The organism is Ruminococcus sp. HUN007 (assembly GCF_000712055.1).
In the GTDB taxonomy this organism is placed as follows: domain Bacteria; phylum Bacillota; class Clostridia; order Oscillospirales; family Ruminococcaceae; genus HUN007.
In genome coordinates, this window is the sequence record NZ_JOOA01000002.1 from 2,986,030 (window position 1) to 3,043,700 (window position 57,671).

General features: G+C 43.3%; 49 protein-coding genes, 2 pseudogenes and 1 riboswitch (2 of these 52 only partly in view). Of the genes and pseudogenes, 39 read left to right on the plus strand and 12 right to left on the minus strand.

The window, feature by feature from the left end; all coding sequences use genetic code 11:
• The 16 genes from ileS to CC97_RS17105 form a co-directional block, all read left to right on the plus strand.
• A protein-coding gene (ileS, locus tag CC97_RS17030) for an isoleucine--tRNA ligase (protein ID WP_044976508.1) crosses the window boundary here: on the plus strand, nt 1-1,569 show its 3' portion. 1,248 nt of this gene lie to the left of the window's left edge; only the last 1,569 of its 2,817 coding nucleotides appear in the window; its start codon lies beyond the left edge, outside the window; the stop codon is at nt 1,567-1,569.
• Between the two features lie 71 nt (nt 1,570-1,640).
• Nucleotides 1,641-2,147 carry a signal peptidase II gene (gene lspA, locus CC97_RS17035; protein ID WP_081850178.1) on the plus strand — a complete coding sequence of 169 codons (507 nt, stop codon included), beginning with the start codon at nt 1,641-1,643 and terminating at the stop codon, nt 2,145-2,147.
• Entirely contained in the window at nt 2,144-3,061 is a 918-nt protein-coding gene (locus CC97_RS17040) for an RluA family pseudouridine synthase (protein ID WP_044976512.1), read from the plus strand. Before lspA ends, CC97_RS17040 begins: the two co-directional genes overlap by 4 nt.
• Nucleotides 3,062-3,082: 21 nt before the next feature.
• Complete coding sequence (locus tag CC97_RS17045; RefSeq protein WP_044976514.1) at nt 3,083-3,922, plus strand: transketolase; 840 nt, start codon at nt 3,083-3,085, stop codon at nt 3,920-3,922.
• Between the two features lie 18 nt (nt 3,923-3,940).
• Nucleotides 3,941-4,891 (plus strand): transketolase family protein, encoded by a 951-nt coding sequence (locus CC97_RS17050; protein ID WP_044976516.1) that lies wholly within the window; start codon nt 3,941-3,943, stop codon nt 4,889-4,891.
• 259 nt (nt 4,892-5,150) lie between these two features.
• Nucleotides 5,151-6,224, plus strand: a complete 1,074-nt coding sequence (locus CC97_RS17055) for a D-alanine--D-alanine ligase (protein ID WP_044976518.1) — start codon at nt 5,151-5,153, stop codon at nt 6,222-6,224.
• Nucleotides 6,224-6,685, plus strand: a complete 462-nt coding sequence (locus CC97_RS17060) for a DUF1934 domain-containing protein (protein WP_049963003.1) — start codon at nt 6,224-6,226, stop codon at nt 6,683-6,685. The genes CC97_RS17055 and CC97_RS17060 overlap by 1 nt, the downstream gene beginning before the upstream one ends.
• Nucleotides 6,686-6,861: 176 nt before the next feature.
• Complete coding sequence (locus CC97_RS17065; protein ID WP_044976520.1) at nt 6,862-7,947, plus strand: helix-turn-helix domain-containing protein; 1,086 nt, start codon at nt 6,862-6,864, stop codon at nt 7,945-7,947.
• Nucleotides 7,948-7,974: 27 nt separating this feature from the next.
• The gene (ftsE, locus tag CC97_RS17070) at nt 7,975-8,688 is read left to right on the plus strand and encodes a cell division ATP-binding protein FtsE (protein WP_347493816.1); all 714 of its coding nucleotides are present in this window, start codon (nt 7,975-7,977) and stop codon (nt 8,686-8,688) included.
• A gap of 13 nt (nt 8,689-8,701) precedes the next feature.
• A complete protein-coding gene (gene ftsX, locus CC97_RS17075; protein WP_044976524.1) occupies nt 8,702-9,601 on the plus strand; it encodes a permease-like cell division protein FtsX in 900 nt (299 codons plus the stop codon).
• 95 nt (nt 9,602-9,696) lie between these two features.
• The gene (locus CC97_RS17080; protein WP_044976526.1) at nt 9,697-10,848 is read left to right on the plus strand and encodes a S41 family peptidase; all 1,152 of its coding nucleotides are present in this window, start codon (nt 9,697-9,699) and stop codon (nt 10,846-10,848) included.
• A gap of 157 nt (nt 10,849-11,005) precedes the next feature.
• The gene (gene greA, locus CC97_RS17085; RefSeq protein ID WP_044976528.1) at nt 11,006-11,479 is read left to right on the plus strand and encodes a transcription elongation factor GreA; all 474 of its coding nucleotides are present in this window, start codon (nt 11,006-11,008) and stop codon (nt 11,477-11,479) included.
• A gap of 19 nt (nt 11,480-11,498) precedes the next feature.
• The gene (lysS, locus tag CC97_RS17090; RefSeq protein WP_044976530.1) at nt 11,499-13,445 is read left to right on the plus strand and encodes a lysine--tRNA ligase; all 1,947 of its coding nucleotides are present in this window, start codon (nt 11,499-11,501) and stop codon (nt 13,443-13,445) included.
• Between the two features lie 102 nt (nt 13,446-13,547).
• On the plus strand, nt 13,548-13,946 hold the full coding sequence (locus CC97_RS19210) for a DUF2752 domain-containing protein (RefSeq protein WP_049963005.1): 399 nt from the start codon (nt 13,548-13,550) through the stop codon (nt 13,944-13,946).
• Nucleotides 13,947-14,048: 102 nt separating this feature from the next.
• Nucleotides 14,049-15,035 carry a hypothetical protein gene (locus CC97_RS17100; RefSeq protein WP_044976532.1) on the plus strand — a complete coding sequence of 329 codons (987 nt, stop codon included), beginning with the start codon at nt 14,049-14,051 and terminating at the stop codon, nt 15,033-15,035.
• A gap of 27 nt (nt 15,036-15,062) precedes the next feature.
• Nucleotides 15,063-15,800, plus strand: coding sequence for a hypothetical protein (locus CC97_RS17105; RefSeq protein WP_044976534.1), 738 nt, complete (start codon nt 15,063-15,065; stop codon nt 15,798-15,800).
• A 50-nt stretch (nt 15,801-15,850) separates the two neighbouring features.
• On the opposite strand, the gene CC97_RS17110 is transcribed toward CC97_RS17105, so the two are convergent.
• The gene (locus CC97_RS17110) at nt 15,851-16,522 is read right to left on the minus strand and encodes a metallophosphoesterase (RefSeq protein ID WP_044976536.1); all 672 of its coding nucleotides are present in this window, start codon (nt 16,520-16,522) and stop codon (nt 15,851-15,853) included.
• Nucleotides 16,523-16,891: 369 nt separating this feature from the next.
• Here CC97_RS17110 and CC97_RS17120 point away from each other — a divergent pair, with 369 nt between their 5' ends.
• On the plus strand, nt 16,892-18,289 hold the full coding sequence (locus CC97_RS17120; RefSeq protein ID WP_044976540.1) for a D-alanyl-D-alanine carboxypeptidase family protein: 1,398 nt from the start codon (nt 16,892-16,894) through the stop codon (nt 18,287-18,289).
• Between the two features lie 120 nt (nt 18,290-18,409).
• Here CC97_RS17120 and CC97_RS17125 read toward each other — a convergent pair whose 3' ends face one another.
• Entirely contained in the window at nt 18,410-18,718 is a 309-nt protein-coding gene (locus tag CC97_RS17125) for a hypothetical protein (protein WP_044976543.1), read from the minus strand.
• 313 nt (nt 18,719-19,031) lie between these two features.
• Here CC97_RS17125 and CC97_RS17130 point away from each other — a divergent pair, with 313 nt between their 5' ends.
• The 5 genes from CC97_RS17130 to CC97_RS17150 all read left to right on the plus strand — a co-directional run bounded on the left by CC97_RS17130 (nt 19,032) and on the right by CC97_RS17150 (nt 26,132).
• Nucleotides 19,032-20,048, plus strand: coding sequence for a LacI family DNA-binding transcriptional regulator (locus CC97_RS17130; protein ID WP_044976545.1), 1,017 nt, complete (start codon nt 19,032-19,034; stop codon nt 20,046-20,048).
• A 65-nt stretch (nt 20,049-20,113) separates the two neighbouring features.
• Nucleotides 20,114-21,526: an ABC transporter substrate-binding protein gene (locus CC97_RS17135; protein ID WP_044976547.1), complete on the plus strand. Its 1,413-nt coding sequence runs from the start codon at nt 20,114-20,116 to the stop codon at nt 21,524-21,526.
• A 125-nt stretch (nt 21,527-21,651) separates the two neighbouring features.
• Nucleotides 21,652-22,668: a sugar ABC transporter permease gene (locus CC97_RS17140; RefSeq protein WP_044976549.1), complete on the plus strand. Its 1,017-nt coding sequence runs from the start codon at nt 21,652-21,654 to the stop codon at nt 22,666-22,668.
• 2 nt (nt 22,669-22,670) lie between these two features.
• Nucleotides 22,671-23,552, plus strand: coding sequence for a carbohydrate ABC transporter permease (locus tag CC97_RS17145; protein WP_044976551.1), 882 nt, complete (start codon nt 22,671-22,673; stop codon nt 23,550-23,552).
• Nucleotides 23,553-23,900: 348 nt separating this feature from the next.
• Nucleotides 23,901-26,132 carry a hypothetical protein gene (locus tag CC97_RS17150; RefSeq protein WP_044976553.1) on the plus strand — a complete coding sequence of 744 codons (2,232 nt, stop codon included), beginning with the start codon at nt 23,901-23,903 and terminating at the stop codon, nt 26,130-26,132.
• A gap of 135 nt (nt 26,133-26,267) precedes the next feature.
• On the opposite strand, the gene CC97_RS17155 is transcribed toward CC97_RS17150, so the two are convergent.
• The 3 genes and pseudogenes from CC97_RS17155 to CC97_RS21625 all read right to left on the minus strand — a co-directional run.
• Nucleotides 26,268-27,230 carry an ROK family glucokinase gene (locus CC97_RS17155; protein ID WP_044976554.1) on the minus strand — a complete coding sequence of 321 codons (963 nt, stop codon included), beginning with the start codon at nt 27,228-27,230 and terminating at the stop codon, nt 26,268-26,270.
• A gap of 19 nt (nt 27,231-27,249) precedes the next feature.
• Nucleotides 27,250-27,861 carry a class I mannose-6-phosphate isomerase gene (locus CC97_RS21620; RefSeq protein ID WP_347493823.1) on the minus strand — a complete coding sequence of 204 codons (612 nt, stop codon included), beginning with the start codon at nt 27,859-27,861 and terminating at the stop codon, nt 27,250-27,252.
• A gap of 90 nt (nt 27,862-27,951) precedes the next feature.
• Nucleotides 27,952-28,182, minus strand: a pseudogene (locus CC97_RS21625) (hypothetical protein); the annotation flags it as partial.
• Between the two features lie 685 nt (nt 28,183-28,867).
• A riboswitch (cyclic di-GMP riboswitch) is annotated at nt 28,868-28,983 on the minus strand.
• Nucleotides 28,984-29,293: 310 nt separating this feature from the next.
• Between CC97_RS21625 and CC97_RS19215 the strand changes: the two are divergent.
• From CC97_RS19215 to CC97_RS17185, 5 genes are all read left to right on the plus strand, one after another.
• Entirely contained in the window at nt 29,294-31,369 is a 2,076-nt protein-coding gene (locus CC97_RS19215; RefSeq protein WP_049963006.1) for a DUF2079 domain-containing protein, read from the plus strand.
• 72 nt (nt 31,370-31,441) lie between these two features.
• Nucleotides 31,442-31,744 (plus strand): hypothetical protein, encoded by a 303-nt coding sequence (locus CC97_RS17170; RefSeq protein ID WP_044976556.1) that lies wholly within the window; start codon nt 31,442-31,444, stop codon nt 31,742-31,744.
• A 162-nt stretch (nt 31,745-31,906) separates the two neighbouring features.
• Complete coding sequence (locus CC97_RS17175; protein ID WP_044976558.1) at nt 31,907-32,416, plus strand: RNA polymerase sigma factor; 510 nt, start codon at nt 31,907-31,909, stop codon at nt 32,414-32,416.
• Entirely contained in the window at nt 32,409-33,422 is a 1,014-nt protein-coding gene (locus CC97_RS19220; protein WP_049963007.1) for a hypothetical protein, read from the plus strand. Before CC97_RS17175 ends, CC97_RS19220 begins: the two co-directional genes overlap by 8 nt.
• A gap of 146 nt (nt 33,423-33,568) precedes the next feature.
• The gene (locus CC97_RS17185) at nt 33,569-36,556 is read left to right on the plus strand and encodes an extracellular solute-binding protein (protein ID WP_044976560.1); all 2,988 of its coding nucleotides are present in this window, start codon (nt 33,569-33,571) and stop codon (nt 36,554-36,556) included.
• A 95-nt stretch (nt 36,557-36,651) separates the two neighbouring features.
• On the opposite strand, the gene CC97_RS17190 is transcribed toward CC97_RS17185, so the two are convergent.
• The 3 genes from CC97_RS17190 to CC97_RS17200 are packed head-to-tail and all read right to left on the minus strand — an operon-like array spanning nt 36,652 to nt 39,201.
• Nucleotides 36,652-37,311, minus strand: a complete 660-nt coding sequence (locus CC97_RS17190) for a hypothetical protein (RefSeq protein ID WP_044976562.1) — start codon at nt 37,309-37,311, stop codon at nt 36,652-36,654.
• Complete coding sequence (locus tag CC97_RS17195; RefSeq protein ID WP_049963008.1) at nt 37,311-37,979, minus strand: HAD family phosphatase; 669 nt, start codon at nt 37,977-37,979, stop codon at nt 37,311-37,313. Before CC97_RS17195 ends, CC97_RS17190 begins: the two co-directional genes overlap by 1 nt.
• A gap of 1 nt (nt 37,980) precedes the next feature.
• Nucleotides 37,981-39,201, minus strand: a complete 1,221-nt coding sequence (locus tag CC97_RS17200) for a nucleotidyltransferase family protein (protein ID WP_044976564.1) — start codon at nt 39,199-39,201, stop codon at nt 37,981-37,983.
• A 267-nt stretch (nt 39,202-39,468) separates the two neighbouring features.
• On the opposite strand from CC97_RS17200, the gene CC97_RS17205 reads away from it, so the two are divergent.
• The 6 genes and pseudogenes from CC97_RS17205 (at nt 39,469) to CC97_RS17230 (ending at nt 47,075) form a co-directional block, all read left to right on the plus strand.
• Nucleotides 39,469-40,662: an acetate kinase gene (locus tag CC97_RS17205; protein ID WP_044976566.1), complete on the plus strand. Its 1,194-nt coding sequence runs from the start codon at nt 39,469-39,471 to the stop codon at nt 40,660-40,662.
• 214 nt (nt 40,663-40,876) lie between these two features.
• Nucleotides 40,877-42,751 carry an asparagine synthase (glutamine-hydrolyzing) gene (gene asnB / locus CC97_RS17210; RefSeq protein ID WP_044976568.1) on the plus strand — a complete coding sequence of 625 codons (1,875 nt, stop codon included), beginning with the start codon at nt 40,877-40,879 and terminating at the stop codon, nt 42,749-42,751.
• Between the two features lie 54 nt (nt 42,752-42,805).
• Nucleotides 42,806-43,870, plus strand: a complete 1,065-nt coding sequence (gene pyrB / locus CC97_RS17215; RefSeq protein ID WP_044976570.1) for an aspartate carbamoyltransferase — start codon at nt 42,806-42,808, stop codon at nt 43,868-43,870.
• Between the two features lie 79 nt (nt 43,871-43,949).
• A pseudogene (mnmA, locus tag CC97_RS17220) lies at nt 43,950-45,029 on the plus strand (tRNA 2-thiouridine(34) synthase MnmA); the annotation flags it as partial.
• Nucleotides 45,030-45,148: 119 nt separating this feature from the next.
• Nucleotides 45,149-45,787 (plus strand): hypothetical protein, encoded by a 639-nt coding sequence (locus tag CC97_RS17225; protein WP_044976574.1) that lies wholly within the window; start codon nt 45,149-45,151, stop codon nt 45,785-45,787.
• A gap of 22 nt (nt 45,788-45,809) precedes the next feature.
• Nucleotides 45,810-47,075: a DUF4026 domain-containing protein gene (locus tag CC97_RS17230; RefSeq protein ID WP_044976576.1), complete on the plus strand. Its 1,266-nt coding sequence runs from the start codon at nt 45,810-45,812 to the stop codon at nt 47,073-47,075.
• A 69-nt stretch (nt 47,076-47,144) separates the two neighbouring features.
• Here the strand turns inward: CC97_RS17230 and CC97_RS17235 are convergent, their stop codons facing one another.
• Both CC97_RS17235 and CC97_RS17240 read right to left on the minus strand, forming a co-directional pair.
• On the minus strand, nt 47,145-48,878 hold the full coding sequence (locus tag CC97_RS17235) for an ABC transporter ATP-binding protein (RefSeq protein ID WP_049963009.1): 1,734 nt from the start codon (nt 48,876-48,878) through the stop codon (nt 47,145-47,147).
• Nucleotides 48,875-50,590: an ABC transporter ATP-binding protein gene (locus CC97_RS17240; protein ID WP_044976578.1), complete on the minus strand. Its 1,716-nt coding sequence runs from the start codon at nt 50,588-50,590 to the stop codon at nt 48,875-48,877. Before CC97_RS17240 ends, CC97_RS17235 begins: the two co-directional genes overlap by 4 nt.
• A 255-nt stretch (nt 50,591-50,845) precedes the next feature.
• Here CC97_RS17240 and CC97_RS17245 point away from each other — a divergent pair, with 255 nt between their 5' ends.
• The 6 genes from CC97_RS17245 (at nt 50,846) to rpsR (ending at nt 55,310) form a co-directional block, all read left to right on the plus strand.
• On the plus strand, nt 50,846-51,628 hold the full coding sequence (locus CC97_RS17245) for an AraC family transcriptional regulator (protein ID WP_044976580.1): 783 nt from the start codon (nt 50,846-50,848) through the stop codon (nt 51,626-51,628).
• Between the two features lie 95 nt (nt 51,629-51,723).
• Nucleotides 51,724-52,845 (plus strand): peptide chain release factor 2, encoded by a 1,122-nt coding sequence (gene prfB, locus CC97_RS17250; protein WP_044976582.1) that lies wholly within the window; start codon nt 51,724-51,726, stop codon nt 52,843-52,845.
• A gap of 233 nt (nt 52,846-53,078) precedes the next feature.
• Complete coding sequence (locus tag CC97_RS17255; protein WP_044976584.1) at nt 53,079-54,032, plus strand: RING finger protein; 954 nt, start codon at nt 53,079-53,081, stop codon at nt 54,030-54,032.
• Between the two features lie 190 nt (nt 54,033-54,222).
• On the plus strand, nt 54,223-54,522 hold the full coding sequence (gene rpsF / locus CC97_RS17260) for a 30S ribosomal protein S6 (protein ID WP_044976586.1): 300 nt from the start codon (nt 54,223-54,225) through the stop codon (nt 54,520-54,522).
• An 18-nt stretch (nt 54,523-54,540) separates the two neighbouring features.
• Nucleotides 54,541-55,008 (plus strand): single-stranded DNA-binding protein, encoded by a 468-nt coding sequence (locus CC97_RS17265; protein ID WP_044976588.1) that lies wholly within the window; start codon nt 54,541-54,543, stop codon nt 55,006-55,008.
• A 47-nt stretch (nt 55,009-55,055) separates the two neighbouring features.
• A complete protein-coding gene (rpsR, locus tag CC97_RS17270) occupies nt 55,056-55,310 on the plus strand; it encodes a 30S ribosomal protein S18 (protein WP_044976590.1) in 255 nt (84 codons plus the stop codon).
• A 336-nt stretch (nt 55,311-55,646) separates the two neighbouring features.
• On the opposite strand, the gene CC97_RS17275 is transcribed toward rpsR, so the two are convergent.
• Together CC97_RS17275 and asnA are read right to left on the minus strand one after the other, a co-directional pair.
• On the minus strand, nt 55,647-57,281 hold the full coding sequence (locus tag CC97_RS17275; protein WP_044976592.1) for a class I adenylate-forming enzyme family protein: 1,635 nt from the start codon (nt 57,279-57,281) through the stop codon (nt 55,647-55,649).
• A 238-nt stretch (nt 57,282-57,519) separates the two neighbouring features.
• On the minus strand, nt 57,520-57,671 hold the end of the coding sequence (gene asnA, locus CC97_RS17280) for an aspartate--ammonia ligase (RefSeq protein WP_044976594.1). Its footprint extends 862 nt past the window's final position; 152 of the gene's 1,014 nt are visible here — the last part of the coding sequence; the start codon falls outside the window, past its right edge; it ends in the stop codon at nt 57,520-57,522.

Below are 57,671 nucleotides of genomic sequence, written 5' to 3' on the forward strand. Positions count from 1 at the left end.
ACAGAACAGTGGTTCTGCTCAGTAAAAGGATTCAAGGATGAAGCTGTTAAGGCTATCGAAGGCGTAAAGTGGATCCCTGCATGGGGCGAAGACAGAATCAAGGGCATGGTACGCGACAGAAGCGACTGGTGTATCTCACGTCAGAGAACATGGGGCGTTCCGATACCTGTTGTTTACTGTAAAGACTGCGGCAAGCCGATTTGCAATGATGAAACTGTAAGTGCGATTGCTGATCTTTTCCGTAAGGAAGGCAGCGATTCATGGTGGACAAAGGATACATCAGAATTTATTCCTGCCAGTGTAAAGTGTGAATGCGGATGCAGCGAATTCACTAAGGAATATGACATCATGGACGTATGGTTCGACAGTGGTGTTTCACATACTTCTGTAATGGAAGGCAGCGATTTCCCAAGCCTTTCATGGCCGGCTGACCTCTATCTTGAAGGTGCTGACCAGTACAGAGGCTGGTTCCAGTCATCACTCCTTACATCTGTTGTATACAAGGGCGCTTCACCATACAAGGCTGTCTGCACACACGGCTGGGTAGTTGACGGCGAAGGCAAGGCAATGCACAAGTCTCTCGGCAACGGTATCGATCCAAGCGAGATCACAGACCAGTACGGTGCTGATATCCTCAGAATCTGGGCTGCTTCTTCAGACTACCACAGTGATATCAGAATTTCACAGAACATCATCAAGCAGCTTTCTGAAGCTTACAAGAAGATCAGAAACACTGCAAGATTTATACTCGGTAACCTTGGCAACGGCGCAGGCTTCGATCCTGAAAAGGACTGCGTATCTGACGATCAGCTCACAGAACTCGACAAGTGGGCACTCGTTCGTCTCGATGCACTCATCGACAAGGTAAACGAAGGATACAACGCATATGATTTCCACATTGCGTTCCACGCTATCCACAACTTCTGCGTAACAGACATGTCAAACTTCTACCTTGACATCATCAAGGACAGACTCTACTGTGAAAAGGAAGACTCTGTTAAGAGACGTGCTGCACAGACTGCAATGTACCGTATTCTCAGTGCAGTTGCAAGACTTGCAGCTCCTATCATCTCATTCACTGCTGAAGAGATCTGGACTTACATGCCGCACACTTCATCAGACGACAGGGAAAGCGTTTTCCTTAACCAGATGCCTGAAAAGAGCAGCATCTCCGTTGATGCAGCTTTCGAGGAAAAGTGGGCGCTCATCTATGATCTCCGCCAGTCAGTAAACAAGGCTCTTGAAATAAAGCGTAATGACAAGATCATCGGCAAGTCACTTGAAGCTGAAATAGATCTTTACTGCGGCAAGTCATATGACAAGGTAAGTCAGATTGCTGGTGAACTCGCTGAAATATTTATTGTTTCAGGCGTTAAGGCATTTGCAGAAGGTAAGGGCGAATTTGATGCCGAAGCTCTCGGGGCAGCAGGCAGCGCAGCTGAAATTACTGTAACAGTAAGCAAGGCATCGGGTGACAAGTGTGAACGATGCTGGACATACTCTGAAACAGTCGGAAAGGATTCAGCACATCCTACACTCTGTGCACGCTGTGCATCAGTTGTAAAATAAATAAATCAGACGAAGCTTGTCGTTTTAATGAACAATTGGAGCGGCAGGCTCGTTTTTGTAACGGGGAATAAATGATGATAATTATCATGATCGTTATTGCAGCCGTGCTTGTGGCATCAGATCAGCTGATTAAGGTGTGGGCTGTAAATGAACTTTCGGGAGGCATTTCGAAACAGTTCATAAAATTCGGCGACAGCGAGATAGTCAATCTCACTTATACGGAAAATACCGGAGCCGCTTTCAGCATTATGAGCGGCAAACAGTGGTTCACGATCGGATTCGCAGCACTTGCGCTTATACTGTTTGCGGTGTATGTGATAAAGAACTATAAGAATTCCCGTCCGGCTATGATACTGTCTGCAGTTGTCATTAGCGGAGGCATAGGAAATCTTATTGACAGAATACGTATCGGATATGTAGTCGACTACATCGAGGTAAGACTGTTCAGATTTGCTATTTTCAATTTCGCGGACATATGTGTAACAGTCGGCATATTTCTTCTTGCTCTGTATATTCTTTTCTTTTACAGGCCGGCAGGTAAAGAACCGTCTGTTCCGGCGGAGGTGCACATTAAATGAGTGCGGAAACACTGACCAGTGTTGTGCCGGATTCTGATGCTTCATCGAGGATAGACAAATACATTTCAGAAAATTTTCCGGATGTTACAAGAAGTGCGGCACAGAAGCTTATCGCTGACGGATGCGTCACCGTAAACGGCAGGACAGTATCAAAAAACTACAGGACAGCTGCGGGTGACGAGATCTCGGTCGATATGCCGGAACCGCAGGAGCTTTCTGTAGAACCGGAAAATATTCCTGTGGACATTGTCTACGAGGATGACGACCTTCTTGTTGTAAACAAACCGAAAGGAATGGTTGTCCATCCGGCGGCAGGGCACTGCAGCGGAACGCTTGTCAATGCTCTTATGTATCACTGCCGCGGCAGACTTTCTTCGATAAACGGAGTTGTCCGTCCTGGAATAGTTCATCGGATTGACAAGAATACCAGCGGCCTTCTGATAGTCGCCAAGACTGACAGGGCACATCAGGGTCTGGCCGAACAGATAAAGGAACACTCCTTTACAAGGGAGTATGAAGCTGTTGTCTGCGGCAGACTTAAGGAAACCGAAGGTACGATAAACGCACCTATAGGCAGACACAGCACTGACAGAAAGAAAATGTGCGTAACACAGACAGGATCAAAGCATGCAGTCACGCACTATACTGTTCTGGAACAGTATAACAGGTATGCTTATGTAAAGTTAAGACTTGAAACGGGCAGAACTCACCAGATACGAGTTCACATGAAATACATAGGTCATCCGGTATTCGGTGATGATGTATACGGAACACCACAGAAGGGAATCGAAGGCCAGTGTCTTCACGCCAGAAAGATCGGGTTTGTTCACCCGTGCACCGGCGAGTACATGGAATTTGAAAGCCCGCTTCCGGAATACTTTACCGAGGTACTTGACAAGATAAAAAATATTTAAATCTACGGAGGAGATACTTTTATGGACTCTACAATCAAAAAGCAGCTTGAGATGACAGCCGTAAACGTAAGAATGGGCATTATCGAAGGTACATTCAATGCAAAGTCCGGTCATCCGGGCGGATCACTTTCGATAGCTGATCTTCTTACTTATCTTTACAGCGTAAAGATGAATGTGAATCCAGCAGATCCTGACATGAAGGAAAGAGACAGACTCGTGCTTTCAAAGGGACACACAGCACCGGCACTTTATTCAGTTCTTGCTGAAAAAGGCTTCTTCCCTAAGGAGGAACTCAAGTCTTTAAGACACATCGGAGCACTTCTTCAGGGCCATCCGTGTATCCACATTCCTGGCGTTGACATGAGCAGCGGCTCACTCGGACAGGGCATCTCAGTTGCATGCGGTATGGCTCTTGCAGGCAAGATCGACAATGCTGACTACAAGGTATACACTATCCTCGGAGACGGCGAATGCGAAGAAGGTCAGGTGTGGGAAGCAGCTATGTTCGCTGCACACTATAAGCTCGACAATCTTGTAGCAATAGTTGACAACAACGGTCTCCAGATCGACGGCAAAATTACAGAAGTATGTTCTCCTGAACCGATCACAGATAAATTCGCAGCTTTCGGCTGGCACGTAATAACAATGGATGCCCACGATTTTGATTCTATCGAAAAGGCTTTTGACGAAGCTGAAAAGATCTCAGGCAAGCCTGTAGCTATCATTCAGAAGAGCGTTAAGGGCAAGGGCGTTTCATTCATGGAAGACAAGGTTTCATGGCACGGTACAGCACCTAACAAGGAACAGTACGATCAGGCAATGGCAGAACTTACTGCACGCCTCGAAGAACTTAAGAAATAAGGACAGGAGAGTTTTATTATGGCAGATGTAATAAAGATCGCTACACGTGAAAGCTACGGCGAAGCACTTAAGGAAATTGCAGCAGAATGCGACAAACTCGTAGTTTTAGACGCTGACCTTGCTGAAGCTACAAAAACAGTAAAGTTCAAGAAGGAATATCCTGAAAGATTTTTTGACTGCGGTATCGCAGAAGCAGATATGATGGGTGTTGCAGCAGGTCTTGCAGCATCAGGCAAGATCCCGTTTGCAAGCAGCTTTGCAATGTTTGCAGCAGGACGTGCTTTTGAAATTGTAAGAAACTCTATCGGCTATCCTCACCTCAACGTAAAGATCGGTGCTACACATGCCGGTATTTCAGTAGGTGAAGACGGCGCTACTCACCAGTGCAACGAAGACATCGCACTCATGAGAACAATTCCGGGCATGGTTATCATCAACCCTGCAGACGGTGTTGAAGCAAAGGCTGCTGTTAAGGCTGCTGTTGAATACGTTGGTCCTGTTTACCTCCGTTTCGGAAGACTTGCTACACCGATCTTCAATGACGAAGCTACATACAAGTTCGAGATCGGCAAGGGTATCGAACTTAAGGACGGCAAGGACGTTACTATCGTTGCTACAGGTCTCATGGTAAATGAAGCAGTTGAAGCTGCCAAGCTCCTCGAAGCTGACGGCATCAGCGCAAGAGTTATCAACATCCACACGATCAAGCCTATCGACAAGGACATTATCCTCAAGGCTGCTAAGGAAACAGGCCTCATCATCACAGCTGAAGAACACAGCATAATCGGCGGCCTCGGCTCAGCAGTTGCAGAAACAGTAGCTGAAGAGTGCCCTGTACCTGTTGTAAGAATCGGCGTAAACGACGAATTCGGCCACAGCGGCCCTGCAGCAGACCTCCTCAGGGAATTCGGCCTCTGCAAGGAAAACATCGTTGCAAAGACAAAGGAAGCTGTAAAGAAGTTTAAATAATCGAATCTGATTAATTTCTGAGATCCGGAGGCATCACCCGAAATTGGTGGTGCCTTCGGCACTAATTATAGTAACATAAAAAGCTGTCGTGCATTAAAAACGACAGCTTTTTTCTGCATTTTGATATTGAATTTTGGCTGTGTATCAATTTAAACGAAAATTTAGTGAAAAACACTTGCAGTTTTCACAAAAATATGGTACAATAAAATAATAAAAACGTCTAATGCAGGAAATTTACAAGAAACAAGGGGGGATGCATGTGTCAAAATTAAGAATGGCCTTAATATTTGGCGGTGTTTCCAATGAATATGAAACCTCTCTTCTGGCAGCAGCATCTATTATAGATAATATCGATACAGAAGAATACGAGACGATTTGCATAGGCATTACAAAAAAAGGAAGATGGCTCTACTATCCGGGAACCAGCGAGGATATACGAAATGATACCTGGTATGAAAATCCGGACTGTACGTCAGTAGTTATCTCACCTGATCCAAACAGAAAGGGAATCATAAAAATCGAGGACGGTGAAGTGTCTGTTCACCGTGTTGACGTTATTTTTCCGGTACTTTACGGCAAGAACGGCGAGGACGGTACAATAGCAGGATTTTTAAGAACTACCGGAATACCGTATGTGGGAAGCGACCTTATGGCATCTGCAGCCTGCATGGATAAGACTTACACGAGAATGGTTCTCGGCTATAACGGATTCAAAACTTCAAACTGGAGAATGATGTCCCGAAACGATCTTCCGGATCTTGACGAGAAATGCAACGAATACTGCGATGAACTTGAATTCCCGATAATTGTAAAGCCGGCAAACTTCGGCTCTTCAGCCGGAATAAGCATGGCGCATGATTTTGAATCGCTGAAATACGCAGTCAAGATGGCACTTACCCAGGACGAAAAGGTAGTTGTGGAAGAATTCGTTGAAGGCGAGGAACTTCAGGTAGCTGTCATCGGATATGACAATATCAACGTTTCAGCACCGGGCGAAGTAAGGATCGAACGTGAGGGAACAGACTTCAATTCAGACAGTGAAAAAGCTGAATATATAGTTCCGGCTGATCTTCCGGATTATACTGCAGCACAGATAAGCGAAACAGCAGCTGATGTTTACAGGCTCATGGGCTGTTCAGGCATGGCACGAATCGATTTCTACCGTAATTACGAAGGCGAGATAATCATAAGTCAGATCAATCCTGTACCGGAGATCTCACCGGACAGTATGTTTGTAAAACTGATGGAAGCTGAAGGATATACTTTTACCGAGCTTATCAGTCTGCTTCTTATCCAGGCAATCGATGATTATGACGGAAAGTCGGTGTGCTGATGGCAGAAAAGAAAAGCAAAAAGAAATTCGCTGTTCCTGCAATCATCACAATGGTGTGCGTTCATGACGACGAGATAATGAACGATTCAGCAGATTTTGAACTTACGACCAAGGGTGTTTTTTCACGCGACGGTGACAGATTCAGCATCAGCTATGAGGATTCGGAAGCTACAGGGTTTGAAAATTCAACTACGATAATAGAGGTTGAAGGAGCGGTAAACGCATCAGTAAGACGTGAAGGTGAGACTCCGTCCGAACTTATACTTGAAACCGAAAAAAAGCACCACTGCCATTACGGCACTCCTTACGGAAATCTTATGCTCGGTGTCTACACCAAACTGATCGACAACAGGCTCGGTGACAAAGGCGGAAAACTTGAACTGCGTTATGTTATCGATTCTAACGGTGCATTTGTTTCAGAAAACTGGATAAACCTTTCAGTTGAACCTGAAAACGTGTAACGCTTGTGAAAAATACACAAAAAACAAGAAAAACCGCAGAATTGTTAATAGTTTGTTCACATTTGCAATCCAAAAATGTGGTACAATCGGAATAAGCGGTTTGAATAAAAACCGAAAATTGTAATTTTGAAAATAAGATCATAATCAATACAATAAAATCAGAAAGGAATAATGTTATGGCTAACAGATTATTTCAGGGTTTAATTCATCAGATGAATGAAACTGTAGGAGCGACCATAGGTGTTGTTGACGAAACAGCTTCTATCATCGCATGCAGTGACTTTACCAAGATCGGTACAACAAATGAATTCGTTTCACTTGATCTTAACGATTCTTCTGATATCTTTATCCGTGACGGTTACACATACAAGCCGTTCGGATCAAATATCAAGCCTGACTATGCTGTATTCGTTGAAGGAACAGATGATACAGCAGCCAAGTACGCAAGCATTCTTGCGATCACACTTACAAATATCAAGCAGTATTATGATGAAAAATATGACAGAAACAACTTTATCAAGAACGTAGTTCTTGACAATGTTCTTCCTGGTGATATCGTTATCAAGGCAAGAGAACTTCACTTCAATGCTGAAGTAAGCCGTGTTGTTCTTCTTATCAGAATCGTATCGGCCAACGATATCTCTGCTTACGATGTTATTCAGAATCTCTTCCCTGACAAGAGCAAGGACTTCGTTTTCAATATCACTGAAACAGATATAGTTCTTGTAAAGGAACTCAAGAACTCTATCGATTCAAAGGATCTTGAAAAGCTTGCACGTTCTATTGCAGATACTCTCAGCGGTGAATTCTATACAAGAGTAAACGTTGGTATCGGTAATCCGGTAGTAGGCGTTAAGGAACTTGCACGTTCGTTCAAGGAAGCACAGACAGCTCTCGAAGTAGGTAAGGTATTTGACACGGACAAGGTTATCGTAAGCTACGACAACCTCGGTATTGCAAGACTGGTTTACCATCTTCCTACAACACTCTGCGAAACATTCCTTCACGAAGTATTCAAGAGAGGAAGCATTGAGTCACTCGACCACGAAACACTCTTTACTATCCAGCGTTTCTTCGAGAACAACCTCAACGTTTCAGAAACATCAAGAAAACTCTTTGTACACAGAAACACACTTGTGTACAGACTTGAAAAGATCAAGAAGCTCACAGGTCTTGATCTCCGTGAATTCGACCACGCTATTATTTTCAAAATTGCTCTTATGGTAAAGAAGTATTTATCAGCAAACCCAGTGAAGTTCTGATGAAAATAATCACAGTGAACAGAGGCGGTGTATCATTTGGTAGATCTTAAAAATGTATGTGTCGCATACAACAAGGGACACAATGTTATCAACGGAATAGACATACACATTGATGACGGTGACTTCACATTTATTGTTGGTGCGTCAGGTGCAGGAAAAAGTACGCTTATCAAACTCCTTCTGAAGGAAGTTGATGCCTGTGACGGAACGGTCATGGTTAACGGCTTCAACTTAAGAACTCTCAAGAAAAGCAGAGTGCCTAAGTTCAGAAGAACAATAGGCGTTGTATTTCAGGATTTCAGACTGATTCCTTCGATGACAGTATATGAGAACATTGCGTTCGTTCTTCGTGTTATTAATGCACCAAGATCATATATCAAGAAGCGAGTTTCCTATGTTATAGGACTGGTGGGGCTTCAGGATAAAATGAAGTCTTATCCGAACGAGCTTTCAGGCGGTGAGCAGCAGCGTGTTGCTCTTGCAAGAGCACTTGTAAATGACCCTAAACTTCTGATAGCAGACGAACCTACGGGAAACGTCGATCCTGAGCTTTCTCAGGAAATTGTAGGCCTTCTCAAGGCTATAAATCAGTGCGGCACAACTGTCGTAATGGTTACTCACGAACATGAGCTCGTCAAACATTTCGGAGGTCGTCTTATCAACATCAATCAGGGTACAGTAATCTATGATGATGTTATTGACGGCGACGCTGAAACAGAAGTAACTGACGAAACAATTTAAGGAGTGATTTTTCATAGGCAGTTTATTTTACCTTATCGGACAGGGATTTAAAAATATCTGGCATAACAGAGTAATGGGGATTGCGACTTTCTGTGTTCTTATGGTATCTCTGCTTCTGGTTGGTGTGTCCTCACTTTTCGTAATGAACATCGAGATACTGTTAGGCTCCATTGAAAACAAGAATGAACTTGTCCTTTTCCTTAAGGACAGCGTTACTGAAGAAATGCTGCCTGATGCACAGAAACAGATAAGTGCACTTCCTAATATCGCACATGTAAAGTACTATCCGAAGGAAGAAGCACTTGAAAACTATATCGCACAGATGAAAGAATACGAAGAGGTTTTTGACTCAATAAGAGAAGACAATCCTCTGCCTAATGCATTCAATATCAGCATTGCAGATACTTCAAAAATGACTGATACTGTAAAGGCGCTTAACGCATTTGATTTTACTGAAAAAGTAAAGGCGCCTACAGAATTTGCACAGATCCTTACCCGATTAAGAAAAGTAGTGTTTATTACATCGATAGCTCTTCTTACAGCACTTATCATTGTTTCTCTGATAATGATCTCAAATTCAACGAGAGCCAGTGTTTATGCAAGACGAAGAGAAATAAACATTATGAAATATGTTGGTGCTACCAATTCATTCATACGTATGCCATTCTTCTTTGAAGGGCTGTTCACCGGATTTGTTTCAGGTGTCGGTGCCTATGCAGTTACGTATTACGGATATACAACATTAATGGATATAATCACAAACAATATTGCGTTCTGGGAAACTATCGGAGTTTCGGAACCTCTTCCTTTCAGCCAGATAAAGTACACTATGCTTGCGATCTACCTTTGTATAGGTGCTGTTATCGGTGCTCTCGGAAGTGTGATAAGCACTACAAAACATCTTCAGGTATAATAACGACACGCTGATCAGCAGTCAGTGTTTTCGTGAAGAATTTGTAATCATGCCAGCAGCTTTCTGCTGGCATGATTTTTTCAGGAGAAAGAATCATGAAGGGATTTAAACCAAATAAAAGCATTGTAATCGCTGTGGCCTGTACGGCAATGCTTACTTTTTCAGCAACATATTCAGTAATGAAATACAGTGATCTGAAAAAACTGAAGGAATTTCAGCTTCTTGCAGAAGCGGAGCATCTTGTGGCGAAACATTTTTACTATGATGCATCTGACAGTGAAAAACTGGTGGATTCAGCGGTCAGCGGATACATTTCAGCTCTGGAAGATCCGTACTCAAGGTATCAGAGTATAAAACAGACTGAAGAACGCAAGGACAGTCATGCCGGTCTCAAAACAGGTATAGGTATAACTGTTTCAGGACGTGAAGACGGATATATGGAGATCGTGGAAGTCAATCCTAAGAGCCCTGCTGAAAAAGCGGGACTGCAGGCAGGAGATATCATTAAAAAACTTGACGGAAGCGACGTGGCGGAAATGGGGTTTGACGATGCTGTTTCAGCAATAAAAAACGGAGAGGTCGATTCTGTGATCAGGATCACTGCCGAACGTGAAGGAAATGCCATAGACTTCGATGTTAAACGTGAAAAGATCGATATTATAACGGCATCGTCCGAAATGGTGAGTGATGATACAGGCCTTATCAGAATAACCCAGTTTAATGACAAGACGCCGGAACAGGTAAAGAACTGTTTTGATGAATGTATTTCAAAGGGTGCAAAGGGAATCATTTTTGACGTGAGAAATAACGGCGGAGGACTTGTGACTGCAGTTGAAGAATGTCTCGATCCGCTGCTTCCGGAAGGCAAGATAGCAGTTGCCATCTATAAGGACGGAAAGGAAGAAACAATAGTCTCTTCCGATGCGGAGGAAACAGATATACCGATGACTGTGATCATGAACGGAAACTCAGCAAGCGGCGCAGAACTGTTTGCAGCTTCGCTCCATGATTTCAAAGGCGCTGAGCTTGTCGGCGAGACTTCGTACGGAAAGGGAATAATGCAGGATACTTTCTCACTGAGTAACGGCAGTACAGTTGTTCTGACAGTAGCAGAATACAAAACAACAAAGTCAGACTGCTATCACGGTATCGGACTCAAACCTGATTACGAGGTCTTACCGGCTGAGGGTGATAAGGACGTTCAGCTTGAAAAGGCAATGGAGGTCATAAAAGCTAAAATCAGCTGATCCGGTCCCTGACTGGAAAGTTAAGCAAGGTCATCCGTGAGGCCTGAACGGCCACGCTGACATGCAGAACGGACAGAGTATGCAGTCTATTGACAATATTCACTTATTGTAGTAAAATATAATAGCATATAAATTTTGATGTTGAGGAGAGTGCGTTATGGCAGAAAAAAAGCAGATGTCCCGTGAAGGTTACGAAAAACTTGAACAGGAATTAAACTATCTTATAACAGTCAGAAGAGCTGAAGTTGCTCAGAAGCTCAAGGAAGCAAGATCATTCGGTGACTTGTCAGAAAACGCTGAATACGATGAAGCTAAGAACGAACAGGGTATTCTCGAAGCTACAATTGCCGAAATGGAAAGCATCATTGCTAATGCTGAGATCGTTGAAGATGACAGTATTTCAACAGATCAGGTAGGCGTTGGTTCAACAATCGAGATCAAGCGTGAAGGCAGCGATAAAATAGAAAAATTCAAGATCGTAGGTTCATCAGAAGCAGATCCTGCAGAAGGCAAGATCTCAGATGATTCACCTATAGGCAAGGCTGCTCTCAAAAAGAAAGCAGGAGATATATTTACAGTTGATGCACCTGTAGGCGAACTTAAGTTCGAGATCATCTCTATTTCAAAGTAAGAAAGGCAAGGTTTGTTTAATGAGCGAAAACCAGACAAACGGTCAGCTTCAGGAAGAAGTTCAGGACATTAACATATTAAAGAAGGTAAGGATCGAAAAGTTCGAGGAATTAAAGAAGAACAACAAGAACCCTTACGAGATCACAAAGTTCGATGTAACAGCAAAGAACGCAGTGATCAGAGAAAAATTCGAGGAAATGGAAAACCAGACTGTTGTTATCGCAGGCCGTATCATGAGCTGGCGTGACATGGGTAAGGCTAACTTTATCGATGTTCGTGACGATACAGACAGAATGCAGGTTTACATCCGTATGAATGACATCGGCGAAGATGTTTTTGCTGAATTCAAGAAGTGGGATATCGGCGACATCATCGGTGTTGAAGGTTTCGTTTTCCGTACAAAGAAGGGCGAGATCTCAGTCCACGCACAGAAGATCACACTCCTTTCAAAGTCACTCCTTCCGCTTCCGGAAAAATGGCACGGACTCAAGGATCAGGATATGAGATACCGTCAGCGTTACGTTGACCTCATATGCAACCCTGAAGTAAAGGATACTTTTGTAAAGAGAAGCATGATCCTCCGCGAGATCAGACAGTACCTCGACAATCTTGGCTACCTTGAAGTTGATACACCGGTTCTCCACACACTCGAGATCGGTGCAGCTGCAAGACCATTCGTTACACACCACAATGCACTCGGCATGGATATGTATCTCCGTATCGAAACAGAGCTCTATCTCAAGAGACTTATCGTAGGCGGATTCAATAAAGTATACGAAGTAGGACGTATTTTCAGAAACGAAGGTATGGATACTTCACACAACCCTGAGTTCACATCCATTGAAATGTATCAGGCATTCACTGACTACAAGGGCATGATGGATCTTATCGAAGACCTTTATGTAACACTTACAAGAAAGATCTGCGGCAAGGACGTTATCACATATCAGGGCGTTGAGATCAACATGGGTGCTCCATGGGAGAGACTCACAATGATCGAAGCAGTTAAGAAATATGCCGGCGTTGACTACAACGAATGGAAGACTGACGAAGAAGCAAGAGCCTGCGCAAAGGCGAAGAACGTAAATGTTGAGGAAGGCGAAGCAGCTACAAAGGGACACGTTCTTATCGCATTCTTTGAAGAATTCGTTGAAGACAAGCTCATCCAGCCTACTATCATCTACGATTATCCGGTTGAAAACTCACCGCTTGCCAAGAGAAAGCCTTCAGATCCTGCATTCACAGAAAGATTTGAATACTTCATCTATGCAAGAGAAATGGGTAACGCATTCTCAGAACTCAACGATCCTATCGATCAGAGAGAACGTTTCGTAAAGCAGGTTGAAGCAAAGAGAGCACAGGGCGCAAACGCTGAAGTTGATGAAGACTTCGTAACAGCTCTTGAATACGGTATGCCTCCTACGGGCGGTCTCGGATTCGGCCTTGACCGTCTTGTAATGCTCCTCACAGACAGCGCTTCTATCAGAGACGTACTTCTCTTCCCTACAATGAAGCCTCTCGGAACTGACAACAGACAGAAGGAAGCAGAACAGGACGCTGAACTAGAAGCTCCTGCCAGGGATGAAGTTATCGACTTCTCAAAGGTAGAGATCGAACCTCTGTTCAAGGAATTTGTTGACTTTGAAACTTTCTCAAAGAGCGACTTCCGTGCAGTTAAGGTTCTTGCATGTGAAGCAGTTCCGAAGTCAAAGAAGCTTTTAAAGTTCACTCTTGATGACGGTACAGGTGAGGAAAGAACTATCCTCAGCGGTATCCACGCCTACTATGAACCTGAAGAGCTTATCGGAAGAACTCTTATCGCTATAACAAACCTTCCTCCGCGTGCAATGATGGGCATTGAGTCGAACGGTATGCTTCTCAGTGCAGTTCATACTGAAGAGGGTGAGGAAAAGCTTCATCTCCTCATGGTTGACAGACACATTCCTGCAGGTGCGAAGCTTTACTGATACAGCATTTTAAATTTATGATCATAACTTATACGGTCCGCGAAAATAATTTTTTCACGGACCGTAACTGTTACTAAGACAGCGTGTTTTGAAGGTGGGATTATGAAAAACAGAAACGGATCAGCCCATATACGGATTTTATCACTGGGGACAGCCGCTGTACTGTCTGCAAGTATGTTCTATCTTTTTATAGTTCTGAGAACAGGTCATGGAATACCGTGCATTTTCTATCATTTTCTTGGAATGAAATGTCCCGGATGCGGACTTACAAGGTCAGCCGTCAGTATTTTAAAAGGAGACCTGCGTTCAGCAGCTCACTATAATCTGATGAGTGTGACTGTAATACCTTCACTTATAGCATACCTTGCCTACCGTGCTTTCAGGGAAGAGTGCATGAACAACAAGGACGTAAGTGCATGGGAATTTGTTTATTTTATTCTTGTATTTTTTGTGACAGCACTTTATACTGTCATAAGAAACATAAGCACATTTATTTTTTGATTTTCACCTGATATTCATTGATTGTGTATGAAATATATGATATAATTATTAGCGGTACGTTCAGCGGAAATGCAGTCAAACGTATAATCAGGAGGATGACGCATGGATAAAAAAAACACACAGCATAAAGGCTTGATCGAATCTGTTTATGAAAAAGCTGAAGCATCAAGAAGCAGGAGACTTCACGCTGCTTCTGAAAAGGTTCTTGCCAGTGCTGCAGCAAAGGGAAAAGAAGACGAAGAGTATCAGAAACAGCTGCATCAGGAAAAAATAGAACTTCTCAAGGTAAAGCAGGGACTTATCGATGAAAGTGCATTAACAGCTCCTGAAGAGAAAAAAAACTATACGTTCTGGCAGAAAACCGGTGCTTTTTTTTACTGCAACAAGGCACTCATTGCCATCGGTTGTTTTTTTGCAGCCATCGCCGGATTCCTTATCTATGATTTTGTAAGCAAGCCTGAACCGGACTTTACATTAATGATCCTTACATGTGACGATGAAATGGACAAATGTACAGGAAAACTTGAGGAGATCATATCTGAATACGCCGATGATATGAACGGCAACGGCGAGATCCTTTCATCTGCATACTACATGCCGCTTTGCGACATGAGAGAAGACGACGAAAAGGAAGAACCTTCAAAGAATGCGGTAAAAGCAGAAAGTACAGCATTTTCTGATGCTGCATCTCCGGCAGCCGTGACAGAAGCAGCCGAACATGAAGCTGAACCTAAGCAGCAGGATCCGTACACACAGCAGGCAAGCACTTCGAAACTGTTTGCCCTTATGCAGACAGGAGATACTATAATGGTCATCTCTGACAGCACGTCGGATATTTTCTTCTCGCCTGACCTGACTCTTGCTGACCTTGAGGAATTCTATCCGGGAAACGAGCATGTAAAGGGACACGGATTCTACCTTTCAGGTACAAAATTCGCAGAAGAAACAGGTTACCAGGGAGAAATTCCGGAAGATGTTTACATTGGTCTGCGAAAGGTTCAGAAGGGCTCTCATTACCGTGACGAAATGCAGAAAAACTTTGATGAAGCCAGAAAGATACTTGACGCCCTTGTTGAGCGTTTTTCATAGTACAAACAACAGGAAAGGAACTGTTTTATGAGTAAATTATGTCAGTACTGCGGTGCTGAAATGGATAATGAGGCGCTGGAATGTCCTGAATGCCTGAAAAAAATCCCCGGAGCTGATTCCATCCGGAAAAGGAAAGAAGCAGAAAAGAAGGAAAAGCAGAAAAAGATCTTCAGAATAATAACAGGATCCGTTCTTGCTGCTGCTTTTATAACAGGGCTTGTACTGCTCGTTACTCATTTCGTTAGAAAGCCGTCCGACATTTATATGAAGCCGGTAAAGAAATATATATACGGCTGCGTTTCGAATGAATATGATGAATACATTTCTGCATTTCCGGAATATCTTCAGCAGATCATGAGTGAACAGTATGCATACATTGTGATGAATGAAATGCCTTCCACACCTGAGAAGGTGCATACGGCTGATCTTCTTTATTTCGATCAGTATTACAGAGCAATAGCACAGAAATACGGCACTGATTTTGATATCACCTATAAAATCTATGATGAGAAGCACCTGACGGATGAAGAACTTGAAAAATACACAAATGAATTCCGTTCCTTTGATCAGAAAAACCTGAGTGATGTATCTTTCTCAGAAGGATATGAACTTACAGTTGCCTTTACTGTTAAAGGAAATCTTGGCTCAAAGACTATAACAGAGAAGGAATTTCCTGTACTGAAGATCGATGATACCTGGTATATTATGAATTACATTGACTTTTTCAAGGAAAAGCAGGATACCAATATACAGAATATGAATTAAAACAAAGAAAGCTGTGCATCACATAAAGTGAGATGCACAGCTTTTTGTTATCAGTCCGTTTCAAGTCTTATTACGTTGTCAAACAGAGCATAGAACTTTGGCGGAATGATCTTGTTTATATGACATTTTCCGAAAAACCACTTGCTGTAAACGCAGTCAGTGAGAATCTGCTCAAAAAAGCCGTCTGTTTCCAGATGGTCGTATATGTCAAGGTCAAGGCATTTTTTCAGTGACTGAGGAGGTTCATGGGTTATGATATAGTCTATGATACCTTCGTTCAGAGTAATGTTTCTCAGACCTTCCTCGACTTCTTCCTTTGTTGGCTGCTCCTGTTCAAACCAGGTGTTGGTCTCGCGTCTTATGTCTATGTCGGGACTCTGTCCGCCGCCGAAGGTGAAAAATTTCTTTCCTTCAATAGTATAGATCTGACCGCGTTTCAGATGTATGATATTATCTGAAATTCTGCCCGCGATCCCGCCGTTCCAGCTGATCTCCGGGTACTGGGATAAAAGGTCAAAATTTTCGTGGCATCCGTCGATGAATGCAATCGTGTAGCGAAGTTCGCTTAACTTTTTCAGAACGTTTATTTCAGCACGGCTTCCGTCCCATATGAATCCGAAATCGCCGCATACAATAAGAAGATCGTCCCTTTTAAGTTTTCTGGTAATAGAATCCCTGAAGCGGGAAATATCACCGTGAGTATCGCCTGTTATATAAATCATTGGATCACCTTTAACTGATCTGCGTAAATCACATCCCCGGAAACAAACCCTGACGAATGTCCGGTGAGAGTTTTCCTGAAAGCAGATATAAGTGCAGATATGATTTTGTGTTACCGCTGCGTCAGTCGAAATTAACGGCGCCTGCTTCCCGCACAAAGCACTGCAGAACAAGCGCTGACAAACGCATCTGTCAGGGAACAGGTTCTGAAACTGAAACCCTGTATCTACTATTCTATCATAAAATCAGGCATACGTAAATGATTTATTTGATTTTTGTGAAAATTTTTACGGAAAACCCCTTTTATTGCGGCCTGAAATTTGATATAATATATTCGTATGAAAAAAATCAAGCTTTTGAGGAGATGCAGAATGAAAAGATTTATCAGTATTCTCACCGTATTGATGGTGCTGTTCAGTTTTTCAGTTTATATTTCGCCGCAGGAGGTAAATGCGATTTCGTTCAGACCTACATTCGGACTTAAGAGTGATGCGGCTATCCTTTATCACGTTGACACCAAAACGGTAGTTTTTGAAAAGAATGCGGACAAACAGTGCAGCCCTGCACAGACTGTACAGATCATGACAGCAGCAATCGCCATAGACAAGGCGCAGAGCATGGAAGCTGTTATCGAGATTCCGCCTAATGTATACAATGAATTTGAAAAATACAGAAATAAATATCCTTCAGAGTCTTTCCCTTATAATGAAGTAACAAGCTGCTATCTTGAGGAAGGAGAACAGCTGAAGGTGCAGGATCTTATAAGTGCTATGCTTCTTGAATCATCATGCGAAGCTGCCTACGCACTTGCATACGTAATAGGCCAGGGAAGTCTTCAGAACTTTGTCAACATGATGAATGAGAAGGCTGCAGAACTTGGATGTACAGGAACGAATTTTACAAATCCTCACGGACTTTACGACGAGAAGCAGTACACGACCGCAAGGGACATGATGAAGATAACAGAATACGCCATGAGTCTTCCGGGATTTACAGAATTTGCTCAGGCTGTTACCGTAAAGACAGGTGCTACAAACAAGTCTGCTGAAGGACATGAATTCAATAATGTCAACCTGATGATGAACTCATCCAGCGACTACTATTATCAGGGAACCAAAGGTATTAAAACCGGTAACTCAAATCAGTCAGGAAGATGTCTTGTAACAAAGGCAACACGTGACGGTGAAAGCTATCTTGCTGTTCTTTTTAATGCACCGTTCGTTCAGGATGAATACGGAAACGATATTTTCACACATCTCAACGACGCTGTTCAGCTTTTTGACTGGGCTTTTACAAACCTTGAGCATAAAGTTGTACTCGAAGAAACACAGGAGATCGGATCTCCTAAGATCCGCTTTGCCAAGGGCAAGGACTACATAAATCTTAAACCTGCTCACGATGTAAAATGCATGTGGCTTTCCACTGTCGATACATCAAACATAATAACTGAGATAGACTATGTTTATGATGAAGTCAGTGCACCGGTCAAGGCCGGTGAAAAACTCGGAACACTCAAGCTTCGCTATCTGGATAACGAGATTGGAACAGTTGACCTTGTAGCATACAGCGATGCAGAGTTCTCCTACACAAAGTATCTTTCAGAAGTTTTTACAACATATCTTAAATCTTCATCACTTAAAAGCGCTCTCCGTATTGCAACCGGACTTTCACTGCTTTATCTTGTCTTTGTCGGATACATAATAAATCTTCGCGCCAAGAAGCGCAGAGAGCAGAAAAACGCAGCTGCATTACGCTCCAAAAACCAGTAAAAATCAAACACCCGATGGATAAAAAACCGTCGGGTGTTTATTATTTTCTATTTGCATATAAAATCACAAAAAACTCTTGACTATTTTATATAAATAGGATATAATATTACTGTTGCCTGCCTACCTTGCAGGGTAAGATTTCTCGTCAGGAAGCTGACCGGTCATCCATTTTGCGTTCCGGTTCTTTCTGGTTGCAAATCCTCCGACGGGGAGATCACAGAGCTTTTCGATGCTCGGATCAATTTCCAGCAGCTCGCCGATGCTTATTATGACTGCATCTGCGTCAGTATGTTCGGAATTGCAGAGAAACTGCCAGTTATTGTCATCAAAATGATGAGTAACAAAGGTTATCGGTTTATTGTCTTCAAGAACGTGACAACAGGTAAAGCAAAGCGTTCCTTTACGTTCTGAGAACGGGTAATATGCCATAAGGTACCTCCGGTATTAAATATTTATTGAGTGGTATTATTATTATACAGTAAAACAATGCTGTTTACAATACGGTCACGATATAAAATACGGGGTCTGCGGCATGTTCCACAGTAAAATAAATTTTAACCGTTTTGTAAGGTTTGTATCTTTTAAAATGATAAACAATACAGACTGCACTAATAATTCCTGAATTTATTGTGCATGTTGTCTGATAAAGATAACAATTCTGTAGTATTCATTGACTTTTAAAGGGCACTGAAGTATATTATTATTAAAGACAAACGTTAAACACATTAACGGAGTTTTTACAATGGTTTCAATCAAAGATATTGCCAGAAGGTGCGGCGTTTCAAGTGCAACGGTGAGCAAGGCACTTAATGACTGCAGCGACATCAGCGCGCTTACAAAGAAAAAAGTAAAGGCAGTTGCTGATGAACTCGGTTATTTTCCGAACTCAAATGCCAAAGCACTTAAAACCAACAAGACCAACACCGTAGGCGTTATCTACAGCAACAGGCTCGGAAACGGGCTCAGACATCCGTATTTTTCAGCTGTCATACAGGGCTTCAAGGAAGCTGTTGAAGACAGCGGCTACGATATAATATTCATAGGTGCGCGTCAGGAAGAAAAACAGCTTACATATTATGAGCACTGTCGTCACAGAAATGTTGAAGGCGTACTTGTTGCATGTGCTGATTTCTATGACAAACAGATCGGTGAAGTTCTGCGGAGTGATCTTCCGTCAGTAGTGATCGATTTCTTTTCAAGAAGAGAATATTCAGTCTGCTCTGATAACCGACAGGGAATGAGAGACCTTCTTGAATATATTTACGAAATGGGTCACAGACGAATAGGCTACATTTACGGTGACACATCACTGATAACAACTGTAAGGCTGGACACCTTTACCGAGACGATGAAGCAGCTCGGTGTTCCGATAGTACTTGACTACATTAAACAGGGAAAGTACAGTGAAGCGGAACACGCCGGTGAACTGGTCAAAGAAATGCTTGATCTGTATGAGCCGCCTACATGTATTATAATGCCTGACGATATTTCTGCTTTCGGCGGAATAAAGGCAGCCAAGAAACTCGGCCTCCGGGTACCTGATGATATCTCATTTGCCGGGTTTGACGGAGTTATGACAGGACAGATAATCGAACCGAAACTTACAACGGTATCGCAGAACACAGCTGAGCTTGGAAAAAGAGCAGCAGACCTTCTCGTAAGCCGGATAAAAGGCGAGGAAATATCTGAACTGAAAAAACATACTCTGATTGAAACACACCTGATAAAGGGTCAAACAGTCGCAAGACTGACCAAATAAATTTTAATGCTTATTATATTTATAACAATAAATATAATATAATCATTAAGGAGGAAAATTTAGAAATGAAGAATTTTAAGAAGACATTAGCATTACTCGCAGCTCTTGCTCTTTCAGCAACAGCATTCTACGGATGCGGCCCTGCAGCAGGCGATTCAAAGCCAGCTGGCGGCAACGACGCAGGCAACTCAGCAGCTGATAACTCAGCAACTGATGAATCATCAGCAGACAGCAACGAAACAGCAGCTAACAGCGACCAGCTTACAATCCTGTGCTGGAACGCAAACGACAGCCAGCCAATGGTTGATCTCTTCTGCGAAAAGACAGGTACAGATCCTTCACTTATCAACATCAAGAACTTCGACGTACAGGGCGGACAGGCTACTGAACAGTACAACCAGTACCTTGAAGATCCTAACAACGACGCTGATATCATGTTCCTCGAAGCTGACTGGTGCCTTAACTTCATCAACGATGATGCTAAGACAATTCCGCTTTCAGAACTCGGCTACTCAGATTCAGACTTCTCTGACATCTATGACTACGTTGTAGAAACAGGTAAGTCAACAACAACAGGCGCTCTCAAGGGTATTTCATGGCAGGCTGCAGCAGGCGGTTACTGCTACAGAGAAGACCTCGCTGAAAAGTTCCTCAATGTTAAGAGCCCTGATGAAATGCAGGCTAAGGTTAAGGACTGGGATACATTCCTTGCAACAGCTAAGGAACTCAAGGACAATAACGGTCCTGCAATCTCAGCTACACTCGGTGGTGTATGGCAGGTTTACTCAGGTTCAAGAGGATCTGCATGGGTTAAGGACGGCAAGCTTGTAGTAGATGACTACTGCACAAACTATGCTGAATTTGCTCACACTCTCTACACAGAAGGCTATGTAACAAAGGTTGCACAGTGGTCACCTGAATGGACTCCACTCGGACAGACAGATGACGTAATGGGCTTCTTCGTATCAACATGGGGCTTCGGTGATACAATCCTTACAGCTGCAGCAGGCGGCGAAGGCGGCGCTACATTTGGTAAGTGGAAGTGCGTAACAGGTCCTTCAAACTTCTACTGGGGCGGTACATGGCTTGCACCAGCAGCTAGAATCAACAACAAGGATCTTGCTAAGCAGTTTATCGACTTCTTCACAATCAACGAAGAAGGCGCTACAGCTTATGCTGAAAAGCAGGGCGAATACATGTCAAACAAGAAGGTTATGGAAGCTATCATCGCTAAGGGCGAATACAAGGGTGCTCCTGTACTCGGCGGCCAGAACCAGTTTGAAGTACTCAACAAGGTTGCTGATGGTATCGACATGAAGGGCAAAATCACTCCATACGATGCAATCATCAAGACAGAATTCAGCAATGCTGTAAATGACTACTGCGACGGTGCATACGCAACTGTTGAAGAAGCTATGGAAGCATTCAAGAACGGCGTAGCTGAACAGATTACAGACGGTTCAGTAACAATTGAATAATTGAACAGATTTAAAATTTAATATTAACCATCCACACTTCCTGCAGGATAAGTCTGTCCTGCAGGAGTGTGTGTTGTGTTAATATATTGATTTTTAGATTATTATTCTCCAGGAGGGCTTTGAGAATGAAATCAAGCGCACAAACCAAAATCCGATCAATTAGCTACGCTAGATACGGATATTACTTTATTTTACCATTCTTTATAATCTATTTTATTTTTCAGCTCGTTCCGCTGATCAATACATTCAGACTTTCGTTTTACGGTAACGGTAATAATGCTGCTGACTATGTCGGCCTGCAGAATTTCCAGGTACTTTTATTCGGCGGAGACAACAGATCTTTTAAAGCATTACACGATACACTTTTTAAAGATCTTGGCAATACACTTATTCTCTGGTTCGGTAACTTTATTCCGCAGTTAGGATTATCACTTCTCTTAGCTGTTTGGTTTACCGACATCAACCTCAAGATCAAGGGCAAGACCTTCTTCAAGATCGTTATGTACTTACCGAACATAGTAACAGCTGCATCTGTTGCGGCATTATTCCTGATGTTATTCTCAAAGACAGAATACGGCCCGATCAACAGCTTTCTTTTAAAGCACGATATTATCAGTTCACCTATCGACTTTGTTCGTGGTAAATGGCAGTCAAGAGGAATAATCATGTTCGCTCAGACATGGATGTGGTTTGGTAATACAATGATCATGCTTATGTCAGCTATTATGGGTATCAGCAAGTCATTATTTGAAGCAGCTGATATCGATGGCGCTAACAGCAGACAGGTATTCACAAAGATCACACTTCCGCTTCTCCGTCCAATGGTTATCTACACACTCATCACATCAATGATCGGTGGTCTCCAGATGTGGGATCTTCCTTACCTATACAAGAACGGTACAGCATGGAACAAGGAAACAGAAACTATCGCAGTATTCATCTATAATAAGTTCCATATAGTTCCTCAGAACTTCGGTTATTCTGCTGCTGCATCACTTATACTCTTTGTTATAACAACAGCACTTGGTTCTGTCTGCTTCGCAATGAACATAGACAAGGATGACCAGAAGAAGAAAGCTCTTGCCAAGGAACAGAAAAAACTGGCTAAGCTTCAGAATAAATCAGCATTCGGAGGATTCTGAACATGAATGATGTTAAAGACAACTACTCAAGAAAAGTTATGATAAAATCAGTTATCATCATGGCTATTCTTATCTTATTAACAATTATATGTATCCTTCCTATCTGGATACTCTTTACTAACTCAACACGTGCTCCGCAGGATATAACAAACACACCGCTCAGCTTTATCCCTGGTGGAAGCTTCATCAGAAACATAAAGGAAACTGTACATCTTAACAAGATCGGCAAGATCACATACAGCGCACTTATCGGTTACAGAAATTCATTTTTCATCACCATCTGTGCAACTGCTCTTACAGTTTTCTTTTCAGCACTTACAGCATACGGACTTGTAATTTACGATTTCAAACTAGCTACACCTGCATATACTTTCATTCTTGCAGTTATGATGGTACCGGTTCAGGTTACTTCAGTTGGTTTCGTTCAGTTCATGCTTAAGATCAAGCTCACTGATACATACTGGCCTCTTATTTTACCGGCTATTGCCGCACCCGCGATCGTATTCTATATGCGCCAGTACATGAAAGCGAATTTCCCTACAGAAATTGTTGAGGCCGCGCGAATTGACGGTTCCGGTGAGTTAAGTACATTCGTAAGAATCGCTCTTCCAATGCTTAAGCCGGCAGTTGGTGTTCAGGCAATATTCTGTTTCATCGCTAACTGGAACAACTTCTATACACCATCTATGATCCTCATTTCAAGAGAAATGAAGAAGTACACAATGCCTATGATGGTTTCATCTATCCTTTCAAACGATAAACTTAGCGACCAGGGTGTTAGATACTGTGCTATCACACTTTCTATCCTCCCTATCATATTCGTTTACATCTGCCTTTCACGTCTCATTGTTGACAATGTTGCTGAAGGCGGCGTTAAGGAATAACAGGAATTATAATCTAAAAACAGGGCTGTCGGTTTTCCGGCAGCCTTTTTATTTTAAGAAGCTGACAGAAATAACAAGATATGAAAAGCATCAGCTGATGGTATTTTTGAATTATTAAAAACCGGAAATGAATCTGTGCATATTATATAAAAAATACACGACATAAGCAGGAAAAATATTTATGATTTTTATGGTATAAAGTTTAAAAATACTGTTTTGTGCATTACTTATAAATTAGAACATCATTTTAGCATTTTTCTTAAAAAGAGTTGAAATTATTGCGAATTTGATTTATAATAATTATAGTTTATGTTTATACTTTCGCAACTATAATGGGAGGTCTATTAAATGCCGATAACGTTAATCCGAAACACAAAAGACAACGCAATGCACGGCACAGACAACGGAAAATATACCGGATGCCGAATGAAACTTGCAGGAGGTTCATGGTATACAAGAGAAGGCGAACTCAAAGACATCACTGATCTTACCTGTGAACGATGCAAAGAAGTTTTCGCAACAAAAATGATCCGCGAAAGCAATAAGGAAGAACTCCGTATTGCAAAAGAAGAAAAGAAACGCTATCAGCGTGCCAAGAAACAGGGCATAGTAAGAGAAGCTACATATGAAGAATATTTAATGAACAGGGAGGCAGAAGCATCTGCAAAGAGAGACAGCAGGAACGACGAAGCTACTTCCAGCTCCCTCCAGAAACTCAGAGATGCTATACCGGCAGAAAACGTTCAGCCGGGTCAGCCTGTATTTACTTCATACGGCGGTTCACAGAGCGGACAGGCTCCTGTTGTAACAGCACCGCAGGCACCATTTGATACATACGGACAGAAACCGGCAGTAACAGCACCGCAGAACATGTTTGATCCATACGCTCAGCAGGCGCCGGCTCAGACAGTTGTTCCGCCGCAGAACATATTTGACCCGTATGCGCAGAATGCTCCGGCACAGGGTATTACAGCACCGCAGAATATGTTTGATCCGTATTCACAGACACCAGCAGCAAGCGTACCTCCGTCAATGTTTGACCCGTATGCTCAGAACGGACAGGCTCCTGCACCGCAGAACATGTTTGATCCATATTCAAATGCTGCTCCTTCAGCACCTGCACAGCAGTCAGTAGTATCAGCACCGCAGGCACCGTTTGATCCATATGCTTATGCACAGCCTCAGAATACATTTGATCCGTTTGCACAGAACAGCAGTGCACCGTCAAACAGCCTTGAATTCGGTGCGATCTCAGCACCGTCTGAACCGGAAACAAAAACCGAAGAACCTACACCTGTATTCCAGGAATACACAGGAGCTGCTTCAGTTTCAGTAAATACTCCTGTTCAGAATACATCAGCACAGACATCTTCACCTGAAAACGATGATTTCCTGTCACAGTTTCTTGTTAAACCTCAGCCTATGCCTGAAACCACTGCTCCTGCAGCGCCGGCTTCAGAACCAGTTACAGCTGAAAACATTGTAAGTGCGACAGATGATATACTTTCACAGTTCAGCATTGGCTCTCAGCTTGCCGGACAGCCTGAACACAAGGCTGAACCAGCACCGGCTCAGGCACCTGTTTCCGCAGCAGCAAGAGCAGATGCATCATCATTCTTCTCAGACAGTATTCCTGTTATCGGAGCAGAATATGCAGGTGCATCTTCAGTAAATTCTGCTGTTACAGAATTCGGTTCACTTAATATTGCTGAACCGGCTAAGGATGAGTTTGTTGTTCCTGATGTTCCGGTTTATCAGCCTTCAGGAAACAATTATGTTTCACAGAACGTAAATAATTTCAGTAAATCACAGACATCTGTATTTATGGATGAGCTTGCAGCTCCTGGAACACCATCCGCACAGACTTCTGCTCCGATGAGCAATTTTGCTCAGACAGAATCTATTATGAACGGATTTGACTCAGCACCAGTACCATCGACAGATACAATGTCCGGATTTGGCGGTAATGCTCCTGTTCAGCCTGCAGCAAACAGCTTTAACAGCGTTCCGCAGAATCCTTATGCACAGCCTCAGAATACATATGCACAGCCTCAGAATACATATGCACAGCCTCAGAATACATATGCACAGCCTCAGAATACATATGCTCAGCCTCAGAATCCTTATGCACAGCCACAGAATCCATACGCTCAGCCTCAGCAGAGCACAGGATTCCAGATGCCTCAGGGTTACGGCGCACCTGCTCAGGCTTCACGTCCTGCAGCACCAGCACCTAAGCCGGCTCAGAAGCCTTCTGTATTCGCACCTCATACAGGTACAGCTGATTCTATCGAAGAAGCTCTTCGTCAGCTTGGCGCTGATGTAGCAGCTCCGCAGAATGCTAATCAGATGCCTGAAAAGGAAGAACTTGTACCTGATTTCGTAGCATATGTTCCGTCATCAAGTAAAGTACTTCATCAGAGTGCACCGTCTCAGTCTGCTTCTTCAAACGTTCCGAAACGTCCGATTTCAGCAAGAGAAGCAAAGCAGCTTGCAAAAATAGATGCAAAGTTCAAGAAAGATCTTATCTCAAGAGGTTTCAACCCTAACGAGATCAAGAACGGCAGAAGAGGAAAGTGACCTCCAGTATAAATAGAGAACAGCGCCCCGTTTCGAAAGGAACGGGGCGCTGTCATCTGTACAGCTCATATCTGTAAAAAACGCTGCGTGATATGTATAACACGCAGCGTTTAAATTTATAAAGTTATTGTACTGTTACTTTGCTACAGCGTTTCCAAGGAATGCAGCGCCGATAATACCAGCGTCGTTTCCGAGTTCAGCAATAACGATCTCTGTATTCTTTGCAAGTGATCTTGTGTAAACTTCCTTTTTAACAAGTTCCTTTACAGGAAGAAGGAGAGGATCACCTTCATTGCATACGCCGCCGCCGATGCAGAGTATGTCAGGCTGGAAGATGTTGATGATATTAGTGATACCTGCTGCGAGATATGTTATGTACTTGTCTACAACTTCCTTTGCAGACTTGTCGCCTGCACGCATAGCATCGAAAGGAGTTCTTGCTGTTACCTTGCCGTTCTTCTCAGCTGAGAGCTTCCACATTACGCTGTCCTTGTCAGATTCCATAGCTTCCTTTGACATTCTGATAAGACCTGTAGCAGATGAGAATACTTCAAAACATCCCTTGCGTCCGCATGTACACTGAGGACCTGCAGGATCAATAACAATGTGGCCGAGTTCAGCACCGGCATTGTTTGAACCGGAGTAGATCTTGCCGTCGATGATGATACCGCCGCCGACACCGGTTCCGAGTGTGATGCATATAGCGTTGTTTGCCTTCTTTGCAGCACCGGCAACAAATTCACCGTAAGCAGCTGCATTTGCGTCGTTTTCTATGTATACAGGCTTGTCAATGAGCTTGTGAATGTAATCTGCCATAGGAACATTGTCAAATCCTAGGTTGTTTGAATATACGATAACACCGTTGGCATTGTCCGCGATACCAGGAGTTCCTATACCTACCCATTCGATCTGATCCATTGAAAGTTCGGCTTTCTTTACAGCTTCAATAGCTGTCTTTGCCATATCTTCACCGATCTCAGATGCAGGACGAGGACAGTTTGTCTTTGTTGACGTCTTTGCGATGATCTCATAGTTTTCGTTGACAACACCGGCAGATATGTTTGTACCGCCGAGGTCAATACCTACATAATACTTCATTTGAATTTCCTCCGTTTATTTAATCTATACGAGTTTTTATAATAAGGCAGTTACCCGTGACGGCAGAACTGCCATAACCGGCTGGTATAAAAATGCTGTCGCCGTTTTTCAGATCCATGCTGATGCCCTGTCCTTCCAGATGACCGTTTCCTTCAATCACAAGAAGATGCTCAAAGGAAGTACCGTCAGTAAGAAGATCTGCTTTCCGGCTAATGTTAAGCAGGTGTACTGTAAAAATACTGCATGAGGCAAGCAGTCTTGAAGAATAACCTTCATGCTGAATGGTTTCGAAGGCCGGAAGATTTTCGGCAGGACAAAGCTTTGTCACTTCGCACGCCTTGTCGATATGGAGATCGCGTTCCTTACCGTTTTTGTCTTTTCTTCCGTAGTCGTATATCCTGTAGGTGATATTTGAGTTCTGCTGTATTTCTGCAATGAGGATGCCTTTTCCTATAGCATGCAGTGTACCGGCAGTAATAAAGAATACATCACCTTTTTTTACAGGTACCCGGTTTACTTTTTCAAGGAGAGTGCCTTCAGATATCCTTTTCCGGAATTCATCCTTTGATATGTTTTCCTTCATTCCGAAAAGGAGAGATGCGCCTTCCTCACAGTCGATGACATACCACATTTCAGTTTTCCCGAAGCCGCCTTCATGAGTACGGGCATATGTGTCATCAGGATGCACCTGTACTGAAAGATCATCACATGCATCAATGAGCTTGACGAGAACAGGAAAATCGCTGCAGTTTCTGCAGTTCGTTCCAAGGATCTCCGGACCGTTTTCAGCGATATAGTCCTTCAGCGTCTGGCCGGTTTCCGTAATTACGGAAGGCCCGTCTGCGTGACATGAAAGCTCCCAGCTTTCTGCTGTTTTTTTCGTATCCGCTGTCTTTGCCGAAATGATCGCGGAGTTTAGTACCTCCCCACAGATAATCCTTGCAGGCAGCAGTAAGTTTCAATGGTCGGATCAATGTTTTCTAACCCTCCCTCCATGCGGTAAATCATTTATAATTCTATCATAGAAGTACGGAAAAGTCAATGTAAACATCATAAAAAGGAACCGCCGGCATGTATCAGCGTAGCGTTCTGATAACATGACCGGCAGTTCCTTTGAATAATTAGGAAAAATTAGAATTAAAGAAGAATTTTTAGAATGTTATGTTTTAAGAATGATTTTTAAGTTTTTGAATTTTAGGTTTTTGAATTTTCAGGATTTTTTAAATTGTAAGAAGTTTTTGTTTTAAGAATGTTAAAAGAAAGGGTTTTGTGATTAAAAAATGAAAGGTAGTTTTCAGATTTTACAGATAAGTCTGAAGTCTGAGAAGAAAATCTGAAGAATGACTTCCGTCATCCTTATATAGTGAACGTAAAAATGATTCCGATCATTTTACGTTCACTATAAATATTTTAAAGGACCGAAACTTCCTTGGCTTAACGTCCAGGGTAGAAATAAACCGTAATCCTCCGGTGAAAGTCCGAGCTCTTGACTTTTTCCCTGACTGACCCTTTTTCCTTATAAAAAGCGGTCAATGCTTTGAATTCTTCTTTTTCCGTTAAGAATAATCTTTGCATCAGGAAAATCGGGAATCTGATGTATCCGGCTGTACGTACCGGAACAGAAACCAGAACCGAAGGCAGGCAACTGGCTGACAATTGCTGAACTTTGAAGCGTCTGAGTGGTGAGATTGCGTTCAGTTTAGCCCCTCTAGTTTTGCGTCACTGCCTTTCAGCAGCTTTGCCGTTAGTCAAACGTTTCATTTCCTTCAATGACTATAGTATAGCATGAAAACAGAAAATTGTCAATAGATTTTTGAGAAAAAACAATCAGTTTATACAAAATAAATAGTGTGAGATAGTTCTAATGATGCAGTACGCACAAATCAGAACTAAAAGAATAGATTTGTTTTTTTATAATTTTTAAAAACCTTATATCATGCGTCCGTCCGGTGTATTGAAAAACAGATCCAAATATGATATGATAGTAATATGTGCAGATTTATGACACCTGAACAGTAATTTACGGGTGAACTGATCTGACCAAAATATAACGGAGGATGTTCATGTCAGAAACTACAAATGATTTAAATAATAAAGATACGGAGTCTGAAGAACTTGTCAGAGACACAGTGAATAACGAAAGTGCTGAAGAAATAACGGCATCTGAAGCTGCAGCAGCTGAAAGTAATGATGACGCGGAGAACCTGCAGGAGGAAAATTCTGCTGGTACGGCTGAAGCTGCAAAGGTAAGAACGTTCAGAGGTTCGATGAAAACTCTTTCAGACTGGTTTGTTTCTTTCATAAATGAAAACAATGCAGTCGCAAGGCTTATCGGACTGTTCATGATTTTCAGTTCAGTGGTTTTCATTAAAAATTACCATAAGGATCCGCGCATGAGGTTCTGGGAACTTCACAACGGTGATGCCTGGAAAGAATACAGCAGCAGCGTCGGAATTGGTAAAATGGCGGTTTTCATTGCCGTCGGGTTTGCTGCGGTTTCGCTTGTAAAACGTTTTGTTCCGAAACTGCGGAATTTTAAGTTTGACTCGCTTATACTGCTTTCCGGATCCCTTTTATTCGGAATATGTGCAGTCTGGAGAAATGACAGCAACCCGCTCAATGCGGTATTTTCATTCGGTATAGTGCTTGTGGTCCTTGTGCTTCTGCACTGGTTCCTCGACACTGATGACTGTACGTTTATCCGTCGGATACCGAATATTGCCTACATAAGTATTCTTCTGATCTGTGCGGCAGGTGTGGGCGGATATGTAGCATGGACTACTATCTGCAAGCACAGGATCTATCACACTGCAGTATTTGACCTTGGAATTTTCACGCAGATGTATCATTCCATTGTCACACATTTTACTCAGGTGACTACATGTGAGCGCGGATATGATCTTTCTCATTTCGCAGTCCATTTTTCACCTATATATTATGTGCTTGCTCCGGTCTACTATCTGTTTCCTTCTCCTGAGACCCTCCTTGCAGCACAGGCTTTTCTTGCAGTAAGCGGCTTCATCCCGCTTTATAAGATATGCCGCGGACGCGGTTTTTCGAATGCGGTTACATTCCTTTTCGGTATCGTGTACATCTTTTCAGTATCAGTTATGTCACCGTGTTACTACGAATTTCACGAAAATGCATTCCTTCCGCCTCTTCTTATGTGGTTCTTCTATGCGATCGAAAAAGAGAAAAAGGTGCTCATGTATGTGTTCATGGTACTTCTTCTCATGGTCAAGGAAGATGCTGCTCTGTATGTAATGTGTATCGGTCTTTACATGCTGTTCAGCGGAAAGAACAGAAAGCACGGCGCAATAATCTTCTGTGCAACTGCGGCAGTTTTCGTAAATGTTCTCGCTCTCATGAGCAAATACGGTGAAGGGGCAATGACAAACCGTACTTTCGGAAATCTTATGAGAAACTACGATTCCGGTTTCGGCGAAGTAATAAAGACAGCTCTTACCAACCCGATGTACTTTATCAATCAGTGTTTCCTTACCGGCGACGAGGAGAAGTTCTATGAAAAAATAGTATTCTTCACGGTAATGCTTCTTCCGCTGCTCTTCATGCCTTTCATTACAAAGAAGAGATCAAGACTGTTTCTTGTTGTTCCGTTTATCATAATGAATCTTGCCAGCGGATATCCGTACGCATCCAAATTCGATTACCAGTATGTTTTCGGTACAGCGACATGTCTTATTTATGCAGCAGTGATCAACGTTGCTGATCTTGATAAGAAGAGCATTAAGGAAATAGTTCCTCTTATGGCAGTCGCTTCGCTGATAATGTTCGCTGCAAATGATACCAACAAGCTTTATTATCCTGAAGTATACAAAAACTATAAAGACAACAATGACAGGAAGAATGCTTTCTGTGAAGCAATTCCGGAAGATGCGTCACTTCTTGCCACACCGTTCCTTATTCCGCACTGTGCAAACCGTGACAAGCTTTACGTGCTTGATGAGGGCTCCGCACCAAATCCGGATACGACCGACTTTGTTATTTTCGAGGACGGCAGCGAGGAGTGGAAGCAAAACAAGCGTGCTCTTCTTGAATCGGAAGGTTACACTGTTTATAACGAAGCAGAAGGACTTATCGTCATTTATGTAAGTCCGGACTACAATGTAAATAAATAAGTAATTCCGCCGCGGACAGATGCTGAAATGGTGCCTGGCACAGGTGGATAAAATAGAAAGGAAGTTTTAAAAATGGGAATCAATCTTGAAGAAATGGCAGCAAACATGGGCATCGATCCTGAAATGCTCGGCAAAGTAAAGGACGCAGCAGCATCAGGCGATTTCGCAGGCGCAATGGCAAGCATGTCAGGCGTTCTTGCTGAAAAAGGCATCGATGTGAACGCACTCAAGGACAAGGTGGACATGGACAAGATCATGGAAATGGCCAAGAATGTTGACCTTAAGGAAATGGCAAAGAACGTAGACCTTAAGGATATGTCACCGGACAAGCTCAAGGAAATGGCAAGCCAGCTCATGGGCGGGGACAAGAAGTAATATCCCGACGGATCATTTAAGAAAAAAGGCCGCAGCCGCAGAGAAAATACTGTGACTGCGGTTTTTTCATGTGCAGAAAATTTTTTCAGAAAAAATGAACCTTTTCTGATCTGCGGTGGTATATGTAAGTGAAGTACTTCATTTAAAGAGAAAGGAGCAGCCTTGAAAGACAATACTGATATCAGTGAACATATAGAAAAATGCAGGGAACCGCTTACAAGACTTTGTCTGAGCCTCTGCGGGAATCATCATGATGCGGCTGACCTTTTTCAGGATACGTGTCTGAGGGCTTTCAGGTATTACAGAAATTATGATGAGTCGAAGGAATTTAACAAGTGGATATTCAGTATCTGCGTAAATACCTACAAGTCGGGACTAAAGAAACTTTACAGAATGAAAAAAGTTGATTTTTCTTCTGTCGGGGAACATGACGACTTTTTTGCCGGAATTCCTGATACGCAGAATCCTGATTCCCGTGAGCAGTACAGGGCACTTGTAAAAGCAGTAAAGAAACTTCCGGAGAAATTTCATATCGTTATAGTGCTGAGATTTTTCAGCGACTTTACAGAAAAGGATATGGCGAAAATGCTCGGCATACCTGAGGGAACGGTCAAGTCAAGGATCAGCAAGGCAAAAAAACTTCTGAAAAAGGAGATGGAAAACGATGGCTGAAAAGATAACCGATGAACAGCTTGAAAGTATGCTTCGTGAGATGTACGGAACAAAGCTTTCTGAAAATGAACTTTTTCATGAAGATCTTTCAGCTGAGATGAACATAAAAATCAGTGAGGGCAGGAAGAAAAAAGGTATAAGAGTGATCAGAAATGCCGCAGTCGTATGTGCCGTTTTACTTTGTCTTGTCATGCCGTATCATTTCCTTTCAGAGATTGGAAAAGGTGATAAAGTGATTTCTGATTCTGAAATATCTGATAATGTGTATGATCTGTCTGAAGATCTTGATAAGCTAAGCGACTTTACCGGTGAAGATCTCCGTTCGTTTGATTTTGAAGTGATCACTCTGAAAAGCAGCTCTTACTACAGAAAGGTATCCGAAGGAGATGCGGGTGATGAGAAGGATGCTTTAAGGGACAGGATTTTCATGGAACTCGGCCTTGTTCCGTATGAAGAGACCGAAACGGATGGAAAAGCCCTTTTCATTCGCACGATAAATGACGGAAGCAGAACAGTTTACACAAGGCAGGCGTATCTTGTTGAATACGGCCGTGACGGAGAGATCAGTCTGGAGGCATCAACGACCGAAAAGATATCTGAAGAACAGAACCTGATAATCACATCTTCAGATGTTTTTAAAGGTTTCGACAATGCTGACGGAGGATTTAAAAATCTGGTTTCCAGATTCCAGAGAAAGAATTTCGCTGTAAAATTCGACGGCGTCGAGATACGTAAGGAACTCGATACAGATGCAGAGCAAAGCGTGGAAACCGAAAGCATCTGTGCAGTCCTGCTCAAAGAAGGAAAGCTTCAGCCGGTGGCAGTTTATTCACTTGAATATACGGTAGAAGGAAAAGCACTTTCCGGTGAAAAAATGCCGGAGCAGATAACCGCAGAATATTCCGGCGGCATCACTTCCTACAGCGCCGTTCTTGCCTACGACTGCACTTATAAAAATTCCCTCAGAATAAATAATACAGAAAAAAACGGGTTATGGAATTTCTGAACGGCTAAGGAAACGCTGATTTATTCATAAATCAACGTGGAGGCCGGGGCGAATCCCCGCAAATCCCGCCTTCGGAAATCCGGCAAAGCCGGATTTCCGATTTGATCAGTGTTTCCCTAAAAATAAATGTGAAAGGATGACTGAGTATGAAAAGAAGAATTTGCGCAGGTATTGCATCACTTCTGGCAGCAGCAGTGATAATGAGCGGATGTGGTCAGGATCTGAAACCGCAGAGCAACAGAACAGATGACGGTATCAGGCCGGCAGTGTCAGAAAATGAAAAAAAGAAAACTGCAAACGGACCGATAAGTGTTTACTTTGACAGGAAGAATCTTCTGGATAATAATGACCTGAAAGGTTCGGTTCCGGTTGCGGTAAACGGAGACAGTATCTGGTATTATAAGCGGGCGGATATATATGGTTTACACAATACTGAAAAAGAAATAGTAAGTTTCCTTGCCGATACCGAGACCGGTGAAGTTGAATATGACGAGCAGCTTAACATTCCGGCAGAAAACTATATCAGACGTGATGAGAAAAAAGTGGTTTACTGGCTTGAAAATGATGATAATTACACACTGAATTCACTTGATCTGAAGAGCGGAAAAACAGAAACAGTCGACCTTGGGGACACGCCGCATTATACCGGAACAGATGGTGCTGGTAATATTTACATCTATTCTGTTTCCGGAGACAGTCTCACAGTTTATGATCAGTCACTGAATGTTTCGGAAAGTTTCAATATTGATGATCAGCTGATAAATATGGACGTGACAAACAGATTTATCTACGGTATGTGTGTTTCACATGACGGAAAAGTATATTTCGCAGTGGATGAAAAAGATGTCTGCAGCAGTGTTTTCACTATCGATGAAAACGGTAAGCTTAAAAATCTGACCGGTGATATTTATGATATAAGAGAAAAAAACCGTATCTTTATAAACGCTGAAGGTATTATTACTCTCTGTACCGGTTACGGATCGGTAATTTGCGATACCATAGATTCAGAAACAGGCGAAGTACTTCATCGCTATGAACTCTATGGAGTAAATGATCTTCTCGGACCTTCGGATAAATACGATATGGTCTATCTTGATGCATCAGGAGTGCGCGGATATGATTATAAGGAAGATAAGAAAGATCTGATCGTTTCAGAGGAGAAAATTCCGGGAATTGCATCTGTATATGATTCGGGCTTTGTCAGCGGAAATACACTTTTCCTCAGTGTTCTGGATGCAGATGCGAATAAACTGATCGAAGTCCGGAAAAGTACGGGCGAGACAATAATTACAGAAAATGCGGGCGGCAGATTGGCGGCAGTTTCACCTGACGGACATCTTTATTACATCAGTGATGAGCATAAGACAAAATCCTACGATGATACTTATGAATCTGTTACCCCATCGTTCTTCAGACTTAATGATGACGGAACGAGTGAACTGGTGTTTACTCTTCCAGAGTATGAAATGGAGGTTGTTCCGTCTGCATTTTGCATTTCAGATAAGGGTGAGTTTTTTATAACATATGCCGATGAGGAAGACAGAGGATGTGTATTTGTATATGATTCATCCGGAAATCTGAAAACAAAGATCTACGCTCCTGAAGACAAATACAGTTTTTATAAAGGACTTCCGAGAGTACGCAGAAATGAAAAAGGTGATATTTATGCAGTTGACGAGTATAATGCCCTCTGGAAAATAGATCAGGATAAATATGAAATGAATAAAGTCAACTGTTTTAATCTGCTGGGTATGGATAATAGCTATATGGACGGTAAGTTCGGATACGATCTGCTGTATAAGAATTTGTCCGGAATTTACGGCTGGAAAGAAGCAGATGATTCTGTCACGGAACTGGTACTTTTTCAGGATGCTGAAGGAACTGTCAGTCCGTATGATGACATGATTTTATTCAGTACTGATGAAGTTTTGCTTCCTGACGGTATCATGCTAAAAAAAGCTGATGAAGAGAGACTGGCTGAGCTCAATTCAAGGAAGATAATAACCCTTGCTGTTTCAGGCAGTACAATAAAGCCTTTTGTCGATGATTTTAATACAAGCAATGATGACTATCGTATCGTTCTAAAAGATTACTTAAAATACGGGTCTACATATGACTACAACGATTTTGGCAAAGATTCTGAGCAGCTTTCAAAGGATATAGTTAATGGTGATATTCCGGATATTATAATGCTTGATAACATGGATGTTTCTGCGTATATTCCGAAGGGACTTTTCACAGATCTGAAAGAATTTGTTGAAAAGGATCCTGAACTTGACATGTCAGACTTTTATCAGAATATCACCGATGAGTTTGTTTATAAAGACTGTCAGTACACTATACCTGCACTTAACAGCTTCATGACAATATTTTCTGTCTATCAGCCTGAAAAATGGGATTACAGTGATATGATCTCGCATGATACCATAAATGAAAATTTATTTGAATATTTTTCTTCATTTAATGTTTATAATTGGTTGCTTGCTTCATACATCGATGACTATGTTGATATGGAAGCGAAAAAATGTGATTTTGACAATGAGACTTTTACGGAACTTCTTGATTTTATAAAATCCAACTGTACATTTGGCGATGAAATCGATGAAGCACTCTGGGACAGAAGCTATGATCTGCGAAGCAAGGTTTTTTCATATTTCGATGAGTATTTACGGAGTGTTTCGGAAGATACGTATGCTCTTGGTTTTCCTTCAAAAGATGGAGGCAGAAATTATATTCAGCCGGAACTGATGTTTGGTATCACGAACAGCTGTGAAAATAAGGAAGGCGCATGGGAATTTGTTCGGCTTTTCCTTATCGATAAAAATCTTAAAGGAGAGGTAAACAACTCTTACACCACTTTAAACGGATTCAGCATCCGAAAGGATGTTGATGAGAACGACATTAAAGAGACTGTGACGGATCATGCTGAGTACGGAGAAGATATATCTGATAAAGCAGATGAATACAGAGAATTTGTAAACGGACCGGTATTCTCAGATCTGATATATTCCGGTGTAAAGCGTATAGTAATGGAAGAAGCCGATGCGTTTTTCAAAAGCGAAGATATTACTGCAGAGGAGACAGCAAAGACGATCCAGAACAAGGTGATGCTGTATCTGAATGAGATTGCATAAAATAGCTGCGGCACGTCAGAGCCGTGCCGCAGCTATTGACGGTGCGCCTGCCGGCGCACGCTTCATATTCTGAAGGATACGCCGATAAAATAAACTTATCTTCTGTTCTTCATTTTGAACTTCCAGTGATTTATCCTCATTTTTGCTCTTACCATAAATGCTTCGCCGAAGAAGAGGAGGAAGTTTATTACTGAGAGCAGGATGGCTATTTTTCCGGAAAAGCCTGCTAATATGAAGGAGATCAGGAGTACTGCAGCATCGACGTATGCTATGTATTTGATCTTTACCGGAATAAAGAAGAACAGAAGTATAGGCATATCAGGCGCGATTACTGCAAATGCAAGGAACATGGTAAGCATCATGTAGTAGTTGTCTACAGTTCCGGTGATGAATCCGGCGATGATAGCTCCCAGCAGCGATGTGAAAAAATACAGGTTGAACCGGAATGACCCCCAGTTGTTTTCGAGGACATCTCCTATCATCCAGTAGAAGTACATCGTGAATATAAAGAAAAACGGACTGTAGGTTATAGGTTCAAAAACGAATGATACCAGTCTCCATACCTGTCCGTGCATAATAGCACTGCGTGAAAACTGAATAAACGGGTACAGCTGCTGTCTGCCGGTCATCGGACAGATGATCGCATCCATTATAAATACTATCACCATTCCGAATATGACATAGCCCATAAGTCCGGGAATATAGTATTTCCGGAATCTGCGTTCGATTTTATTCAATATCTGTTCTGTTTTCATTAAATCACATTCTTTCCTTGGTGCTGCGCTTTTATGAATTCGGTAAATCCGTGCAGATCGTCAAATGCAATGTCTGCGGCAGCGGAAGTTTTTTCCCAGTCTGCGTTTCCTTTGTCGAATACGGCGGCTGCAAAAAATCCGGCGTTTCCGGCAGATTCGATGCAGTGGAGCGCGTCATCGACAACTGCTGTGCTTTCTTTTTCCGTTCCGAGCAGAGCACATACCTTTCCGAAGAATTCCGGATCGTCTTTCTTTATTCCGTTTTCCTCGCAGGTGTATATGAATTTAAACCGGTCATATATTCCGAAACGCTTTAGTATTGTGTCCGTCAGCGTACGGTAGTTTGCTGTGGCAATGCAGTACGGTATTCCGTAACGGTCAAGCGTGTCCAGAGTTTCTGTGACATAATCTTTAAGCGGAATGGAAGTCGAATATTCATCAAGAACCATTTCCTCAATACGGTCGGTTATCTTCTGCGGTTCCATTTTTACGCCGAGATCTATAAAGTAACGGGCACATTCCTCCATGCTGAGTGTTTTCATTACTTCCGATATGCCCGGCGGCGGATCGATGCCGTTCTCCTTCAGGAATCTGCGGTCACATTCCGACCAGCTCTGCATGGAATCGATAAGAGTACCGTCCATGTCGAAAATTACGCCCTTTATCATATCAGAGCGGAATGTTCTGGCTGTTCTTGATGTTCGGAACAACGCTTACTTTTGCACGGTAATCTGTGCCGACAGGGTCAGGCACACCAAGTGCGAGGTTGTATATGTCTGTTGAGAATGACTCGAGTTCAGCAAGCCTTTTTGCAACTGCGTTGATCTCGCTGAGTCTTGCAAGGGATGTACCCATCGGAATACGTGATTTTTCCTTTGCCTTGTGGAGAATATCCGTTCCGCGTTCATTTACCGCAAGTATTCTTGCGTAAACCGGAGGTGTTTTCAGGTCGTCGGTAGTTATGCCGAGTATCGAACAGAGAATGATCCTTCTGATCCTTGCAAGTGTATAGCGTTTGTTTTTGATCATGTCCATCATTTCAGATACCGTGGAAGCTGTTCTTGCTTCAAAAATACGGTTCTCAAGGCCCTGTGCAACATCAGGAACTTCGCGGAGCTTTGCAGGTGAAGTAGTACGCATGCTGTACATGATAGCTTTTTCAAGATTAGCCATTGAGGCATATTTTCCGGTACGTACAGCTTCTGACAGAGTCTTGAAGCTGTCTGCAGGCATAAGATCTGAATAGTTTATATCTGTAACGTTCTGTCTGATAAAAGAAGCACTTGCGAAGTTTTCCTTTACATTGATGTCGTCATGCCCTGCATTTTTCCTCTTTACAGTAAACGGTACTATTTTAGAGTTGAGGAATGAAATTGCTTTGATGTATTCGATAGCGAGAATATTGTTGGCATTTGACACTTCGAGCAGATCGCTCATTGCCTTGCCGTAATTCTGTTCAACAAGTTCCTGAACAGCAGCCGGGAATGAAGCACCGTTGTCGAGCATATATTTCAGTTCCGGAGTGTCAGCTACTTTGATAGTGGCATGAGCCGCTTCGATAAGCTTTTCGAGATCCCCGCATTCGCTTCCGAATGAAAGTTCATCAACACATCCGAGAGAATTGAAGATGTACATAGCCGCTCTTGAAAAGCCTTCTGCGCTTGAAAGGACATATGGGACGGGAAGTTCGATGACCAGGTCGACTCCGTTCTGAACAGCTATTCTGGCTCTTTCAAATTTGTCCATTATCGCAACATCACCGCGCTGCACAAAATTTCCGCTCATTACCGCTACGATGTGTGTTGCTCCGTTTTCTCTTGTTTTTCTGATATGATACTTGTGTCCGTTGTGGAAAGGATTGTATTCACAAACTATACCTGCAACCTTCATCAGATCGTCCTCCCGATAAAATACTGTACATTTAATTATAACATAAATTGAATGTAGTGTAAATACTTAAGGATAGACTTTGGTTTTGTTTAAAAAGCAGATTTTGATGAAAAAGACTTGAAAAAAGGACAGATAAGGTATATAATAAATAATTGGATTTTTGTTTGATATAATATTTGAAAACATCTTTCCAGGCGATTTTATAATGAGAAGTCAGACCAGTGTTCTGACGTTCAAAATAATTTAAATCTGAAAGGAACGGATATAATGAAAATTTTAGTAATCAATGCCGGAAGCTCATCACTTAAGTATCAGCTTATCGATATGACTGACGAATCAGTTATCGCAAAGGGTAACTGCGACAGAATCGGAATCGGCGGTCACATTTCACATAAAACATTTGACGGAAGAACAGTTGACACAGACTGTAATTTCCCGACACATACAGAAGCTTTTGAAAAGCTCGTTGAAGTTCTCACAACTGGTGAAGCTTCAGTTATCAAGTCAATGGACGAGATCTCAGCAGTAGGTCACAGAATCGTGCAGGGTGCTGAAGTATTCTCAAAGACATGCATCGCAACAGACGAAGTTATCGACCAGATCGACGGCCTTGCAGACCTCGCTCCTGTACACAACCACGCTCACGCACTTGCGCTCCGTGCATGTAAGAAGGTTATTCCTGCTGACGTTAAGCAGGTAGTAGTATTCGATACAGGTTTCCACCAGACAATGCCGGCAAAAGCGTACATGTACGGTGTTCCTTATGAATGCTACAAGGATCTCCACGTTCGTAAGTACGGCTTCCACGGTACATCACACCGTTTCGTAACAGCAAAGCTGGCTGAAACACTCGGAAAGAAGCCTGAGGATCTCAAGATCGTTTCATGCCACCTCGGCAACGGTTCATCAATCACAGCAGTAAACGCAGGCAAGTCAGTTGATACAACAATGGGCTTCACACCTCTTGACGGTCTTATCATGGGTACAAGATCAGGTGCCATCGACGCTTCTGCAGTTACATACATCATGAACAAGCTCGGCCTTTCAGCTTCTGAAATGAGCGATTACCTCAACAAGAAGTCAGGTTTCCTCGGCCTTTCAGGCGTTTCAAGCGACAACCGTGACATCCAGAAGGCTGTAAACGAAGGCAACGAAAGAGCAAAGATCACATCTGAAATGCTCACATACCAGATCAAGAAGTACATCGGTTCATTCGCTGCTGCAATGAACGGTCTTGACGCTGTTATCTTCACAGGCGGTATCGGTGAAAATGCTCCTGAAGTTCGTGAAGGTGCATGTGAGGACATGAGCTTCTTCGGAATCGAGATCGATAAGGAACTCAACAAGTGCCGCGGCGAACTGAAGAAGATCTCAACAGAGGCTTCAAAGGTTCAGGTATGGGTAGTTCCTACAAACGAAGAACTTCTCATCGCAAGAGATACACTTGAACTTGTTAAATAATTAAAACAACAATATAAAAATGCAATGTCGCATTCCTCTTTTTAACGGGGGAGTGCGGCATTTTTTGTTTTGACCCGGAATGCTGTAACAGCGGTGAATTAATGCACACTGCATGACGTTATGTGGTCAATTCAGTATTGCATATTTTTGAGTAGTATAGTATAATTATTAAGAGTTAAAATTGATTTTGGCACGGTTACCGGAGGGTGCTTTTATGTGTGGATATGTAGGTTTTACCAACACGGTGGACAACGCAAATGTTGTCTTAAAAAAAATGATGGAAAGGATCAGGCACCGCGGACCTGACGGAGAGGGTCAGTACATAGATGACGGCATTGCACTGGGTCACAGACGACTCAGCATCATCGACCTTGATGCCGGAGCACAGCCAATGTACAATGAGGACGGATCACTCGTTATCGTCTTCAACGGCGAGATATATAACTACAGGCAGATAAGAGAAGAACTCGTTAAGGCGGGTCACACATTTTCTACCAATTCAGATACAGAGGTTCTTATTCACGGCTACGAGGAATACGGAAAGGATCTTCTTCCGAAACTCAGAGGTATGTTTTCATTTGTTATCTGGAACAAGAAGAAAAAGGAACTCTTCGGCGCAAGGGATTTTTTCGGAATAAAGCCTCTCTACTATGCGGAAATGGACGGAGCATTCATCTTCGGCTCCGAGATAAAAAGTTTTCTTGAACATCCTTCATTCAGAAAGGAACTCAACGAAACGGCACTGGAAAACTATCTTACATTCCAGTATTCACCGGCGGAAGAAACATTCTTCAACGGCGTTTTCAGACTTCCTCCGGCCCATTATTTCATAAAGAATTCAGAAGGATTCAGACGTGAACGTTACTGGGAGATAAACTTCGACGCCGATGAAAAACCTGAACTTGATGAATGGGTAAACAGGATCTCTGACGTTATGCACGACTCAGTCGAAGCCCACAAGGTGAGTGACGTTGAAGTCGGAAGCTTCCTTTCAAGCGGCGTTGATTCAAGCTATGTTGCCGCAATAGCAAACGTTGACAAGACATTTACAGTCGGATTCGGTACCGACGAAAGATATAACGAAATAGGCTGGGCGAAGAACTTTTCAAAGGCTATCGGAAAGGAAAACACCAGCAAAGTCATCACACCTGAGGAATACTGGGACATTCTTCCGAAGATCCAGTATCACATGGACGAACCTCTTGCTGATCCGTCGGCAGTAGCGCTCTACTTTGTATGCAATATTGCTTCGGAAAAGCTTAAGGTAGTGCTTTCAGGCGAAGGTGCGGATGAGATATTCGGCGGTTACAACGTCTACAGCGAGCCGGGCGGAACGGTCTATGACAAAGTTCCTATGGGCATCAGAAAAGAGATAGGAAAGCTCTGCAGCAAACTTCCTGCACGCCGCGGACTTAATTTCTTCATCAGAAAAGGAAAGACCATTGAAGAACGTTTCATAGGCAACGCCTACATGTTCTCTCCTGCGGAAAGAAAAGCCCTTCTTGCAGTAAAGACAGATGCTCCGCTTCCTCAGGCACTTACCGCGCCTTTCTACGACAGGGTACAGGGCAAGGATGACGTGACTAAAATGCAGTACCTTGATCTTCACATGTGGATGGCAGGGGACATTCTCCTTAAGGCCGACCGCATGAGCATGGCAAACTCGCTTGAACTCCGCGTTCCGTTCCTTGATAAGGAAGTTATGAAGCTTGCCGAAAAGATCCCGGTAAGGTACAGGGTCACAAGAAAAGAATTTACCGATGAAAAGACGAAGTACATCACAAAGTACGCAATGAGGAAAGCCGCTAAAAAGGATACTCCTCCTCAGACAGCAAAGACAGCAGCCAAGAAGAAACTGGGATTCCCGGTTCCGATAAGAGTATGGCTCCGCGAGGAAAAGTACTACGGCATTGTGAAGGAAAAGTTCACTTCAGAAAATTCGAAAAAGTATTTCAATACTGATGTGCTCGTTAAGCTTCTTGACGACCATAAGGCCGGAGTACGCGACAACAGCAGAAAGATATGGACAGTATTCTCATTTCTTATCTGGTATGATGTATTTTTCGACAGTGAAAGTAAATATGCTTAAAACGGGACTTGAAGAACTGTTTAAGTAAAATATATTTAAGGAGAAATAATTGATATGCAGCATTTAATTGATCTTGATGATTATCCTGTTTCATGGTGGAACAGGGTCATAGCACTCGGAAAGGATATCTACACAAATCCCGGCAGATACAAAGGTGCCTGCAGCGGCAAGGTAATGGGTACACTTTTCTACGAGCCGTCAACAAGAACTCAGATGTCTTTCCAGACAGCTATGCTCAGACTCGGCGGATCTCTTATCGGATTTGACAATCCGGCTACTTCTTCAGTATCAAAGGGCGAAAACCTTAAAGATACAACAAAGATAGTAAGCGGATATTCAGACGTTCTTGTAATTCGTCATCCTCTTGAGGGTGCTGCAAAGGCTGCTGCTCTTACAGCAGAATGTCCGGTCATCAACGCAGGTGACGGCGGACATCTCCATCCGACACAGACCCTTACAGACATGCTTACCCTTACAATGGAAAAGGGCAGACTCAGCGGTCTTACCATCGGTATGTGCGGTGATCTTCTCAACGGAAGAACAGTTCATTCACTCTGCAAGGCACTTTCATGCTATCCTGACAATAAGTTCATTTTCATCTCAACACCTGAGCTTATGGTTCCTCAGTATGTCAAGGACATTCTCAGCTCACACGGCTGTGAATATAAGGAAGTATCATCACTTGAGGAAACAATTCCTGAACTTGACGTTCTCTACATGACAAGAATACAGTCTGAACGTTTTGCGTCGGTCGAAGAATACGAAGCTCAGAAGAATGTTTACGTTCTCGACAGAAAGAAGCTTAACCTCGGCAAGAGCGACCTTATCGTTCTCCATCCGCTTCCGAGAGTTGACGAGATCACAATGGACGTTGACGAAGACAGCCGAGCACTTTACTTCAAGCAGACAAAGTACGGCGTTTACGTACGTATGGCTCTTGTCCTCACAATGATCGAGAACAAGGATACAGTTCAGCTTCTCAAAGGTGATATTTTAAACAGCACAAAGTGCACAAATCCAAGATGTATTACACATGCAGAAAAATATCTGCCTAAGAGCTTTATAAAATCAGGAGATATTGCAGAATGCGAATTCTGTGACGAACGCATACTGCTCTGATATTACATTATCCTGATAAATTACAGCGGACGCAGGATTTTTGCGTTCACTGTTATAATACCCTGAAAAGGTAAGGAGAGATCATTTCATGGCAAAGGTACTGGTCGGCATGAGCGGCGGAGTAGACAGCTCTGTGGCAGCGAAGGTACTTAAGGACAGCGGATATGATGTTACCGGGGTTACGCTGAAGATGTTTGCGTCAGAAGACATCGTTGAAACTGAGACAAGAACGTGCTGCTCGCTTTCCGATGTCGAAGATGCAAGAGCCGTTGCCTATAAACTCGGATTTGAACATCTGGTTTTCAATTTTCGCGATGTTTTCAGTGAGTTTGTAATAGATAACTTCATAAACAGCTATATTTCAGGACGTACACCTAATCCGTGTATCGAATGCAACAGGCATATCAAGTTCGATAAGATGCTGAAAAGAGCGGAAGAGCTTGGGTTTGATTTTATTGCGACAGGGCACTATGCTCTGAAGGAATACGATGAGGAGACCGGACGCTGGTATCTTAAGAGACCGGCCGACAGGTCAAAGGATCAGACCTATGTACTCTACAGTCTCACGCAGCATCAGCTTGAAAAGACGCTTTTTCCGCTCTGCGGTTATGAAAAGACTGAAGTAAGAAAGATAGCGGAGGAAGCAGGCCTTGTAAATTCCCGTAAGCCGGACAGTCAGGACATCTGTTTCGTTCCGGACGGAAAGTATGCAGAATTCATTAAAAAGCATACAGACAGGGGAAGTACTGAAGGGGACTTTACTGATATGCAGGGAAACGTTCTCGGGAAACATAAGGGAATAATAAACTATACCATAGGACAGCGCAAGGGACTCGGTATTGCGCTCGGAAAGCCTGCCTTTGTTGTAAGGAAGGACTCCGGAAGCAATACAGTTGTGCTCGGTTCAAACGAAGACCTTTTTACATCTGAGCTGATTGCCGAAGATGTGAATTTCATGTCCGTGTCAGGTATCGAAGGCGAGGTACGCGTTACAGCAAAGCCGCGTTACAACTGTGCCGATTCACCGGCGACAATATCGATGCTTCCGGACGGACGTGTAAGGGTGGTTTTCGACACTCCGCAGCGTGCGGTAACAAGCGGTCAGGCAGTCGTTTTCTATGACGGGGACAGGGTGCTTGGCGGCGGAACGATAGTTTAGGTAAGATCCGGCGTACAGCCGGTGGGATTTTATGATCGTCAGGTTAATACGGGGCTAACAAAAGGGAGCTTCGCTCCCTTTTTTCTTACGTTACGGCCGGCGGGAAAGGAAATATGATCATGGAAGATAGAAAAACAAGAATTACTGCAAGACAGAACAGACGTTTAAGCTTTGATGTTATGAGCGGACACTTCGCCACAAGCCATTCGCATGTAAGCTCATACATTGATCTCAGCGGGATCAAGAGTGACTTCAAGTCAGCAAAGGAAGCGGCAAAGGATCTTGCCGGAAGGATCAACGGATGCATACCGGTCGATACCATCATCTGTGTCGAGGGCACCGAGATGATAGGGGCATTCCTTGCCGAAGAACTATCTGAAGGCTTTCACGGTATCAATTCCGGAAACGACATAAGAGTGATCTCACCGGAGTACGACTCAAACAATCAGATCATTCTCAGGGACAATCTGCAGCCGTTTGTAAGGGACAGAAACGTTCTGCTTCTGGTTTCGTCAGTATCATCAGGCAAGAGTATCGTTCAGACAGCCGAGTGCCTTGGCTACTACGGAGGCAAGCTTATGGCGGCAGTTGCTATCTTCAGCGACGTGGACAATGTGCGCGGCCTGACGATACATCACATTTTCGGCCACGATGACATACCTGCCTATTCAAGCGTTCGTCCGGAAGACTGTGAACTGTGTAAGAACGGCGTTAAGATCGATGCCATAGTAAACAGCTTCGGCTATTCGAAAATATAACTGTAAACAGGGAAAGGAAAATATGAAAGAATCATCACTTATGACAGTAATACCTGCTGATCCGCATGATATCGCTCCGGAAAAGCTTCTGGAGAGGATACGTCAGAGCAGGGAAATAATCGTATCCAGTTCTGAATACGATGTAAACGCGGATAATTCACCGCTGAAGATCCCAATCCGTATCGAGTCGAGAGAATACGTTGTAATGCTTGCGTATTCCGGGATCGAGATACCGCAGTTCTATCGCATGGCACACTTCTTCACGGATCTTGATTTTCAGAAGATCGAAAAGATAGAAACAGGTCTTGATGTGGAAATAATCTATACGGACAGTTTCCTTGCCAGCTATCACGATCAGCTGAAGATCATAAACTGTCTTGTTCCGGATGCGCTTGCTGTCATAGACCATCCTTCGGAAAAGCTTCTTTCCGGTAAATGGATAAAACTTGCAGCCGAGTCTTCCGTTCCGCCTGCACCGAGATATCTCTTTACGGTACAGGCTGTAAGCGGTTCCTCCGATGAAGTCTGGCTCCATTCACACGGACTGAAAAGATGCGGACTTCCGGATCTTGAGATACTGTGCAGTAACAGGGAGATGTGCCAGAGCCACTATTCCATCATAGAGACTTTTGCGATAAGAATGATCGAAAACGAGGAAAGACCAGAAAAATACGAACCTGTGTTCCTTGCCTGGATGACGGACAAAATACCTATGGTAGCGACTCTGACCGACTGGACGGATGCACTGGAATACTATCCGGAAGCGGAGCTCGGAAAATCAGAGGACAGAGATGACTATCATGCTGAAGGTACCGAGGCAATAATGCTGTATCTTACGCCTGATGATGTGAAGGAACATAATCTTTCAAAAGTTCAGGAACTTGATGATTATCTGGGACACAACACCATGTTCATGATATCGAGTACAGAAACAGCCCGTATGAGAAGCCTTGCACAGGAACGTATAGGATTTGTAATGGACGCGGAAGCCCTGAAAGATCCTGATATCCACATCATGATGAAGATAGGCCTGCACATGGATAAGGAATTCCGTGACCCGGACGATGATCCGGATACACAGCGCGAACACATCTGGTTCGACCTTAAGAGCATAAGCAGAGGCAAGTACAAGGATCTCTTCATCTGCGAGCTCACACAGGATCCGTATTATGTAAAGGGCATTAAAAAAGGCGATATCGGAAATTACCAGATCGAAGATATCACTGACTGGATGATCATAAAAAATGATAAACGCTACACACCTGATGACGCATATCTTATCGGGTAAAGGGGATAAACAGATATTGTAAAAACAACAGCCCGCCTCACTGTTTCATTTGTGATGCGGGCTGCTGCTTTATTTACTTGCTGATGCTGCCTCGTAGAGCTGCCTGTAGAAACCGTTCCGGGCGATAAGTTCTTTGTGGTTACCGTGTTCAACGATATTTCCGTCGCGCATTACGAGTATCATGTCGGTGTTTCTGATGGTGGAAAGTCTGTGAGCGATTATGAAGCTTGTTTTTCCCTTCATAAGTTCCTCAAAGGCTTTCTGTATCTTTACTTCAGTACGGATATCTATGTTGCTGGTAGCTTCGTCAAGAATGAGCATAGGCGGGTCGGTGAGCATTATTCTTGCGATGGTGAGCAGCTGTTTCTGACCCTGTGAAAGGCTGCCGCCGTTTTCACCGATCACTGTGTCGTATCCGTCCGGGAGACGTTTTATAAAGCTGTGAGCGTGGGCTGCCTTTGCTGCTTTTATTATCTCATCTTCAGTGGCATCCGGTTTGCCGTAGGAGATATTTTCGCGTATTGAGCCGCTGAAAAGCCATGTCTCCTGAAGCACCATTCCGAAGCAGGAACGGAGACTGTCCCTGGTCACGTCACGTACGTTCTTTCCTGAAATGACTACATTTCCGTTTGTTGTGTCATAAAATCTCATTAGAAGATTGATAAGTGTGGTCTTGCCGCATCCGGTCGGACCGACGATAGCGACGCGCTGACCCGGCTTCACGTCGATGGTTATATTGCGGAGAAGCGGTTTTTCCGGGACGTATGAAAAGCTTATGTTGTCAAACAGGACCGATCCGTCGGGATCTTCAAGGAGAGGTTTTCCCTCGTCCGGCTCCTCGTCTTCGGAGTCGATGACTGCAAATATACGTTCAGCTGATGCAAGAGCGTTCTGAAGTTCGGAAACTACGCCGGAGATCTCATTGAAAGGTTTGGTGTACTGGTTGGCGTACGAAAGAAAACTTACAAGTGTACCGACTGTGATGCGTCCTTTTACAACGCTGAGGGCCCCGAACATTCCCACAAGCGCATAAATAATACCGTTTATAAAGCGTGTTACAGGATTGGTCATTGAAGAGAGGAAGGTGGCTTTAAGTCCGGCTGAACCGAACCTGTCATTTATTGCTTCGAACCTTCTCTGGGATTCAGCGCTGTAGTCAAATGCCTCCACAAGGTTCTGGTTTTTTATCATCTCGTCGGCAAGTCCCGAAAGATTTCCGCGGACTGTGGACTGATCGGTAAAAGCGTTGTGGGTAAGCTTGGTTATTATCCAGGCTGCCGCAAGCGAGAGCGGTGTCAGCACTATAACGATAAGAGCGATCTTGAGATCGATGCAGACCATGAAGATAAGTGTTCCGGCGATTGTAACGATCCCTGTCAGAAACTGCGTGAATCCCTGTGTAAGAGCATCGGAGACAGTTTCTATGTCAACCGAGGCGCGGCTTATAAGGTCTCCGCGTGATCTGCTGTCGACAAATCCGACAGGAACACGGCTGAGCTTTTCAAGGTACTGGTCGCGTATGTCACGGGCAGTAAGACTTGAAAGTATGTTTGAGTTTTTAGCCATTATCCACTGTGAAACGCTGCTTATAACGACCGATACCGCCAGTGTTGTGAGTATCCGCAGGATCTTTCCGAACTGGACATCACCTTTTCCGGATATATAGTCTATTGCTCGTCCAGTGAGGATAGGCACAAGCAGTGAACCGGCCACACCGATGACCGCGAATATTACTGCCAGAACAAAATTTGTTTTGTATTCTGCAGTGTATGAGAAAATTCTTTTCATTGTCTTCACAGTCATTCACCTGCCTTCTGAATATCAATTATCTCGCGGTAAACAGGAGATGAGCTTTCAAGCTCGTCATTCGTACCTGAACCTTCGCATTTTCCGTCTTCCATGACGATTATTCTGTCCGCGTTCTTCAGTGAAGTTGCACGCTGTGAGATCATGATAACGCTTGTATCCTTAAGGTCTTCCGAAATGGCCTTTCTCAGCAGATAATCGGTCTGCATGTCCAGAGCACTTGTGCTGTCGTCAAGGATGAGTACAGCCGGCTTCGAGATAACTGCACGGGCAATGGTAAGTCTCTGTTTCTGGCCGCCGGAGAAGTTGCGTCCGAACTGCTGAACAGGGGAATTGATACCTTCGGGAAGCTTACTGACGAATTCCCAGGCCTGAGCAGTTTTGAGCGCTGCGATTATCTCGTCATCCGTCGCATCTGGTCTGCCCATTCGTATATTGTCGGCAACAGTTCCGGAGATGACGGCAGCTTTCTGCGGAACGGATACAGCAAAACGCCGCACTTCAGAAAGACGGTATTCCTTTATATTCTTTCCGAATATCCTTATCTCGCCGCCTGTAACGTCATAAAACCGGGGTATAAGTGATGCGATCGTCGATTTTCCGCTTCCGGTACCGCCGATTATTCCAAGCGATTCGCCTTTTTTCAGTGCAAATGAAATATCAGTTACCGAATCCTCGGAAGCACCTGAATACCTGAAATTTACGTGGTCAAATTCAAGTGCCGGCTCATCGTTTTCAATTATGCTTTCCGTTCCGTCAGCCATCGATGAAGTCATGTCAAATATTTCAGAGATCCTTCCGGTAGCAGCGAAGGCTTTGGTGAAGATCCCGATAAGATTTGCAAGTACGATAAGGGCGAGGGAAATAGAGGTCATATAGCTTACGAAAGCAGTGATATCGCCCTGCGTAAGATCACCGGAATCAACTCTGAAGCCGCCGCACCAGATGATGACCGCTGCAGCCAGATTTATTATCATAAAAGTCAGCGGATTCAGTACAGCTGCTATCCTTCCGGCCATGATCACGTTTCTGCTCAGATCTTCCGTTGCTTCACGGAAGCTTTTGTTTTCTGCATCCTGCTTTGAAAAAGCACGGATCACCCTGATGCCTTCGAGGTTTTCACCGGTCAGAAGTGATATACGGTCAAGTTTCTTCTGGTTCTGCCGGTACATAGGAATAGTAATACTCATTATTTTCCATATTATGAACGAGATCAGCGGAGCAGTAACAAGAAAAATAAGCGAGAGTTTAACGTCACGGCTCATGGCCATGACCACTGCACCAATAATAAGGAAAGGCACGCGTGTACCGAGCCTTATGGCCATGTTTACACCTGTCTGAACTGCATTGGTGTCATTTATGAGCCTGTTTGTAAGTGTTGCCGGACCGAGTTTGTCTGTTTCAGTCCTTGAAAGCGAGTTTATGTGGCTGTAGAGAGCCTTCCTGAGAGCTGTGCCGAATCCGAATGCGCATTTTGCAGCGAAGTACTGGCAGATCAGAGCAAAGGTAAGTCCGGCGAAGCCGAGCAGTATTATGACTCCGCTCATTCGTTTTATATATGCCGTGTCACCGCCGGCTATACCGATATCGATTATTTTAGCTGTCACGAGCGGAACGATAAGTTCAAATATAGCTTCGAGAAGCTTGAAAAAAGGTCCCAGGAAAAGATATTTCCTGTATCCGTCAAGGTATTTAAAGAGTCTTTTCAAAAAATGCACTTCCTTATCCCGGCCTTTTTAAAGACCCGGCTTATATGATAGAACAGTCGTATCTTTGACTGGCCACTGTATTATTATAATCCAAAACCATCCGGTTTACAAGCAGAAAAATCTGTTGACAGTTCCTGTGCTGATAGTCTATAATATTTTTGAAGCCGTATCGGCAGGAACGCAGGTCAGACCGGATCTTCCGGTGCCGGGATCCATTCCGGATATTCTTGAATTTTTACAGGAGCATAAAGTGAAATGAAAATTATCAATGCCGGTTACAATCATATCCATGACAGTGATTTCAGGATCGAAAGGCCGGAAGGCAGCGGTGACAATCTTCTTATACTGCTTAAAACAGAAGGTATATTCAGTGTGGACGGAAAGGATATTACCGTTCCTGAGAATTCTGTTTTTGTTTATCGTTCGGGAACTCCTCAGTATTACAGATGCGTGCCCCGCGAAACGTTCAGGAATGACTGGGTACATTTTCAGTTTGAAGGAGATGAAGAAAAGGAATTTCTGAAACTCGGACTTGAATATGAAAAGCCGGTAAAGGTATCCGATATGAATTTTCTGAGTTTCTGTGTCAAGAAGATCGCTACTGAGTTCTGCTCTGACAACAGGAACCGCGATAAGAGCATAAGCTGCTGCATGTTCCTTATTTTCAGCAAGGCAGGGGAGTGCACTGAGAAAATAGCCGAAGAAAGCCGTGAAAACTATTACGAGGTGCTTTCCACTGTGCGCAACAGGATTTACAGCAGACCGTACGAGCCGCGAACTGCGAAAGGAACTGCCCACGAAGTCAGAATGAGTACGTCAGGCTTCCAGCACCTGTATAAAAAATGTTTCGGCGTCACGCTTTTTCAGGATATTATCAGAGCAAGGATAGAATACGCGTGCATGCTTCTTGAAACCACTTCACTCAGCGCAGTTGAAATCTCACAGATGAGCGGATACAATCACTACGCTCATTTTGTCAGACAGTTTAAAGAAATGACCGGAACAAGTCCGAGTGAATACAGAAAAACACGCATATAAGGCGATGAAATTAAAAAGCTATTGCAGTATTTGCATTTTTATAGTATAATTGATTTATGTATGAATGAAACAGGTTACTTTTGAAAGGATTTACCATGCTTATATTAGAAGATCTTAAAGCGGAACTTACAAATTACAGGCCGGAAATAGATGAGCTTCACGATGTGCTTGCGATAGAAAGTGCTAAGGAAAAGCTGGCTGAACTCCAGATGATGGTTGAGCAGCCGGGATTCTGGGATGATGTTGATAAATCACAGAAAACCATGCAGACAGTAAAAGGCCTTGAAAGTAAAATAGAAAAATTCGGAAAGCTTTCACAGATGCTTGAGGACCTCATAACAATGACAGAACTCTGTATCGAGGAAGGCGACGACAGCTCAAACGATGAAATCGAAGCTGAAGCCGAAGAATTCAAGAGACTTCTTGAAGAAGAGAAAATTGCCACACTTATGACAGGCGAATATGACAATTCAAATGCCATTATCACATTCCACGCCGGATCGGGCGGAACAGAAGCTCAGGACTGGGCTGAAATGCTCTACAGAATGTACAACAAGTGGGCCGACAGACACGGCTTCAAGGTTGAGCTTCTCGACTACCTTGACGGTGACGAAGCCGGAATGAAGAGTGCTTCAATTCTTGTTGAAGGTACAAATGCCTACGGATTCCTCAAGTCAGAATCAGGTGTTCACAGACTTGTACGTGTATCACCTTTTGACGCGGCAGGCAGAAGACACACATCATTTGCAGCTATTGAAATAATGCCGGAAATAGATGATACCATCGAAGTTGACATCAGACCGGAAGACATCAAAATGGAAGTGTTCCGTTCAAGCGGTGCCGGCGGTCAGCATATCAACAAGACATCATCTGCCGTACGACTTATCCATCTGCCGACAGGCATTGTTGTGTCATGCCAGACACAGCGAAGCCAGTTCCAGAACAAGGACTACTGTATGAAGATGCTCCGTTCAAAGCTCATTGAGATCAAGGAACGTGAACATCTTGACAAGATCTCTGATATCAAGGGAGTTCAGAAGGAGATCACATGGGGAGCACAGATCCGTTCTTATGTATTTATGCCTTACACACTTGTAAAGGACCACAGAACAGGATTTGAAACGGGTAATGTTGACGGGGTAATGGACGGTGACCTTGACGGATTTATAAACGCTTATTTAAAGTCACTTTCACACGGCACACTCGAAAAAGTGTAAAACAGGTGCCTTGAATCATCATCAGCCGTAACTCCTTTGTTTACGGCTGTTTTTATTTCTTAGGAAACGCTGATTTATTCATAAATCAGCGTGGGGGTCCGGGGCGAAGCCCCGCAAATCCCGCTTCCGGACATCCGGCGAAGCCGGATATCCGGTTTAATCAGTGTTTCCCTTAATATTCTGAAAGGAAGGTGTTGTAAGCTGTCCCGGATCACAGGTGAACAGTGAGAAAAATGATTTCTTATACCGGAGAGGAATGTATCGTCTGCCGAAAGAAATTTGAAGACGGTGACGATATCGTTGCGTGTCCTGTATGCGGAACTCCGTATCACAGAAGCTGCTACATGGAAAAGAACGAATGTATAAACTATGCACTTCATGAGACCGGCGGAAGCTGGATGGCAGAAGCTGTACAGAAAAAGAAGGAAGAAAACATTATAAAGACCATTTGTCCTGAGTGTTCCGTACTGAATGATCAGAATGCAGAAAAATGCATCAACTGCGGAACTGTATTAAAGGGCAGGGAGTGCGAAAAAATAGATTTTTCCAATGATAAAGTAACTTTCACCCAGGTCGATATAACTGAAAAATATTATGGTATGGATCCGCATGAGGTCATGGACGAAGATTCAGGAGTTACTATCGGAGACATGGCCGATTATGTCGGCTTTAACAGGCTTTACTATATGCTCGCGTTCAGAAGGCTGAAGTTTTCTGATATTAAAATGTCAGTCAATCTTTCTGCGTTTCTGTTTCCTGAGTACTACTGTGCAGCAAGAAAAATGTTTGTTCCGGGAATGCTGATCATGCTTTTCCGTACACTTATAGCAATACCGTTTTATATTAATCTCCTTGCTGACGGCAGTATGCCTGGTCTTGAGTATTACGGGCTTGCCAGATATGCTGCAGCGCATGCCTTCACTGACGGAATGCTCAGCCTTACAAGAGCGGTCGATATAGCGCTGAAAGTATGCTTCGGGCTTTTTGCCAACGAGCTGTATTTCCGTTATTCACTTACCGTACTGAAGAGACTTCGTAAAGTTTCTCCGACACATCTGAAGTACAAGCAGCTTGCCGGTCAGTGCGGCGGAATAAGCATCGTAGGAATTATTACCATGCTCCTTATCCAGTTTCTGCTTGTTTCACTTATCCTTCTTGTAATGACACTGCTCGCTCAGTACAGTTAATTTTAAGGAAACACTGATTTCCGGAGGTGGTATTTCCGGGGATTCGACACGGAGCCCCACGCTCATTTATGAATAAATCAGCGTTTCCATAAAAAAAACACTTGACATTACTGATGCAATATGATAAAATGATACTGTTATCCTTGCTCGTGCTTAGTCGCGGGCGAAATCCAGAAGGAGGTGCAGTTAAATGGCAAAGCTCAAAGAAAATTATGAGTTAATGGTTATCTTCAACACAAAGCTTGGCGAAGACGGAATTAAGGAACTCGTAGAAAAGTACAAGGGTACAATCGAAAGACACGCTACTCTCACTTCAGTTGATGAATGGGGCAAGCGTAAGCTCGCTTACGAGATCGAAGACGAAACAGAAGGTTATTATGTTCTTTACAACTTCGAATCTACACCGGATTTCCCTGTAGAAATCGAAAGAAGACTTAACATCAACGAAAACGTACTTCGTTCTTTAGTAACTGTTGCAGTTGCTAAGTAAGCAATTTAAGGAGGAACTATGTTTAATAAGGTAATTCTCATGGGAAGACTGGTTGCAGATCCAGAACTGAGACAGACTCCTAGTAACATTTCCGTATGCCGTTTCAGAATCGCAGTTGACAGAGGATATCAGTCAAACAGCGGTGAAAGACAGGCTGATTTCATTTCGATCGTAGCCTGGAGACAGTCTGCTGAATTCGTCAGCAAGTATTTCTCCAAGGGCAAGATGATCATAGTTGAAGGTTCACTTCGTAATGCTGATTACACAGACGCTAACGGAGTTAAGCACTACGCTATGGAAGTTCAGGCTGATAAGGTAAGCTTCGGTGAATCAAAATCCGCTTCACAGAGCGCTCCTTCAGGTAATTTCCAGCAGCCTTCATACCAGGATGCTCCGGCCGCAAAGCCAGCTCCGGATGAATCAGTACAGATCGGTGACTTAGGTGAATTTGAAGAGATCCTGAGTGACGGTGACGTTCCTTTTTAATCGATTTTTCGTTCAGGTTTAAAATTTAGTGTTGAGGAGGGTTAATCATGGAAAAGGAAAAGGACAGAGAAAGAAGTCCTCGTAATGCAAAGAGACCTCGTAAAAAGGTTTGCTCATTCTGCGTAGACAGAGTTGAAGTTATCGACTACAAGGATGTTGCAAAGCTCAGAAAGTGCATGACTGAAAGAGCTAAGATTCTTCCTAGACGTGTAACAGGCACTTGTGCATTCCACCAGCGTGAACTCACAAAGGCTATCAAGAGAGCAAGACACGTTGCATTACTTCCATATGTTAGCGAATAATTTATAAGCTATATATAGAATGAGCTGCTCTGAGCGATCAGAGCAGCTTATAAAAAACCATCTAACTGTTAAATTCTAACGTTTATACAAACTAATGAGCTGTTTACAACTAATTGCACCTTTGATAATATTAAGGATTAACAGGAGATATGATACAAAACCGGTACACAAATAATAAGTCAGGATAATCTGACCTTTTAATATTATTTCAGCAGGTTTAGTATTATAGTGAGTCTGACTTAAAAAATCTGCAGCTAAAGTTTATGACCAAAAACATGCCGTATATCTGAATGATTCAGATATACGGCACTTGTTATATTTACAGTTTTTTAGCGGTCAGCTTTTGATCTGTGCTGCTACGAGGCTTTCGCCGCAGTAGATCTTACGAAGCTTCGGCTTTTCGATTTTGCCGGTTGGGTTCCTCGGAACGTCGGCAAAGATGATCTTGTGTGGTCTCTTGTATCTCGGGAGTGCCTTGCAGAATTCTTCTATTTCTGCTTCGGTACATTCCATTTCAGGCTTGATCTCAATTATTGCAGCTGTGATCTCGCCGAGTCTGTGATCCGGGAGGCCGATAACTGCAACGTCCTTGATCTTTGAATTTGAACGGAGGAAGTCTTCAATCTGAACAGGGTAGATGTTTTCACCGCCGCTGATGATAACGTCCTTCTTTCTGTCAACAAGGTAGATAAAACCGTCTTCATCTTCCTGAGCCATATCGCCTGTGAACAGCCAGCCGTCGCCGAGTACTTCTGCAGTAGCTTCAGGGTTCTTGTAGTAGCACTTCATAACGCCCGGACCCTTGACAGCTAGTTCGCCGACTTCGCCCTTCTTTACAGTGTTTCTGTTTTCATCAACAATACGTACTTCCCAGCCGTAGCCCGGAATGCCGATAGCGCCTACCTTGTGAATGTTCTCAACGCCAAGGTGTACGCAGCCAGGACCGATAGATTCGGAAAGGCCGTAGTTTGTGTCGTACTGATGATTCGGGAATACAGCCTTCCAGCGCTTGATAAGGCTCGGAGGAACAGGCTGTGCGCCGATATGCATAAGTCTCCACTGCGATGTTTCATAATCGCTTAAGTTTATTTCGCCGCGGTCGATGGCATCGAGAATATCCTGTGCCCACGGAACAAGCAGCCATACAATAGTGCATTTTTCATCTGAAACTGCTTTCATGATCGTTTTTGGTTTTACGCCCTTAAGAAGCACAGCCTTTGATCCGGAAATAAGGCTTCCGAACCAGTGCATCTTGGCACCGGTGTGATAGAGAGGCGGAATGCAGAGGAAAACATCATCTTCAGTCTGACCGTGGTGTTTCTGTTCAACTCTCGCTGAATGCATAAGGCTTTCGTGATTGTGAAGAATTGCCTTAGGGAATCCGGTTGTACCTGATGAGAAGTAGATCGCAGCATCGTCTTCATCTGTAAGCTCGATATCAGGAGCTGTACTTGAATGGTTGGCTGCAAGGTGGAGATAGTTTTCAGCAAATGTAGGGCAGTTGTCGCCTACGTAGAATATCAGCTTTACCTTCGGAATGTCTTCAGCGATCTCTTCCATACGTCCGATGAATTCAGGTCCGAAGATGATAGCGTTTGTATCAGCGAGATCGAGGCAGTACTTGATCTCGGAAGAAGTGTATCTGTAATTGAGCGGTACGGCAAGAGCACCTGTCTTGAGAATTCCAAAGTAGATAGGAAGCCATTCAAGACCGTTCATAAGGAGTATTCCGACTTTGTCGCCTTTTTTGATACCGCGGCTGATGAGAAGGTTTGCACAGCGGTTTGCCTTTTCATTGAAAACGCTCCATGTGATCTCACGGCGGTAGGTTTCTTCGCTGCTCTGTTCAATGAGTTCATATTCCTTCCATGTAACACGTCTCATTTCAGTAACTTCTGGATTTATTTCAACAAGTGCGGTTTTGTCGCTGAACTTTGCCGCATTGTTTTCAAGTAACTGTGTAATTGGCATTATTTCATGTCCTTTCGAAATTCGTTATAAGGCGAACGAAAAATACGTTCACTATAATATTTTACTACTTTAATGCAAAAAAGTCAATGGATAATAGAAGATAATAGAGTTTATTGTATAAGATGTACAAAAACACCTCCGGATATTATATTTCCGGAGGTGTCTGTTATTCTGAAAGATCTGTCAGGTACGGGAAAAACGTTTCCTGAACTGATCCGTTTAATGTCGGGAGACTGTTTTAAAGAAGTGTTATGCCGTGTTCAGCACATTTCTTTGTCATTTCCTCAGGCCAGATCGAGGACTGTACTTCTCCGATATGTGCTTTTTCGAGGAGAAGCATGCAGAGTCTTGACTGGCCGATACCGCCGCCGATCGTAAGCGGAAGCGTGC

Excerpts from the sequence above, each read along its gene's own strand:
- CC97_RS17245 (WP_044976580.1), top strand. The coding sequence starts at position 50,846 with ATGAAAATTATCAATGCCGGTTACAATCATATCCATGACAGTGATTTC.
- CC97_RS17060 (WP_049963003.1), top strand. The coding sequence starts at position 6,224 with ATGGCAGAAAAGAAAAGCAAAAAGAAATTCGCTGTTCCTGCAATCATC.
- CC97_RS17040 (WP_044976512.1), top strand. The coding sequence starts at position 2,144 with ATGAGTGCGGAAACACTGACCAGTGTTGTGCCGGATTCTGATGCTTCA.
- CC97_RS17120 (WP_044976540.1), top strand. The coding sequence starts at position 16,892 with ATGAAAAGATTTATCAGTATTCTCACCGTATTGATGGTGCTGTTCAGT.
- CC97_RS17130 (WP_044976545.1), top strand. The coding sequence starts at position 19,032 with ATGGTTTCAATCAAAGATATTGCCAGAAGGTGCGGCGTTTCAAGTGCA.
- CC97_RS17125 (WP_044976543.1), bottom strand. The coding sequence starts at position 18,718 with ATGGCATATTACCCGTTCTCAGAACGTAAAGGAACGCTTTGCTTTACC.
- CC97_RS17225 (WP_044976574.1), top strand. The coding sequence starts at position 45,149 with ATGGAAGATAGAAAAACAAGAATTACTGCAAGACAGAACAGACGTTTA.
- CC97_RS17050 (WP_044976516.1), top strand. The coding sequence starts at position 3,941 with ATGGCAGATGTAATAAAGATCGCTACACGTGAAAGCTACGGCGAAGCA.
- pyrB (WP_044976570.1), top strand. The coding sequence starts at position 42,806 with ATGCAGCATTTAATTGATCTTGATGATTATCCTGTTTCATGGTGGAAC.
- lspA (WP_081850178.1), top strand. The coding sequence starts at position 1,641 with ATGATGATAATTATCATGATCGTTATTGCAGCCGTGCTTGTGGCATCA.
- prfB (WP_044976582.1), top strand. The coding sequence starts at position 51,724 with ATGCTTATATTAGAAGATCTTAAAGCGGAACTTACAAATTACAGGCCG.
- CC97_RS17235 (WP_049963009.1), bottom strand. The coding sequence starts at position 48,878 with ATGACTGTGAAGACAATGAAAAGAATTTTCTCATACACTGCAGAATAC.
- CC97_RS17135 (WP_044976547.1), top strand. The coding sequence starts at position 20,114 with ATGAAGAATTTTAAGAAGACATTAGCATTACTCGCAGCTCTTGCTCTT.
- asnB (WP_044976568.1), top strand. The coding sequence starts at position 40,877 with ATGTGTGGATATGTAGGTTTTACCAACACGGTGGACAACGCAAATGTT.
- CC97_RS17140 (WP_044976549.1), top strand. The coding sequence starts at position 21,652 with ATGAAATCAAGCGCACAAACCAAAATCCGATCAATTAGCTACGCTAGA.
- CC97_RS19210 (WP_049963005.1), top strand. The coding sequence starts at position 13,548 with ATGAAAAACAGAAACGGATCAGCCCATATACGGATTTTATCACTGGGG.
- rpsF (WP_044976586.1), top strand. The coding sequence starts at position 54,223 with ATGGCAAAGCTCAAAGAAAATTATGAGTTAATGGTTATCTTCAACACA.
- CC97_RS17155 (WP_044976554.1), bottom strand. The coding sequence starts at position 27,230 with ATGAAGTATTATGTAGGTATTGACCTCGGCGGTACAAACATATCTGCC.
- CC97_RS17110 (WP_044976536.1), bottom strand. The coding sequence starts at position 16,522 with ATGATTTATATAACAGGCGATACTCACGGTGATATTTCCCGCTTCAGG.
- CC97_RS17105 (WP_044976534.1), top strand. The coding sequence starts at position 15,063 with ATGAGTAAATTATGTCAGTACTGCGGTGCTGAAATGGATAATGAGGCG.
- CC97_RS17065 (WP_044976520.1), top strand. The coding sequence starts at position 6,862 with ATGGCTAACAGATTATTTCAGGGTTTAATTCATCAGATGAATGAAACT.
- CC97_RS17265 (WP_044976588.1), top strand. The coding sequence starts at position 54,541 with ATGTTTAATAAGGTAATTCTCATGGGAAGACTGGTTGCAGATCCAGAA.
- rpsR (WP_044976590.1), top strand. The coding sequence starts at position 55,056 with ATGGAAAAGGAAAAGGACAGAGAAAGAAGTCCTCGTAATGCAAAGAGA.
- CC97_RS21620 (WP_347493823.1), bottom strand. The coding sequence starts at position 27,861 with ATGTGGTATGTCATCGACTGTGAGGAAGGCGCATCTCTCCTTTTCGGA.
- CC97_RS17185 (WP_044976560.1), top strand. The coding sequence starts at position 33,569 with ATGAAAAGAAGAATTTGCGCAGGTATTGCATCACTTCTGGCAGCAGCA.
- CC97_RS17255 (WP_044976584.1), top strand. The coding sequence starts at position 53,079 with ATGATTTCTTATACCGGAGAGGAATGTATCGTCTGCCGAAAGAAATTT.
- CC97_RS17230 (WP_044976576.1), top strand. The coding sequence starts at position 45,810 with ATGAAAGAATCATCACTTATGACAGTAATACCTGCTGATCCGCATGAT.
- CC97_RS19215 (WP_049963006.1), top strand. The coding sequence starts at position 29,294 with ATGTCAGAAACTACAAATGATTTAAATAATAAAGATACGGAGTCTGAA.
- CC97_RS17045 (WP_044976514.1), top strand. The coding sequence starts at position 3,083 with ATGGACTCTACAATCAAAAAGCAGCTTGAGATGACAGCCGTAAACGTA.
- CC97_RS17190 (WP_044976562.1), bottom strand. The coding sequence starts at position 37,311 with ATGAAAACAGAACAGATATTGAATAAAATCGAACGCAGATTCCGGAAA.
- CC97_RS17275 (WP_044976592.1), bottom strand. The coding sequence starts at position 57,281 with ATGCCAATTACACAGTTACTTGAAAACAATGCGGCAAAGTTCAGCGAC.
- CC97_RS17100 (WP_044976532.1), top strand. The coding sequence starts at position 14,049 with ATGGATAAAAAAAACACACAGCATAAAGGCTTGATCGAATCTGTTTAT.
- CC97_RS17205 (WP_044976566.1), top strand. The coding sequence starts at position 39,469 with ATGAAAATTTTAGTAATCAATGCCGGAAGCTCATCACTTAAGTATCAG.
- CC97_RS17145 (WP_044976551.1), top strand. The coding sequence starts at position 22,671 with ATGAATGATGTTAAAGACAACTACTCAAGAAAAGTTATGATAAAATCA.
- CC97_RS19220 (WP_049963007.1), top strand. The coding sequence starts at position 32,409 with ATGGCTGAAAAGATAACCGATGAACAGCTTGAAAGTATGCTTCGTGAG.
- lysS (WP_044976530.1), top strand. The coding sequence starts at position 11,499 with ATGAGCGAAAACCAGACAAACGGTCAGCTTCAGGAAGAAGTTCAGGAC.
- CC97_RS17080 (WP_044976526.1), top strand. The coding sequence starts at position 9,697 with ATGAAGGGATTTAAACCAAATAAAAGCATTGTAATCGCTGTGGCCTGT.
- CC97_RS17170 (WP_044976556.1), top strand. The coding sequence starts at position 31,442 with ATGGGAATCAATCTTGAAGAAATGGCAGCAAACATGGGCATCGATCCT.
- CC97_RS17150 (WP_044976553.1), top strand. The coding sequence starts at position 23,901 with ATGCCGATAACGTTAATCCGAAACACAAAAGACAACGCAATGCACGGC.
- greA (WP_044976528.1), top strand. The coding sequence starts at position 11,006 with ATGGCAGAAAAAAAGCAGATGTCCCGTGAAGGTTACGAAAAACTTGAA.
- CC97_RS17195 (WP_049963008.1), bottom strand. The coding sequence starts at position 37,979 with ATGATAAAGGGCGTAATTTTCGACATGGACGGTACTCTTATCGATTCC.
- CC97_RS17200 (WP_044976564.1), bottom strand. The coding sequence starts at position 39,201 with ATGAAGGTTGCAGGTATAGTTTGTGAATACAATCCTTTCCACAACGGA.